This window comes from Clostridium sp. RTP31139st1_H3_RTP31139_211217, assembly GCF_040227035.1.
In the GTDB taxonomy this organism is placed as follows: domain Bacteria; phylum Bacillota; class Clostridia; order Clostridiales; family Clostridiaceae; genus Clostridium; species Clostridium saudiense.
In genome coordinates, this window is the sequence record NZ_JBCOAB010000027.1 from 1 (window position 1) to 52,536 (window position 52,536).

Below are 52,536 nucleotides of genomic sequence, written 5' to 3' on the forward strand. Positions count from 1 at the left end.
TTTAACATGAACGTACCCGTATGGGTTATTTTTTTTGCAATTAATTAGTGTTGCACTTGATATTGTAATTTATCATAAGAAAAAAGTAAATAAAGTGATGGAATATACTATATATACTTTAAATATTAAGGTAAAGGTTATAGAGATTTTAAGAAATTATAATTGAAATCTGTGTATGGACCAGATAATAATATAATTTTATAGTTGATAGAAGAAACTAGATTACTTCTAGGAAACTATATTACTGAAAGGTACTTATGCCACTTTAAAGTGCGTTCTTCTCACTGCTTGGAATAATAGATATAATACAAATATAGGAAGTGGCCACCAATAATAAAATTTCTAAATTATTAATAGTATTTTCAGTGATTAAGGAGATAAAGATATGAGAGAAGTAGTTGAATTTTTACAAGAAAACCCGGTACAATACTTAGCAACAATAGGAAGAGACGGAAAAGCAAAGTGCCGTCCATTTATGTTTTGTTTTGAAAAAGATAATAAATTATGGTTCTGCACAAATAATCAAAAGGATGTATATAAGGATATACAAGTTAATCCTAAAATTGAAATTTCGGTTTCAAGTCCTAGTTATGCTTGGATAAGATTAAATGGGGAAGCGGTATTTGAAGATAATAAGGAAGTTAAAGAAGGATGTATGTCTAATCCAATTGTCAAAGGACAATATAATAGTGCTGATAATCCAATATTCGAAGTATTTTATTTAAAAGATGCACATGCTGTTATTGCTGATTTTTCAGGAAATCCACCAAAGGAATATAACCTTTAATTAATAAAAAAACAAAGTGATGCTTTTATAAGTGTCACTTTGTTTTTTTATTATATATTTTTAGATTTATAGTTCTCACCCCAGGTATACATAGCATCTAGAATTGGCTTTAAACTATAGCCTGTTTCGGTAAGAGTATATTCAACTTTAGGAGGTATCTCAGGATAAACTTTACGCACTAAAAGACCATTAGCCTCCATATTTCTAAGGTGACTAGTAAGTACTTTTTGAGTAATTCCAGTTACTGATCTCATTAGTTCATTGAATCTTTTAGTTCCAGTTAATAAATCTCTAATAATTACAACAGTCCATTTATCACTTATAAGGGATAATGTAGTTTCTACTGGACAAGCTGGTAATGGTTTTTCGTTTGACATAATAAAGCCTCCTAAAAGTATATAAAAGGATGTATAGATATTTATATACCATAATTTATTAATTTAATTTTATAATATATTAAGTATGGATTCAATAATCCACAAGAAATAATAAAATAACATAATGAGTATTGCATTTTTAGGACTTTAATATTCACAATTTTGCTAATTGATATATTAATAAGCTATTAACATTTATTTCCTTGAATTTGAATGTACTACTACATAGATATATTATAAATAAATTATTTGATTGTATATTTAATGATAATATATAATAAAAATGGAATAAATTATAATTTAAAGGTAAAATGGGTAATTATATTAGAATAAAAGAGGTAGGGGGAATTATGTTAAGCTTATTTAATAAGAATTCGATTAAAAATATTGATAAGTCGATTAAAAAATATGAACAGCAATTAAAAAATGATTTAAATTTATCATTAAGAGTAAGATATAATGGGAGGCAATACACAACATATGTTGAAAGCTTTGATGAGAGAGAAGTAATTTTTAGATGTCCAACAGATGAATATCAAATAGTTAGATTTAAAGAAGATACTATAATTAGGATAGAATTTATATCATCAGAGTCACTATATACAACAGAATTATTAATCACAAATAAAATAGTACGAGGACAAATAGTATATTATAGGGGAGAAATAAATTCACAAATACAAGAAAAACAACGAAGAAAAAGTAATAGATTACCTTTAATATTAGATTTAAAATATACTATATTACCAGCAGAAAGTGCAAAATATAGTGCTAATACTATTGATATTAGTTCAGGTGGGATGTTGATTGAGACCGATGAAAATATAAAAAGTAAGGATATACGGGTGTTATTCAAAATAGAAGGACAATCATACTCATCAAAAGCTAAGATATTAAAAAAAAGAATTAGTTATAAAAATGATACATATCTTTATAATATTAAATTTATAGGATTAAATAATAGACATATAAATCAGATTCATAAGTATGTAGCAGATAATCTTCCAGAGTCTAAAAAAGATAAATAAGAAAATAAAATTACATATTAGCATAGAAGAGAAAATAGTTAATAAAATTATTTTCTCTTTTTTATTGAAAATATTTGATAATCAAAGTAAAGGTTTAGATGACAAAAAGTATTAAAGTATTATGGATATTTCCTAGGAAATTTATCGAAAAAATCATTAATTTGATGATTAAGGAAAGAATATATTATTTGACATAGAGTACACTCTACCACTTATAATGAACTAATAGGAGGGATAAAATGGAATATTTGATTAAAGATGCATCAAAAAAACTTAATATTTCAATATATACTCTTAGATATTATGACAAAGAAGGATTAACACCATTTGTAAAAAAAGATGAAAATGGTGTAAGAAAATATACAGAAGAAGATTTAGAATGGATAAGACTGCTTATGAATCTTAGAGATATTGATATGCCTATTTCAAATATAAAAGAATATATTCAATTATATCTACAAGGTGATAAAACTATAGATGAGCGCAGAGATTTAATGTGTAGGTATACAGAATATATAAAAAAGAAAATCGAAAATACAATAAATAATTTAGAAATGGCAATACGAAAACTAAAGCAATATGATTCTGCAGTAGCAGATATATTGGATGATAAAGATTTATTTGAGTTTAATAAAAAATAATATAAGTAAATTTTGGCCAAAATTTCACTAATTGAGAGGTGTAATTTGATAAGGAAATTATTAATTGGTGGAGTAGTATGTTTTACAGTAGGAGAAGTTGCAATAGCCTCATACTTACTAAAAAGAACTTTAGTAAGGGGAAGGGCTGATGTTGAAAGAACAAAAAAGATGTCAGGAACTAATTGGGTTAAGTATATTCCTGAAATTAAAAAGAGGAAAGATTGGCTTATTAATCAAGAACATAAAGACGTTTATGTAAAGTCAAATGATGGCTTAAAATTACATGGTATATTATTTCCTAAAAACGATTCAAAAAAAATAGTTATTTGTTTACATGGATATTCAAGTAATGCAGGAATAAGTGACCATGCTGCTATATCAAAATTTTATTTAGATATGAATTTTAATATTTTAATGATAGATGCTAGAGCTCATGGAAGAAGTGAAGGAAAGTATATTGGTTTTGGATGTTTGGATAGATATGATTTATTATGTTGGATAAGTTATATTATAGAAAGATTTGGTGATGACTGTGAAATACTATTACATGGTATTTCAATGGGAGGAGCTACGGTATTAATGGCAAGTGGACTTGAACTTCCTAACAATGTAAAGGGCATTATATCTGATTGCGCATTTACTTCAGCTTGGGAAGTATTTGTTGATGTTTTAAAGGACATGTACCATATACCACCGTATCCAATAATTAATATAGCAAATAGTATTAGTAAAAGTATTGCTGGATATGGATTAAATGAATGTAATTCAGCTGAAGAAGTAAAGAAAGCAAAGGTTCCAATACTATTTATACATGGTGATAATGATACCTTTGTTCCATGTAGTATGAGTAAAGAAATATATAAAAATTGTGCTTCGCCAAAGGCATTACTTATAGTTAAAGATGCAGGACATGCTGAATCTTACTATAAGGACACAATAAATTATGAAAAAAAAGTTAAAGATTTTATAGAAAGATACTTATCAAATAAGGAAGTGATTATTAATGATTAACGAAATGACAGAGAAAAAATTATATCCATTAACATATGCACAAAAGCTACACTTTTTTACATTGAGATATTGTCCTAAAAAGCAAGTATTGAATATAGGTACAAGCTTAACTATAAAAGAAGATATTAACTTTGATATTTTAAAGGAATCTATATATGAAGCCTATTCAAGATGTGAATCTATGAGGCTTAGGTTTGTTACTGATTCAGAAGGAAATGTATTTCAATATGTAGCAGACAAGGAAGAACGAGATATTGAATTTTTTGATTTTTCATCATGGAGAATGGAAGATGCTGAGGCTAAAATGAGAGAGTGGACAGAAACTCCATTTGATAGAGAAGATAAGCCATTAAATAGGATAGTAATGATTATTACTCCGGATAATTATAAGGGAATATATTTATTAGTAGATCATATGACTATGGATGCTCAAAGCTTAATAGTTTTTATGAAGGATATAATTGAAATTTATTGCCATAAGAGATATGAAGGTGTAGAATATCCCCAAAATATGGCTTCATATATAAATCAGCTAGAAAAAGATTTAGAATATGAGGCAGGTTCTAAATTTAAGGAAAGAGATAGAGTGTTTTTTGAAAAGTTAATTGAAATGTCAGAACCGATTTACAATGATATTAATGGAATAGAAAGATTATTAGAAGAAAGACATAAACGTGGTGATGATAGTGTAAGAAATGTTACTAATGTAAGTGATAATGTAGATGCTAATATTACAGTATTTAGTTTAGAAGCAGAGCCATCACATAGATTAATAGAGTTTTGTGAAAATAATAAAGTACCGATGGTTTGTTTATTAATGATGGGTCTTAGAACTTATCTTCAGAAATTTAACTATCAAGATGATGTTTCAATAATGAGTACAGTAGCAAGAAGAGCTACAATATCAGAAAAGAAAAGTGGTGGAACAAGAGTGCATTGTTTCCCATGTAGAACAATTGTTAATAAAGAAGAAACATTTATGGAAGGCATAGAAAAAATACGAGAAGCTCAAAACAACCTGTTTAGACATGCTAATTATAATCCTGTTGAGTACTTAAATTATAGAACAAGCTTTTATAATAATGAACCAGGTCAAACTTATGAGCCACTTAGTTTAACTTATCAGCCTTTAACTATGAAAGACGTAAAACAAAGAACTGGCCAAACTATAGATTTTAGTGGTATTGATTATAAAACCAATTGGTATTCGAATGGAGCTTGTGCACATACTCTATATTTAACAGTAATGCATAGATCAAATGATAATGGATTGAACTTTAGTTTTGAATATAAAACCGGAAGAGTTACGCCAGAAAAATTAGAGTATATGTATTATTATATATGTAAGATTTTATTTGAAGGAATTAAAAATCCTTATAAGAGTATTGGGGAAATAATTGAAAGTGTATAAGTGTGGAGGTTATTATGATATTTAATAAAGTTAAAGATATATTAAGTGATTATATAGATATGGATAGTAATGAAATTAAGTTAGAAACAAGATTAGCTGAAGATTTAGGATTAAATTCTTATGAATTTATGAGTGTTATAGGAGAAATAGAAGAGGAATTTGATGTAGAGCTAGATGAAAGAGAAATAGTTAAACTTATTTCAATAGCAGATTTACTAGATTATATAAGTAATTTTAAAGAAGAAAATGTATTTGCATAAAGTAGTTAATTTAGATAAAAATCTTTCAAAGGTACAAAAAAACAAAGAACTTCATAAAGCTGCATTTAATTTATTAGAAGAAAATTTAATAAAAGAGTTTCGTTTAAAGAAAGAGGACCTGAAGTATATGATTGGTTTAAATGGAAAGCCATGTTTAAAAAAAGGTTCTCCTTTTTTTAGTATCAGTTATTGTGATAATATTGTTGTTTGTATTATAAGTGAAAGAAATGTAGGTATCGATATTGAGGATATTAAGGAAGCTAATAAATTTATAGTAAATAAAGCATTAACACAAAAAGAAAAAATTCAATTAAGTTCTTTAAACATGGATAGAAATGAATATTTTTTTAGAATATGGACTTTGAAGGAAGCATTGTTAAAAAATATAGGTCATGGATTATCTTATGGTATTAAAAATATTGAATTTGATATTAAAGATGATATTGATTGCAACTTAAATGGGTTTAGGTTTAAACAAGAAAAGGTAAGTATAAGGGATAAAGAATATATAATATCTATAGCTTGGGGGGATATTGATGAACGATATTAAAAATATGAAAGATATAATTAATTATGCAGCAAGTAATTATGGTGATAGTGTAGCATTTAAATATAAAATTAGTAAAAAAGAGATTGAAACTAGAAGTTATAGGGATTTAAAAGAGGATAGTGAAACTGTAAGTAATGCATTAAAGTCTTTAAACATGTTAGGAAAACATGTGGCAATAATAGGTTCTACATCTTATGAATGGATTATAAGTTACTTTGGGGTTGTGAATTCTGGTGGGGTGATTGTTCCCATAGATGATAAATTACCAGTAAGTGATGTGTGTGAACTTATAGAAAGGTCTGACTCAGAAGTTTTAATATATGATAATAATAGAATAGATGTAGCTAAAGCAGTTAAGGAAAAATGCCACAAAATAAAACATATAATTTCAATGACAGAAAGTCTTAATAATGAATTTGCTTTATCATTGAATGAAATAATGGGGGATAATAGGGGTCCATTTTCAATGGATATTGATAATGAAAAACTTTGTACAATATTATTTACATCAGGTACTACAGGAAAAAGTAAGGGGGTAATGCTTAATCATAGAAATCTTTCTGATAATGCAACAGTTTGTGATATGCAACTTAAACCAGGAACCGTATCAATGACAGTATTACCTATCAATCATGTTTTTTGTTTTACTATGGATATATTAAAGGGCATATATTGTGGACTTTGTATATGTATAAATGATTCTATGATAAGATTTTCTAAAAATTTAAGTTTATTTAAACCAGAAGTAATGTGCCTTGTGCCTATGGTAATAGAAGGATTGTATAACAAACTTATGGATGCTAGTGTGATGTTACCTAAAAAGCTTATTGCAGGGGCTGCTTTAGGAGGAAAACTAAAAACTATTTATAGCGGTGGTGCATATTTGAATCCAAAGTATATTGATGGCTTTAAGGCGTTTGGAATAGATGTAATACAAGGCTATGGTATGACTGAATGTTCTCCTGTAATAAGTACTAATCTACCTGGAAAAGTAAAAAAAGAATCTGTAGGGCAACTTGTAGCAAATTGTGAAGCTATAGTTGTAGATGAAGAAATATACGTAAAAGGTTCAAGTGTCATGATGGGATATTATAAAATGCCTGAAGAGACAAAAGAAACATTAGTTAATGGATATCTTAAAACAGGGGATTTAGGTTATATAGATGAAGATAATTATCTTTATATAACTGGAAGAAGAAAAAATCTTATAATTTTAGCTAATGGTGAAAATGTATCGCCAGAAGAATTAGAAAATGGACTTTTAGAGAATAGAATGCTTAAAGAAATTGTAGTTAGTGAAGAGAAAGATGTAATTAAAGCAGAGGTATTTCCAGATTATGATTATTTAGACAAAAAGAAAGTAAAAAATGTTCAAGAGGAAATTCAAAATATTGTTGATAAATATAATAGGGAATTACCAAGCTATAAAAGAATTAATAAAGTATATATAAGAAAAGATGAGTTTGAAAAGACAACGTCTCAAAAAATTAAAAGACAATATGTGAAAAAATAATAAGTAGAAGTAAGCTAGGTGATTAATCATCTAGCTATTTTTATAAAATAATGTAAATGATTATAAATATTTGACCAAAATTAAAATTATTTTTTATATATTGAGTTTATATCATTTACTTTGAAAAATGCTAACTATATAATTATGATGATAATTAATAAACTATATTATAATATATTTTACTAATTAGGTAAATTATAAATATATAAACTAAAAAGATTGGGGGAATAGGCATGAAATCATTAAAGATTGCTTGTACCGAAAGAACTAGAAATTACTTTTTTACAGATAGGGAGACCATAGAAGTTGGTACAACTGATTATACTGATGTAGCAGCTGCTGTAGTAAATGAAAGTGATATAGAAAGTATAAATGATATATATGATACAAGATTTGGAATAGAAATATTTGTATTAGCAGAAACAGATGAATTTGATAATGAAATTAAAAATAAAGTACATAAAATAATACAGATCAATGAATTGAATGAGGAAGAATTTAGTAAAGAGTTAAATAAGGTTGCAGATAAATATGAAGAAGAGATATTGCCACCATTTTTTGATGTTTTAAGTGAATATTCAAGAAGAGGAAATTTACAGTTTGCATGTCCAGGGCATCAAGGTGGTCAATATTTCATGAAGCATCCAGCTGGAAGAGCTATGTATGAATTCTTTGGCGAAAATATATTTAAATCAGATATATGTAATGCGGATGTTGACTTAGGAGATTTATTAATACATGAAGGTCCAGCTATGTCAGCTCAAACTTATGCTGCTAAAGTATATAATGCAGACAAGACTTATTTCGTAATGAATGGAACAAGTACTTCTAATTCAGTAGTAATAAATGCAATAGTTTCTCCAGGAGATTTAGTTTTATTTGATAGAAATAATCATAAGTCTATATATAATTCAGCATTAGTTTCAAATGCTGGAAAGCCAGTATATTTAGAAACTTCACGTAATCCTTTTGGATTTATAGGAGGAATAGATGCTCACTGTTTTGATGAAAAATACTTAAGAGAAGAAGCAGCTAAAGTAGATAGTGAAAAAGCTAAGGAAAAAAGACCATTTAGATTAGCTGTTATACAACTTGGAACTTATGATGGAACTATATATAATGCAAGACAAGTTGTTGATAAAATAGGGCATCTTTGCGATTATATATTATTTGATTCTGCTTGGGTTGGATATGAGCAATTTATACCAATGATGAGAGAGTGTTCACCATTATTATTAGAGTTAAAGCCTGATGATCCAGGAATATTAGTTACTCAATCTATTCATAAGCAACAAGCAGGGTTTTCACAAACATCTCAAATTCACAAAAAGGATAGTCATCTTAGAGGACAAAAACGTTATGTAGATCATAAAAGATTTAATAATGCTTATATGCTATATGCATCAACAAGTCCATTTTATCCACTATTTGCAGCATTAGATGTTAATGCAAGAATGCAAGATGGAGAGGCAGGAAAGAAACTTTGGGCAGATTGTATAAAGGTTGGAGTTGAAGCAAGAAAAGATGTATTAGAAAGATGTGAATTATTAAAACCATTTATACCTCCTGTGGTTAATGGAAAGCCATGGCAAGATTATCCTACAGAAGAAATAGCGAATAATATAGAATTCTTTAAATTCTATCCGGGAGAAAAGTGGCATTCTTTTGAAGGATATGGAGAAAATCAATATTTTGTAGACCCTAATAAGTTTATGTTAACAACTCCGGGAATAGATGTAGAAACTGGTGAGTATGAAGAGTTTGGAATTCCAGCAACAATACTTGCTAATTATTTAAGAGATCATAGAGTTGTACCTGAAAAAAATGATTTAAATTCAATATTATTTTTATTAACACCAGCAGAAAGTACTTCAAAAATGAAAGGTCTTGTAGATCATTTAGTAAGATTTGAAAATCTTATAAAAGAAGATGCTCCATTAAATGAAGTTTTACCAAAACTTTATGCTAAATATGAAGAACGTTATAAAGGATATACAATAAGAAGATTATGTCAAGAAATGCATGATTTTTATAAGAAAAATGATGCAAAAACTTATCAAAAATTATTATTTAGAAAAGATTATTTGCCAGAATATGTAATAAATCCAAATGAAGCCAGTATTGAACTAAAAAGAAATAATGCTAAGTTAGTTCCATTAAGTGATATAGTTGGAGAAATAGCATTAGAAGGAGCTCTTCCTTATCCACCAGGAGTATTTTGTGTAGTGCCAGGTGAAAGATGGAATAATGTTGCTCAAAAATATTTTTCAATTTTAGAGGAAGGAATTAATAGATTCCCAGGATTTGCGCCAGAAATTCAAGGTGTTTATCTTGAAAAAGAAGATGGAAAAATAAGAGCATATGGATATGTTTTAGATAAATAATAATTTAAATATAATAACTTCCGGGGGGCAGGTATGAAAAGGAAATTTTACAAAGTAGTAAAAGAAAATTTATTGAGTAAAAAAGATTTATTTATATTTACAATTTTAGAATCCGTTAATGATTTAGATATAGGTAAGAAAATATTAAAAGTTGATAATGAATTTATATTTGAGGATGAAAGAGATAGAGAAAAATATAAAGAGATTATTGAGAATTTAGATTTAAAAGAAACTAACAAAGTATTTGATATTAATAACTCTTATAAAATAATGCTAGAACAGATTGCATCTAAGCCTAAATTAGTTATTTGTGGTGGTGGACATATATCTTTAGAGTTATATAAAGTCGCAAAAATGTTAGATTTTAATGTTATAGTAATAGATGATAGAGAGGAATTTGCAAATACTGAAAGATTTCCATCAGCAGATAAGGTAATATGTAAGAAATTTAATGAAGCTCTTGAAGAGATAAACTATGATAATAATTCCTATTTTGTGGTTGTAACAAGGGGACATAGAGCAGACCAAATATGTATTGAATCAATTTTAAATAAAGAATATAAATATTTAGGTATGATAGGTAGTAAAGCAAAGGTAGCTAATTCAGTAAGACAGTTAGTGGAAAAAGGATATAGTTCAAAAGAAATTGAAAAAATTCATGCACCTATTGGATTAAATATAGGAGCTCAAACGCCTGCTGAAATTGCAATAAGTATAGCAGCGCAAATTATAGAAATAAAAAATAAAAGTAATTTATCAAATGTAGATGAAAAAATATTAAATACCATTAATGAAAGCAATAAAAAGATGGTATTGGTAAGCATTTTAGATAAAGTAGGTTCATCTCCTAGAGGAGTAGGTGCAAAAATGCTAGTTACAGATGATAAGAAATTGATCGGAACCATTGGTGGTGGAAGTGTAGAAAATGCTGCATACGAAAAAGCTTTAGAATTAATAAAGCAAGAAAAATCATATATTGAAAGTTATGATTTATCTAATTCAGTAGCAGCAAAGTTAGGGATGGCTTGTGGTGGAACCATAAAGGTACTTTTAGAATATATAAAGTAAAAAACGAAAAATAATCTTAAAAATTAAATTTTTTCTGAAAAAGCAAAAGACAAACTATTAAAGGTAGTTTGTCTTTTAATTTTTGTGTTTTTGCCGTTAAAATATATTTTTTAACCTAAAAATTTCAAAAAAATCTAAAAATAAATATATTTTTATACACAAATTAGAAAAAGTATGATAGAATCATGAAGTAGGATTTACGTACATTAAATATACAAAAAATAAAAAATATTCGCGATTTATATTAATACTTATAGGGGGATTTAGGATGAAAACAGGAAGTATTTATGAATTAGAAGGAAGGGTACCTTTAAAACAAGCTATTCCATTAGGTATTCAACATGTATTAGCAATGTTCTTAGGAAATGTATCACCACTTATTATAGTATGTGGGCTTTTAGATATTCCATTAGAAACAAAATCAATGTTAATCCAAAATTCAATGTTTGTTGCAGGGATTGCAACATTAATTCAATTATATCCATTTTTTAGAGTAGGAAGTGGATTACCTGTAGTTATGGGAACAAGTTCAGGATTTATAGGAACACAAAATGCTATAGGTGCAACGTATGGATATTCCGCTATAATGGGAGCTTCATTAGTTGGGGCAGTATTAGAAATGGTTTTGGGATTCTTCATTAAGCCATTAAGAAAATTATTTCCACCTATAGTAACAAGCTTGGTTGTTATTTCAATAGGACTTTCATTACTTCCGGTAGGTATTAAATATTTTGCTGGTGGAGCTGGTTCAGCTGATTTTGGATCACCAAAACATTTAATAGTTGGAACAGTGGTAATTTTAGTAATAATAGTATTACAAAACTTTACTAAAGGGTTTATAAAAACATCAGCTATTTTAATAGGAATAATAGTTGGATACATATTATCAATAGTAATGGGAATGGTTGACTTTACAGCTGTAAAAGAAGCTTCATGGATAAGTTTACCTAAACCATTTGCTATGGGATTTGAATTTAGGTTAGATGCAATTATTTCAATGGCAATAATGTATATTGCAACTACAGTAGAAACAATTGGGGATATTTCTGCAATAGCAGTAGGTGGACTTGATAGAGAAGCAACTGACAAAGAATTATCAGGTGGTGTAGTTGCTGATGGAGTTTCAAGTTTTATAGCAGCTATCTTTGGAGTTGCTCCAAATACTTCATTTAGCCAAAATGTTGGACTAGTTGCTGTAACTAAAGTTGTAAATAAATTTGTTATTATGACTGGGGCAGTATTTTTAATATTAGCTGGATTTTTCCCAAAATTGAGTGCAGTACTTTCAGTAATGCCACAATCAGTTCTAGGAGGAGCAGCAGTTATAATGTTTGCTATGATATTTGTAAGTGGATTACAGTCATTATTTAGAGAAAAGTTAGATGGTAGAAACGGCTTAATAGTTGCATTAGCAATAGGAATTGGTGTTGGAATAGGTAATGTTCCAGAAGCCTTAGCACAATTACCAACTTGGGTTAGCAACATATTTGCACAAAATGGTATAATAATGACATTCGTTATAGCAACAATATTAAATTTAGTATTACCAAAAGATAAGGTAGAAAATAAAGCAGTAAGTGTATAAAAAATATAAAAAGGGCTTATATCGAATAATTTGATATGGCCCATTTGTTATGTCTATAGGAGGAGAAAAAATTGTTTACGATTAGGAATTATGTAGTAGCAAAAAGTTTAGAAGAAGCTTATGAACTAAATCAAAAAAAGAACAATGTTATTTTAGGGGGAATAGGCTGGTTAAAGATGGGTGGAAGAAACATTCAAACTGCCATTGATTTATCAGAATTAGGATTAGACAAAATAGAGGAAGACGAAGAATATTTTAAAATAGGCTGTATGTGCACATTAAGACAGTTAGAAGTTAATGAATCTTTAAATTCTTATTTTAATGGGATAATAGCAAAATCAGTTATACATATAGTTGGAGTTCAATTTAGGAATTGCGCTACTATTGGTGGAAGTATTTATTCAAGATTTGGATTTTCAGATATATTAACAGCACTTTTATCATTAGATACATATGTAGAATTATTTAATGGTGGAATTATTCCTCTTACTAAATATAGAGACATGCCTTATGATAATGATATTTTAGTAAGAATTATAATAAAGAAAGATAATAGAAAGGCTGTTTATTTAACTCATAGAAACAGTGCAACTGATATTCCTACTTTAGCAGTTGCTATATCTAGATTAGATAATAAGTGGAATATTGTAATTGGAGCTAGACCTCAAAAAGCTATGAATGTAAATGCAACAGAAATTTTAAGTGAAGTTCCAACACAAAAAGAAATTGATGACGTAGTTAAATATGTTATAGAAAATGTTAAATTTGATAGTAACATGAGAGGAAGTAAAGAGTATAGACAAATATTAGCTAAGGTATTTATAAACAGAGGAATTTCTGAAATTACAGGAGGAAGTTATGGAAATTAAACTATGGATAAATAATAAACTTTTTCAAGACAATGTAGAAGCAGATATGTTATTAATTGATTATGTAAGAAGTAAGGGCTTCTTTAGTGTAAAAAGAGGATGTGAAACTGCAAATTGTGGTTTATGTACAGTTCATTTAGAGGGAAAACCTGTTTTATCATGCAGCACTCTTGTTATGAAGGCAAATGGAAAGAAAGTGACTACTCTTGAAGGATTAAGAGAGGAAGCAGAAGAATTTGGTGCTTTTATGGCAGATCAAGGAGCAGAGCAATGTGGATTCTGTAGCCCAGGATTTGTGATGAATGTATTAGCGATGAAAAATGAATTGGTTAATCCAACGGAAGATGAAATTAAGCATTATTTAGCTGGGAATCTTTGCAGATGTACAGGATATATGAGCCAATTAAGAGCAATTAAGAATTTCTTAGAAGCTAAAAAGGAGGACTAATAATGAAATATGTTAATAAAGGTATAAGAAAAAAGGATGCTATGTCATTACTTACTGGTAAGCCGGTTTATACAGATGATATAGCTCCAAGTAATTGTTTAATAGTTAAAGTACTTAGAAGTCCTCATGCTCATGCTTTAATAGAGGATATAAATGTAAGCATAGCAAGTAAAGTTCCAGGTATAGAATGTATTTTAACTTATAAGGACGTTCCACAAAAAAGATTTACAACAGCCGGTCAATCTTATCCTGAACCAAGTCCATATGATAGATTGATTTTAGATAAGAGACTTAGATGTGTAGGAGATCCTGTTGCAATAGTTGCTGGGGAAAATGAAAAGGCAGTAAATAAAGCATTAAATTTAATTAAAGTTAAATATGAGGTTTTAGATGCAGTATTAGATTTTAGGGAAGCTATAGATAATGATATTATAGTTCATCCAGAAGATGATTTTATTGCATTAAATGACTGGATTAATGTAGATAAAGATAGAAATATATGTTCAAAGGGTGACTTTGCTTATGGAGATGTAGAAGAAGAGTTAAATAAATGTGCTCATATAATAGAACAAACTTATCATACAAAAGCAAATAGCCAAGCTATGATGGAAACTTTCAGAGCATTTACAGAACTTGATACATATGGAAGATTAAATATAACAAGTGCAACTCAAGTTCCTTTCCATGTAAGACGTATATTATCAAATGCATTAGATATTCCAAAGTCTAAAATAAGAGTAATTAAACCGAGAATAGGTGGAGGATTTGGTGCAAAGCAAAGTGTTGTTGCTGAAATATTCCCAGCGATAGTTACAATGAAAACTGGAAAACCAGCAAAGATAGTCTATACAAGAGAAGAAAGTATGACTAATGGTAGTCCAAGACATGAAATGGAGATAAAGGTTAGATTAGGAGCAGATGAAAATGGTATAATAAAGGCCATTTATATGTATACTTTATCTAATGCAGGAGCATATGGTGATCATGGACCGACTACTGTAGGATTATCAGGTCATAAATCAATGCCTCTTTATAATGGAGCAAAGGCTTATAAATTTGAATATGATGTTGTTTATTCAAATACTATGGGAGCTGGTGCTTATAGAGGTTATGGCGCAACTCAAGGATTGTTTGCTTTAGAGTCAGCTGTAAATGAACTTGCAGATAAGCTTAATATCGATCCTATTAAACTGAGAGAAATGAATATGGTTGCTGAGGGGCAAATAATGCCTGCATATTATAATGAACCGGCCAATAGTTGTGCATTAGATAGATGCTTATCAAGAGCTAAAGAAATGATAGATTGGGATAATAAATATCCTTGTAGAGATATGGGGAATGGCAAGGTTAGATCTGTTGGGGTTGCTATGGCTATGCAAGGGTCAGGGATATCGTCAGTAGATACTGCGGCTGTTGAAATAAAGCTTAATGATGATGGATTCTATACATTAATGATTGGTGCAGCTGATATGGGAACAGGATGTGATACAATATTAGCTCAAATGGCAGCTGACTGCTTAGAATGTGATATAGATAATATAATTGTACATGGTGTTGATACAGACCAAAGTCCATATGATACTGGTTCTTATGCATCTAGTACTACATATATAACAGGTGGAGCTGTTATTAAAACTTGTGAAAAGATGAGAAAAAGAATTATTGAAGAAGCATCAAAGGCACTTGGATGCTCAATTGATAATTTAGAGTTTGATGGGAAAAAAGTATTTTCACTAGTAGATGAAAAGGAAATAAGTTTAATTGATATAGCAAATAATACTTTAGTTGGCGGATTTAATACTATAAGTGAAAGTGAATCACATTATTCAGAAGTTTCACCACCTCCATTCATGGTTGGAATAGTTGAAACTGAAGTAGATAAGCTAACAGGAAAAGTTGATATAATTGATTATGTAGCAGTAGTGGATTGTGGAACTGTTGTAAATCCTAATTTAGCTAGAATCCAAGCAGAAGGAGGAATAGCGCAAGGAATAGGTATGGCACTTTATGAAGATATTACTTACACTGAAAAGGGTAAGATGAGAAATGATTCATTCCTTCAATATAAAATACCTACAAGACTTGATGTTGGAAACATTAGAGTTGAATTTGAATCAAGCTATGAACAAACAGGGCCATTTGGAGCTAAGTCTATTGGAGAGATAGTTATTAATACGCCATCTCCAGCTTTAGCACATGCAGTATACAATGCAACAAAAGTTAATATAAGAACACTACCAATAACATCTGAAAAAATAGTTATGGGAATGATTAATAAATAGTTAAGAGTTAAGAGTTTTGAGTTAATAGTTTAGGAATAAATTTAGATTGAGCTGAATTTGAAAATATATATTTTTAGAAATTCCGATAGGAGTTTCATCCCTAACTATTAACTCTTAACTATTAACTAAATTAAAGGTTGGTTTTATGAAGATAAATTTAATTTTATTGGCTGCTGGTAATAGTAGGAGATTTAATGGAAATAAGTTGCTTGCTTTATATAAGGGTAAACCTATTTATATGCATGTAGTCGAAAAGGCACTTAATCTTGAAGTTAATAAAATAATATGTGTAACTCAATATGAAGAAATAAGAAAAAATTTAAAAAATACTAAAATTAATGTTGTAATGAATGATAATAGTGATTTAGGAATTTCTAGTTCTATAAAGCTAGGAATAAGTTTTGATAAAAATGCTGATGGATATATGTTTATGGTATGTGATCAGCCTTTCATGTCTTTAAAAACATTAAATTTAGTTAAAGATACATTTATTAATAGCGATAAAGGTATAGTTTGCGTGGGAAGTGGAAATAATAAAGGTAATCCAGTTATCTTTTCTAAAAAGTATATTAATGAATTATTATCACTTGAAGGGGATATTGGTGGTAAAAAAATAATAAAGGGGCATTTAAATGATTTTCAACTTGTAAATATTAATGATGAAATTGAGTTAGTTGATATAGATACTCAGGAAGAATATGTTAAAATTCTTTGATAAAAATGTTTACATTAAAATCTTTTAAATTTTTTATAAAAATTTTTGAAAATAGTGTTGACTTTTGTCTAAAAACACTGTAATATACAAAAAGTAGTCAGCAGTACATGTTGATCTGGCCCCTTGGTCAAGCGGTCAAGACACCACCCTTTCACGGTGGTAACAGGGGTTCGATTCCCCTAGGGGTCACCATATGCGGGTATCGTATATCGGTAATACTCCAGCCTTCCAAGCTGGAAAGGTGGGTTCGATTCCCACTACCCGCTCCATTTTAAAGTATTATAAACTAATAGAAATATGGAGTTAATAATATCTTAATTTGCGTGTTTAGCTCAGCTGGATAGAGCAACGCCCTTCTAAGGCGTGGGCCAGGAGTTCGAATCTCTTAACACGCACCAGTTTTGGTTTACTAGCTCAGTCGGTAGAGCACTTGACTTTTAATCAAGGTGTCCGGGGTTCGATTCCCCGGTAAGCCACCAAAAAAGAAACTCAATTGAGTTTCTTTTTTTATTCTGTAGATTATTAACATACAAATGTTAATTGTTAAATTAAGCTTGTGGATTATATTTAATGGCATGTGGATAAAATGCAATATTATATGTAAAAAAATAGTAGTAGATAAATAAAAAAAGAACTGTATCAAAATTGATACAGTTCTATATTTTTACTTTTCATCATCATCTTGTAGTGCATCATAACCTTCTTCGTTGGTTCTAATTTTAATAACATTCTCAACATCTTGAACGAAGATTTTACCATCACCAATTTTGCCTGTGTATAAAGCTTTCTTAATAACTTTAACTAAAGTATCAACTGGAATTTTACATACAACAATTTCTACTTTTAATTGAGGTAATAAAGTAACTTCGTCTAAAGGAACACCTCTGTAGTAATCAGTAGATCCTTTTTGCATACCATATCCTAAAACGTTGGTAACAGTCATACCAGTAATTCCTAATTTATCTAAAGCAACTTTTAATCTATCAAATCTATCTTGTTTTGTTAAGATGACAACCTTAGTGAATTTAGCATCAGTTTTAGATGTATTATAAACAACTGGAATTGTGTCTGTATTATCAATAGTAGTATTTTCAGGAACGGTAGAAGCTGATAATTGATTTAAGGTAATACCTGAATATGAAGCTCCTACAGCCATAAAGTCAGGATAACAGCTTTCAAGACCATGTTCCTTCTTATCAAGACCTTCAATTTCTTCTTCTTCTGATACTCGAAGACCAATGGTTTTCTTGATTACTGTAAATACAATAGTCATAGTGATAGCAACCCAAGCAATAACACAAATAACACCTAAGATTTGAGTACCTAAGAATTTGAATCCACCACCATAGAATAATCCGCCCTCAGTTGCAAAGAAACCAGTTAAAATAGTACCAAGAGCACCGCAGACACCATGTACAGATACTGCACCAACAGGATCATCGACTTTTAATTTTTTTTCAATAAATTCAACTGCAAATACAACAGCAAATCCAGCGAAAATACCTATGAAACATGCACCAACTGGACTAACTAAGTCACAACCAGCAGTTATTGCAACAAGACCTGCTAATGAACCATTTAATGTCATTGATACATCAGGTTTTTTATATCTGATCCATGTTATTATTAAAACTACACATGTTGAAACTGCAGCAGCTATATTTGTTGTCATGAATATTTTACTTGCAGTAACTATTGCTTCATCTCCAGTCATTGAAACTGTAGAACAACCATTGAATCCAAACCATGCAAACCAAAGTATGAACACACCTAAAGCACCAACTGTTAAATTATGACCAGGGATAGCATGAGCTTTTCCATCCTTAGAATATTTACCTATACGAGGGCCAAGTATTGTTGCTCCAATTAAAGCAGCAACCCCACCTACCATATGAACAGCTGTAGAACCAGCAAAGTCATGGAAGCCAAGTTGTGATAAGAATCCACCACCCCAGATCCAGTGTCCAGAAATAGGATAAATAATAGCACTAATTATTAAACTATATATACAATAAGAAGAGAATTTAGTTCTTTCTGCCATAGCTCCTGATACTATAGTAGCAGCAGTTGCACAGAAAACTGTTTGGAATATAACAAATGCAAAAGTTGGAATTGAAGAACTATAATCACCTTGTATAAAAAAGTCAAGTCCTCCTATTAAAGCACCATCTCCACCAAACATAAGCCCAAATCCTATAAGCCAAAATACTACTGTACCTATACAAAAGTCCATTAAGTTTTTCATTATAATATTACCTGCGTTCTTGGCTCTAGTGAATCCTGTTTCTACCATAGCAAAACCTGCTTGCATAAAGAATACTAGTGCAGCTCCTAATAAAGTCCAAATCGTGTCTAATGCTGAATACATTAATAATACCCCCTTTTATTTAAAGTTAATAGTTTAATAGACAGAGATGATGATTATTTAAATCTCATAAAAGTAATATTTTCAAATATATAATAGCTAGATTTTATAATGGTATCATCCGTAAGTATAATTTAAACTATAACTATTTTTAACTTTTTTATAAATAAGAAAATAAAATATGGCGTGCATCTTACTATAGGGGATATCCCTAAAGTAAAATACACGCCATTGTGCATTTATATTATTTAATCAACGCTAAATAGTAATTCTCCGTAGCTTGGGAGAGTCCAATACTTTTTACTTACTAAAGTTTCAAGCTCATCAACTACACCACGTAAGTGTTGCATATTAATAAATACTGATTCTCTATAGTATTTAGCTGTATCAAGTGGATCTGTATGAGTTTTAGCTTCTAATACAGATTTTTCTAAATCATCAAGTTTGCTATATAGAGAGTTTCCTAATTTTGAAATTTTATTAAGAAGTTCTTCTTCTAAATAGCATTGAATATTAGGCATTAATTGTTTTTTACCATTAGCTATTCTAGCAATTTCACCTTGATATTCAAGTACAGCTGGAATAATATCTTTTTTAGTCATATCAATCATAGTTAATGCTTCAATATGAAGTGTTTTACTATAGTTTTCTAGTAGTATTTCATATCTTGAATATAATTCGCTTTCAGAGAATACATGATGTTTAGTAAATAAATCAACATTTTTACTGCTTACAAAGTAAGGAAGAGCATCTGGAGTAGTCTTTAAGTTTAAAAGACCTCTTGATTCAGCTTCTTTAATCCAATCATCAGAGTAGTTATTTCCATTAAATACAATTCTATTATGATCTTTTATTGTATTTTTAATTAGTGTATTTAAATCTTCATCAAAGTTAGAACTCTTTTCAAGTGTATCAGCAAATTGTCTTAATTCTTCAGCTACTATTGTATTTAATATAATGTTAGGGCCTGCAATTGAGAAAGTAGAACCAAGCATTCTAAACTCAAATTTATTACCTGTGAATGCAAATGGTGAAGTTCTATTTCTGTCTGTAGTATCTCTAAAGAATTTAGGTAATACACGTACACCAATTTCCATTGGGCTCTTTTCCTTTGCTATATAAGTAGTCCCATTTTCAATTGACTTTAATATTTCAGTTAATTCATCGCCTAAGAACATTGATACTATAGCAGGTGGAGCCTCGTTTGCACCTAATCTATGGTCATTTCCTGCACTTGCAACAGAAACACGTAGTAAATCTTGATAATCGTCAACTGCCTTAATTACTGCCGTTAAGAATAATAAGAATTGTGCATTTTCTGCTGGAGTATCACCAGGTTCTAATAAATTAACACCTGTATCAGTAGAAATTGACCAGTTGTTGTGTTTACCACTACCATTTACACCAGCAAAAGGTTTTTCGTGAAGTAAGCAAGCTAGTCCATGTTTGTTAGCTATAGATTTCATAAGTTCCATAGTTAATTGGTTATGATCAGTTGCTATATTAGTAGTAGTAAATATAGGAGCTAATTCATGTTGAGCTGGGGCAACTTCGTTATGTTTAGTTTTAGCTAAAACACCTAATTTCCAAAGCTCTTCATCAAGTTCTTTCATATATGCAGAAACTCTTGGTTTGATAGTTCCAAAGTAGTGATCTTCCATTTCTTGTCCCTTTGGAGGTCTTGAACCAAATAAAGTTCTACCACAAAATACTAGGTCAGGTCTTTTTTCATACATTTCCTTATCAACTAAGAAGTATTCTTGTTCAGGACCAACAGTAGTAATTACTTTTTTTACATCATCTTTTCCAAATAATTTTAATATACGTAAAGCTTGCTTATTTAAAGCTTGCATTGATCTTAATACTGGAGTTTTCTTATCTAAAGCTTCACCGCTATATGAGCAGAATGCTGTAGGGATGCATAAAGTTCCATCTTTAATAAATGCATATGATGTAGGATCCCATGCAGTGTATCCTCTTGCTTCAAATGTAGCTCTAAGGCCTCCTGATGGAAAGCTTGAAGCATCTGGTTCACCTTGGATAAGTTCTTTTCCTGAGAATTCCATTATAATATTTCCGTTTTTATCTGGTGAAATAAAGCTATCATGTTTTTCAGCTGTAATGCCAGTCATTGGTTGGAACCAGTGAGTAAAATGTGTTGCACCTTTTTCTATAGCCCAATCTTTCATTGCATTAGCAACAACATTAGCAACTGCTAAGTCAAGTGGTTTACCAGCTTGAATAGTATTTTTAAGTGATTTGTAAGTTTCTTTTGGTAACCTTGCTTTCATAACACTATCATTAAAAACTAAGCTTCCAAATAAATTTGGTATATCTTTCATAATTATAACCCCCTTCAAATAAAAAAAGGCACCGTGGACAATCATTTGTCCACAGCGCCTTTGCTGTTTATGTAAGTATTATATGTCCAAAATAATGAAATGTAAATACTTTTTTAGAAAAAAATTGAAAATATTTTTTGAGTGGAAGTTTATTGATAAAAAATAGCTTATATTGTATAATATTAGAAATGGACAAAGGCGTTCATCAAATGTTTTTTAGAAGTACTTTTTTAAATCATAAGATGTAATCAAAGTTAAATTTGCAAAAACTACTAAAGATTAATTATTACTTATGAATAAGTTTGTAGACACTAAAAATATTTGATGGATGCTTTTTTGCGTAAAAAAATATAGGATTATTATAACTGGAGGAAGAGATATGTCATATACAGTTAGAGAGGTTTTGGAGTTTGTTAAACAAAATGATGTTAAATTTATTAGATTAGCTTTTTGCGATATGTTTGGAACACAAAAAAATATTTCTATAATGCCTGATGAATTAGAAAGAGCATTTAAAGAAGGAGTTTCATTTGATGCTTCAGCAATTAGAGGATTTGGTGATGTTGCAAAATCAGATTTATTATTATTTCCTGATGCAGATACTCTTAATGTTCTTCCATGGAGGCCACAACAAGGTAGAGTAGTAAGATTTTTCTGTGATATAAAAACTCCAGATAAAGAAGAGTTTTTATATGATAGTAGAAACATCTTAAAAAAAGTTGTTAGGATATGTCAAGAGAAGGGGTATACACCATACATAGGAACAGAGTGTGAATTCTATTTATTTAAAACAGATGAAGATGGTGAAGCAACTTATATTACTCATGATAAAGGTGGATATTTTGATATGGCACCAATTGACAAAGGAGAAAATATTAGAAGGGAAATTTGCCTTTGCTTAGAAGAGATGGGGATTAAACCAGAAAGTTCACATCATGAACAAGGCCCAGGACAAAATGAAATAGATTTTAAATACAGTGACTCACTTAATGCTGCAGATAATTTCTTAACTTTCAAATCTGTAGTAAAAGCCATTGCTGCTAGATCAGGACTTTATGCATCTTTTATGCCAAAGCCTATAAGTAATAAGAGTGGAAATGGATTGCATATAAATATATCATTAAACAAAAATGGTACTAATATATTTAAAGAGGAAAATGGACAACAGGCAGAAGTTGAAAGTTTTATAGCGGGAATATTAAGTAAGACAAGAGAAATTACAGCCTTTTTGAACCCTATCGTTAATTCTTATGAAAGATTTGGTAAATTTGAAGCGCCTAAATATGTTTCATGGTCACATCAGAATCGTTCACAGTTAGTTAGAATACCAGCAGCGACTGGTGAAAAAACAAGAATGGAATTAAGATCACCTGATTCAGCTATAAATCCTTATTTAGCATTTTCATTAATACTTGGAGCAGGATTATATGGAATAGAGAATTCACTTAAGTTACCAAAGGAAATAAATGAAAATCTATATACATTAGATGAAGAGAAATTAAAGGATATAGAAGTATTGCCAGAAACACTAGAAGAAGCATTAGATATTGCAAAGAATAGTGAATTTATTAGAAGTATAATAGGTAGTGATGTTTTAGACAGATATATAGAGTTAAAGGAAATTGAAGCTGATCAATATAATAAGTCAATAGAAAAGGAAAAAATGAAAAGGCTATATTTTGAATACATTTAACATTATTTTAACAATTAGTAGGCCATGAAATATAGATAATGCAAGGGGGCGTAATTTTTGGATAGTATTCTAATAGTATCGAGCAGTAAAAAGGGAATGTCATTTTTTACTGAAGTGCTCTCTCAAAATTCCTATGGGGAAATTGTTACAGTAACAAATGGTGGGGAAGCAAGGAGACTTTTAGTTGAAAGAGATTTTGATTTATGTATTATAAATGCACCATTAATAGATGAATTTGGGGATGAATTTGCAAAAGATATAGTTTCTAACGGAATTGGACAAGTAATTCTTGTTGTTAGAACAGATATTTATGATGAGGTAAGTGAAAAAGTAGAAGAGCTTGGAGTAATTACAATAGCTAAGCCTATGAATAGAACTATATTTTGGAGTGCATTGAAAATAGCAAATGCTACATATAATAAAATGTGCAGATTGAAGAAGGAAAATAATAAGCTTTTGCAAAAAATTGAGGATATTAGGATGATTGATAGAGCCAAATGTATATTGATTCAATATTTAAATATGACTGAAGCTGAAGCTCATCGATATATAGAAAAACAAGCAATGGATATGCGATCAACTAGAAAAGTTGTTGCAGAAGGAATTTTAAGAACTTATGAAAATTAAACAAATATAACTTTTTATAATAATATAGTTTTTATAAAATCGGCATTTTGAACTTTAGTGTAATAATATTATATAGTTCATTATGACCGATTTTATAATTATATGATAAAAAAAGTTTTTAATAATGTATATATGTAAAATTATAAATATAATATTAATATAAATATTAGAAAATATAAGGTGATGAAAAATGCTTATTTCAGTTAAAGAAAATGTTTTTAAAAAAGAAGTTGAAATTAAATTTAATAATATTACTGAGGGGTTTAATAGATATAAGAATAAAACAATAAGTGCAATAAATGAGGAAAATTTTGAAAGGGGAATGATTTGCTTTTTACAAGAAGCTGTAAAGTTAAATGGACTTAATAGTTCTTATGTTGACTTTTATTATAATTCTTTGTCTGAAGAAGACAAGGTTAAACTAGTAGAGATGGTAAGTGTAGATGATAGGAAATTTATAGAGTCATTTAAAGAGAAGAATACAACTGGTGGAATTTATTATTACTTGACTCTAGACAGTGTTCCTTTTATAAGTAGATTGAATTCAAATGAAATATTATTTTCAAGTATATATTTTACTAAAGAAGAGTGCACTATATGGGGTAACTACAATAAGAGGTTTCCTATATTTTATAAAGAGGAGCATGTATTAATGAAATATGTTGATATAGCTAACAAATATGGATTAATAATAGATTAATAAAGTAAATATGTATAAGAAACATGAAAAGTGGGGAATTGCGCAGGAGTTATAAGAACAATAAAATAAAATAGTATTAATTTTATTCAATAAAATAAAATATTTAATTATTAAAAAATATGGAAATTAAATTTTAATTATTATTTATATTAATAAAAATACACAAAAAAAGAAAAAAATAAGATAATTGGTAAAAAAAGGTTGAAGAAAAAAGTAAATATATGTATAATGTATTTAGAAAGTTTTAAAGAGGGTATATTAGTAAATATTAAGAAGTATTGAGGATGGTACGGGGGGGATCGAGAGATTATGCAAGATCTTTTAGGATTAGATAGAAATGACCAACTAGAATATTTTTTTGAAATATCAGTTGATCTTATGGCTATTATAGGTACTGACAAGAAAATTAAAAAAGTAAGTAAGTGTTGCAAAGAACTTTTAGGATGGAGTGAAGAAGAACTTACTTTATCAGAGTGGAGCAATTTTGTTCATGAAGATGATGTATTTAAAGTTTTAGCATATATAAGAAATTCAAATATTAAAAACGGAATTAAGGGATTAGAGCTTAGATTTAAATGCAAGGATGAAAGTTATAGATGGATAGAAAATAATTGTAGATATGTTGAAGAAAGTGAGGTATATATACTTACAGCTAGGGATATAACTGAGAAAAAGCAAATTATGGAAGAAAAAATAGCTTATGAAAAAGCAATTGAATTAGAAAGTATAAAAAGTCAATTCTTTTCAAATATATCACATGAATTTAAGACACCATTAAATATTATTTTAGCTACAATGCAAGTAATAAATAAAAATATTGAAAATAAAAGTATAATTTCAATTGAAGGTGCCAATTTAGATAGATATATGAATTCAATTAAACAAAACTGTTATAGACTTCTTAGATTAGTTAATAATATTATTGATATAAGTAAAATCGACTATGGGTATTATGATATTGAGCTAGGAAACTATAATATTGTTAGTGTGGTAGAAGATATAACGATGTCCGTTTTAGAATATGTTAATAATAAAGGAATTGAACTTGTATTTGATACTGAAGTTGAAGAAGAGATAATAGCATGTGATCCGGATAAAATTGAAAGAATAATATTGAATTTATTATCTAATGCAATTAAATATACGGAAGCTGATGGAAAAATATCAGTTAATATTTATTCAGATAAAGAAAATGTATATATAACGGTTTCAGATACTGGAATAGGGATTCCAGAGGAAAAAATTAACAAGATTTTTGAAAGATATGAACAAATTGACAATAAACTTACAAGAAACTTTAATGGAAGTGGAATAGGATTATCATTAGTAAGATCACTTGTAGAAATGCATGAAGGTAGAGTGTGGGTAGAAAGTAAGGTAAATGAGGGGAGTAAATTTATAATTAGTCTTCCAAAGAAAACCGTAGCTACTGAGAATGTAAAAAGTGTAGATTTAACAAAATCAAAAGTAGAAAAATGTTCTATAGAGTTTTCGGATATATATAAATAAATGTAGGCACATAGATAAGTTAATCTATGTGCTTATTTTTCGTTATATATTTTTTCAAGCTCATTTTTAGGGGTTAATAAACTAACGAAGTAGCTCATAATCAGAACTCCAGGGATATCTATAATTAATCGAACTAAGGTAAATTTTAAACCTAATGCAGAAAACTCAAATAGTAATGTTGAGATTTTAGTCAAACACCAAGCATTCATAAAAATTATTACATTTGAGAACTTTGCACCTTTCTTTATTAAGACAGCTGTAAATGGAAATGAAGCATACATTGGGCCTGCTGCTACAGAGCCAATTAGCATTGCTAGAATTATTCCAATAACTCCAGATTTATTGCCCATATATTTCATAAGTTTTTCTCTTGGAACCCATACATCCATTAATCCAAGCATTAGCATTATAGGAGGTAGTACTGATAGCATTTGTAGTATGTTTGATGTTACACTATTAATTACCTTTAAAAATACGTTATAACTAAAAAATGAAATTATAATGAGAAAAATTAAAGAAATAAAAAATGATCTGTATCGTTTTATAAATTTAATTAAAACTTTCATATAATCATCATAATCCTTCCTAATAAAAGTCCTACTATTATTGAAAAAATAAATCCTATGAAATTTCTAAGAAAAGCAGCTCTCTTGCCTATATATTTCGATTCAAGTGGATACGTCATTAAACCAACAAGAACAAGTGTTGATACTAAAGTACCAACTTGTGCATATCCAGCACCGCTTGACAGTAAGGTATTACCAAGTGAAAAAGCCACGAAAGTTGGCATCATTGTAATTGAACCTAGAATTGCTGAAAGAATTATACCTAAAAATCCAGAATTCGCACCTATGATTTTTGAAATTGTATCAGCACTAAGAAAAGCCAGTAATATACCAACAGTAACTACAATAAAAAGAAATTGAGGCATAATATTTTCAAAGGATTTTAATGCACTAATTAATGCCTTCTTTGTTTTAGGTTTATCTTTTATAAAGGATAAAACTAATAAAAAAATGGATAATCCATATAGGATAATAGAGGTCATATTAATCTCCTGATAAGTAATTTTATTTATATAATATGATCATTTAGTAGAGGAGGTTATAAAAAATATTTTCTCTATATATAAATATTGAGAAATAAACTACAACAATTAACTAAATTATTGTAGTTTATTAGATAAATATAAATTTTAATAATAATAGTGACCTCTATTGTCGCTTCTGTATCTAGAGATATAAGAGTCAAAGTTCCATTTGGCAAGGAATTCTTTAGCACATTTATATCCAGAATTAAATAGTGTTAAGTATTGATCTTTTGATATAGCAAAATCAATTGTGCCTATGTTATAGGTTCGTATTTTTATTGTTCTAACAGAATCCTTATTATTTAAAAATGCTTCATCGCTATTGGCTAATATAGTGTCAATAAGATCACAAGAGTAAGTTATTAAATTACTATTATTAGGATGATTTTTCTTTAAATCATTATCACTAAGAAGTTTTAATCCAAATGTAGGCCATTTAGGAGTGCCTTCAACATCAAAAAGCCATATAGGAAAATTGCTTAGTATTCCACCATCCACAATATAACTTGCTTCTTTTCCATTTTTTAATATAACTGGATTGAAGTAAAAAGGAAGGCTAATACTCATTCTTACAGCTTTAGCAATATTAAATTCCATTGGGTCTATATTATAATCCTTTAAATCATCAGGTAATACTATAAGTCTTTTATTTGTAATATCTGAAGCTATAACTTTAAGAGGACTTTCACCATTTTTGGCTATATCCTTAAATTTTGTTTTTCCTTTTGCTTTGTATAGATTATTGAGATATTCTTCTATGTTATTTCCTGAGAAGAGTCCTTTGTTTTTAAATAGACTAACTGTAGGACCTATGAAGGGAAGAAGAGTAAGTTTGTTTTTTTCATAGAAGTCTGTAAAATTTATGTTTAGTAACATGTTTTTTAAGTCTTTTCCTGTGTAGCCAACTGCTAATAATGAACTTACTATAGCACCAGCTGAAGTACCAGCAAAATGTTCAAATGTATATCCTTTTTCCTCTAAATAATAAATTGCCCCTAATAAGGCAATTCCTTTTACTCCACCACCTTCACATACGATATCGGCTTTCATAAATTCACCACCATACTATATTAAAATTAATATAGTATATGTTTTATTAGGGACAATGTTATTTTTTAAAATTTAAAAATTATTCCAATTACTGCTGCGCTAGCAATATAAACAATAGGATGTTTTTTGAATTTTGTAATTGCGAATAATAATATAATTAATAAAATTGTAGATTTAATATTGATTATATCTATTATTTTATGTGTTATGTTAAACTTATCAAAAGCTAAAATTGATACTTTAAATACTTCGTAACCAGCAGCCGCAATTAGTGCTGCAACAGCAGGTCTTAACCCGTAAAATATAGATTCAACAGTTCGGCTTTCTTTAAATTTATTTAAGAAATGAGCGACTATGATGATTACTATTACAGATGGTGTAACAAGACCTAATGTAGCAATTATACCTCCAAGTATTCCAGAAGCCTTAAATCCTGCAAATGTTGCCATGTTAACTCCAATAGCACCAGGAGTTGATTGTGATACTGCAATCATATCCATAAGAGTTTTTTGATCAAACCAATTGTATTTTGTAGCAAGTTCTGATAGAAATGGAATTGTTGCAAGTCCACCACCTACAGAAAATAAACCAACTTTAAAGAATTCTAAAAATAAAGTTAAATATATCATTTCTTTTCACCTCTTAAACCTTTAGCAATAAATCCTGTTAACCCAGCAGCTATTACTACATAAACAGGAGATAGACCTAAAAATGCAGAAATGATAAAAGCTAAAATTGCTACGATTGCACATAAATAATCTTTAATTGATGATTTTAGTAGTTTTACTACTGTGGTTATAATTAATGCTACAACAGCAACTCTAATGCCAGCAAAAGCACTTTGTACTATGGCTAAGTCAGCAAAGTTTTGAAGAAAGGCTGCAATTATAAGTATTATTATTAATGATGGAAATACAACACCTAATGTAGCTATAATGCCACCTATAATTCCTTTCAGTTTATATCCTATAAAAGTTGCAGTATTAACTGCAATTACGCCTGGAGTGCATTGCCCAACAGCGTAGTAATCAAGAATTTCTTTTTCAGTGGACCATTTTTTATTTTCGACGATTTCTCTTTGGATTAAAGGGAGCATAGCATATCCTCCACCAAAGGTTAATGCTCCAATTTTACAAAAGGTCCAGAATAAATCAAATAATTCTTTCATTATAAATGAGCTCCTTTATTAAATTAATGTTATTTTTGGTACTTTGATATAGAAAAAAATAATTAGCTATAAGTTCCAATTGATATTATATACTTAATTTGTACAATGTAACAGATTAATATTATATATAAATATAATATTAATCTAGGTAGTAATATTAGAAAGCGGAATGTAATAATCAACTACTAATTTGAAGAGGCTAATAAAAATAGTTACGTGGTAGTAATAATGATTAAAATATCTTGAATCATAATAAAAAATATATGAAGTAAAAATACCAAAATATAAAACAAATTAGATTTAAAATAACTAAAAATAATAATAAAATGTTAAAAAAATATTAAAATAGGTACATTTTAATAATAAAATAGGTACATTTAAGCTATTTACCAAAAATGTAATGAAGTAAAATGCATATATTAGTTGCAATTTTATAGCATTTTAATCATTTCAAAATTGACATGATTGCTGTATTATAATAGTGTCTAGTTTTTTAAATTTAGAATTTTATATATGAATAGAGGTGAGAATAATGAAACTAGAGAATAAAATATTAAAAATATCAGTAGTAGGTGCGTTATTCTTTGCACTATTTGGTATTGCTTGGGGATGAGCGATAGATTCTGATATGATTATATTCGATGGATTATATTCATTTATCAGCGTAATTTTATCAATGATATCCTTATATATTAATAAATATATGGCTAAAAGAGATTTTGAAAAATTTCCTTTTGGTAAACATATTTTAGAACCAATAGTTATTTCTATAAAATCATTAATAATTGCAATTATGTGTTTATATTCATTAATTGAAGCTGTAAAAACAATAGCTAGTGGTGGTAATAGTTTAGAATTTGGATTAGCACTTATATATTCGATTGTATCGGTTGTAGGATGTGTGGGAATTTCTTACTATATGAAAGTAAAAGCAAAAGCATTATCTTCAGAACTTATCAAAGCAGAATGTACTCAATGGTTTATGGATACAGCATTAAGTGCAGCTGTATTAGTAGCGTTTTTAGTTGCAATGGTATTAGCAAATACTAAATTAAATTTCTTAAATCCATATATAGATCCAGGAATGACAATAATTGTTTCATTAATTTGTATTAGAATTCCATTAAAAGGATTTATAGAGAGTTTTAAAGAAGTAATATGCGTAAAAGCAGATGATGAAATAAATGATGATATTTATGTATTAGTTAAAGAAATTGAAGAAGAGTACAATTTTGAAGAATCTATAACAAGAGTTTCTAAAATTGGACGTGAACTTAGAATTGAAATAGATTTTATTTATAATAAAGATAGTAAGCTTAAAACTTTAGATCAAATGGATAATGTAAGAGAAGAAATAAATGATGCTATAAAGCATATTGATTATAATAAATGGTTAAATGTTTCATTTACAGGTAATAAAAAATGGGCAATATAAAAGTTAGCGAAAGCTGGCTTTTTTTGTTTTCATAAATTGTTGAAAATAATTGTAAGAAAATATTAAGTTTTAATTAACTTAATATTAATTATTATATTATAAGATTTATATGGAACTTTTTAGTAAATGTGGAAGTCTAATAATAAAGAGAAATTTATTAGCATGTTAAAAATAAAGAATAATATGTTAAAATATATTAAAAAGTGTTATTATAGAATAAAATGTAAAATAATAAAATTTACTGGAGGCAAATATGGGGAAAAATTTAAAAAAAATAATGGCTATTACCTTATCGTTTACATTAGCTGTTGGTATCACAGGGTGTTCAAAGGGGAGCGGAAAATCTTCAATGGGAAGATATGTTGAAGAAAGATATGAATCGCCAACAAATGGATATGCTCAGAATCTAACAACATTAGAAGATGGAAGAATAGCAATGTTTGGTTATTCAGAAGAAACTTCTAAAGAAAGTGCTTTTATATCAGAAGATGGGGGACAAACTTGGACAAATGAATCTATAGAATTGCCGAAACAAGAAGGCAAGGAAACATATACAAATAATATTGGATATTTAAATGATGGAAGAATTTTAGTGTCTTATTATTTTGCTGATCCATATGTTGAACCATCAGAAGATGAAGGAGCGGTTGATGATTCATTAGCTACTGAAGGTGAAGATAGTGAAATTATGAATGAGGGAGATTATAGCTATGAAGAGCCAGAATTTAAGTATGCAGTTATTGAAACTGATGGAACTATAACTGATATTGATTTAGATCTTGAATCATATAATGATGGTGAAGAGTCATGGGGATATAATACTTTTAAATGTGCACCTAATGGAGATGTATTTTTCTCAGCTGGTAGTAACAATGAGTTAGTTGTTCAATTTGATGGAGAAACATTTGAAGAAAAATATGTTTATGAAGGTAGCGATTATATAGATAATTTTGTATTTGTAGGAGATTCATTAATTACAACTTCATATGATGCAATTATTGAATATGATATTACAAATGGTAAAGAAAAAGGAAATTTAAAAGCTTTAGAAAAAGAGGCTTTAGGAGAAAATTCTAATTATTATCCGACTTTTGTTAATTCAGGAAGCAAAGATACACTTTACTATTATACGACTTTAGGCTTATATGCTTATGATATGAAAAGTGAAAAAGCAGATATGATTATAGATGGTGCAATTTCTACTTTTGGGGATAATGAAAGTCAATTAATGGGCTTTGTTGAAAAAGGTGAAAAAAATTTCTTAGCTGTATTTAGTGATTGGTCAAATAGTGGATTATCAGTTATTAATTATACTTATGATCCAGATATTCCTTCAGTTCCTGAAAATCAATTAGTTGTTTACTCATTATTAGAAAATTATACAATAAGACAAGCTATTTCAAGCTATGCTAAAGAACATCCAGATACATATGTTAAATATGAAATTGGATTAAATTATGGTGATGGGACAACTCAATCAGATGCACTTAAAACTTTAAATACAGAAATAATGGCTGGAAATGGTCCAGATGTCGTAATTTTAGATGGATTAACTGCAGAATCATATATAGAAAAAGGTTTATTAGAAGATATGAGTGATATAATAAATCCTTTAGTTGAAGATGGAACAATCTTTAAGAATATTGCTGATGCATATACTAATGATGGAAAGATATATCAAATACCAACATCTTTTAAATATCCAATATTACTAGGTAATAAGGAAGATATAGATTCGGTTTCAGATTTGAACTCATTAGTTGAATTAACTAAAAAACTATCTACACAAACAGATAAAAGGATATTTGAGAATTATTTTAGTCCGAGATCTTTAGTTTATTTATTATATTATTTATACGGTAATGATTGGTTAAATGATGATAATACAATAAATGAAGAAGCATTAAATAATTTCTTTACAAAAGCTAATGAAATGTATGGCTATCTTCAAACTAATGAAGAAGCATATATGAAAACTATGGAAGATAAGTATTCACAATTAGAGGAATATAGTGAAGATTTTGATATGAGTGTTGATAGTGAAGAGTACATTGATGAAGATGTTGATGGAGAATATAGTGAAGAAGATTATGAGGATCTATATGCAGTATATGATTTACAGTATTATTTAAATCCAACTATTTATGCAGATTCATTCTTATTTGATAGATCATCATCATTAGCTATGGGTGGGCTTTCTGGAACTTATGATTATGGAACAATGGTTACTGTATTAAATAACTCTCCGGAAATTAGTTATAAAGTTTTAACTAGAGGAGAAGAAAATATATTTATTCCTTCTAACATAGTTGGAATTAATGCAAAAGGAAAAAATAAAGACCAAGCAAAAGAAATAGTAACTTCATTACTTAATGGTAACTCTAATGATAGATATTCTAGTGATGGATTTAGTATAAATGTAAATAAATTTAATGATGCCTTTTCTATCGAAAAGATGAAGGAAGAAGGATATGAATTAGAGCTTGATGAAGCAACAAATCATTATACTCAAGGTACAAGGGGATGGTCTGATGAATTTGGAAATTCAAAAGAAGTAAATATATTATTACCTAATGATGAAGATGTAAGTAAGTTAAAAGGTGAAATAGAAAGCTTAAATGTTGGAACTACAGTAAATACGGTTTTATTAACAGAAGTTGCAAAACAATTTGATTCATATGCACAAGGGGAAATATCTTTAGAGGATGCTATAAATACAGTTGTAGATAACTTGGATTTATACTTATCGGAGTAATATGGAAGAGTTAAAAGAAAATAAAATAAAGCAATTAAAAAAAATAGGAAAAGCAAAGACAAAAAAAGTTGAACAAGAAGAGATTAAGAGAAAGACAAAATATACAGGGTTGTATTTTGTATTACCAAGTTTAATAGGGGTAGCAATTTTTACATTGCTTCCCTTCTTAGATGTATTTATTAGATCTTTCCAAAGTGCAATTTCAAGGGAATTCACAGGAGTACAAAACTATGTTGAAGTGTTCAATAATGCAGCTTTTAAGTTAGCCGCAAGTAATACAATAAGATTTGTACTTATATGTATACCGTTATTATTAACATTATCATTATTATTAGCAGTTGCATTAAATAAATTTACAGAAGCATCAAAGGTACTTAGAACAGCATTTTTAATACCAATGGCAGTACCAATTGCATCAGTAGTGTTAATATGGAATATTGTTTTTAACCAAAATGGATTCTTAAGTGGATTTTTAGATAAGTTTAATATTGCTGGCCAAGATTGGATGAGTACAGGATGGGCTTTTTGGATATTAGTATTTAGTTATATATGGAAGAATCTTGGCTATAATATAATTTTATGGCTAGCAGGATTAAATTCTATATCTAAGGAAATATATGAATCTGCTAAAGTTGATGGTGCTAATAACATACAATGTTTCACGAAGATTACATTGCCTTGTTTAAAGCCTACTTTATATACAGTTTCGGTTTTATCACTTCTTAATTCTTTTAAAGTATTTAGAGAAGCATACTTGGTTGCTGGTGATTATCCAGATAAGAGTATGTACTTATTACAACATTTGTTTAATAATTGGTTTAGAGAATTATCGTTTGATAAAATGGCAGCAGCTTCAGTTCTTATGGCCATTGTGATATTTGTTTTAATTATGCTATTACAAAGAGCTTGGGAAAAGCAAGATTAGAGTGAGGTGATTTATACAATGAAGAAAAAGATATTATTTATTATATTAGTTGCTATATCTATATTTATGTGTTTCCCAGTTATATTTTTATTAGCAGGATCATTTATGGGAGTAGATGAATTAACAGCTTATTTAGGGCCAGTTTTATCTGAAAAAGGAAAAGGATTTGTAAGCTGGGGGTTATTGCCTAGCTATCCAACACTAAAATCATATATAGAGTTATTATTAGATACTCCAGAGTTTTTCGTAATGTTCTGGAATTCAGTAAAAATAGTATTTTTCTCTGTAGCTGGACAACTTTTGTTTGGAATTCCAGCAGCTTGGGGATTTGCTAGATATAAATTCCCATTTAAGAAAGTATTATTTACTATTTATATAGTTGTAATGTTAATGCCATTCCAAGTAACTATGCTATCAAGTTATTTAGTATTAGATACAATGCATTTACTTGACAGTCATGCAAGTATTATATTACCAGCTATATTTTCTACATTTTCAGTATTTATAATGTATCGATTCTTCTGTAATATACCAGAGTCAATTATTGAATCTGCAAGAATAGACGGGGCTAGTGAACTTGTTATTTTTGCAAAGATAGGTGTTCCTTTAGGAATGCCAGGCATAATGTCTGCAGTAGTATTACAATTTTTAGAATACTGGAATTTAATAGAACAACCACTTACATTCTTAAAAGATAAGGCATTATGGCCATTATCGATTTATTTACCCAATATTACTTTAGAAAATGCTGATATAGCATTTACAGCATCTGCTGTAACATTAATAGCTGCTATAATAGTATTTTTTGCAGGACAAAGCTATTTAGAGCAAGGTATTGCAGCATCAGCAGTAAAGGAATGATAATTTATGAGTAAAAATGAAAAGATTAAAAAGATTATAAATTTTAAATATATAAAAAAAGGAAAAGATACTTTGCAAAAAAAAGCAGTAAAAGCTTTATTTGCTTTTTTGGTATTGATGATAGGATGCACTATGTTATCTAGAGCTGCAGATTCTATGACTATACCAAGAATTAAAGTTGATACTCCTAAGTCAAAAACAATAGTAGATGAAGTTAAGGCTAAAGGAGTAGTAGCTAAAAATAGAGAAGAAAAGATTTCAGTCGTTGAGGGACTTAAGATTGATTATGTAAATATAAGTGTTGGGTCAAGTATTAAGGTTGGAGATACTTTAGTTGAACTTGATAAGGATGATTTACAAGCTAAAGTTGATGAAATTAAAAAGAATATTGAACAAGAACAAAAGACTTTATCACGTGCAACGGAAGATTACAACAAGGCTATAAACACTAAAAAGAAGGCTGTACAAACTGCTTTAAATGAAATGAATACAGCAAAGCAAGCATTAGATAATTATAATAATTTAAGTGAAGAAGAAAAAGATTCAATGATGGAGGAAAGTTTAAAGGCTGACTATGAATCAAAGAAAGAACTATATAATTCAGCAGTGGCAGATTCTAATGATACCGTTGATTTAGATAGGTCACTTCAAGATACAAAAGATTCTCTTAAAATTGAAGAATATAATAAGGAACTTGCAAAACTTCAGCCTTTACTAGATGCTAGTGGAAAGATTGTTTCTGAAAAAGAAGGAATAGTTACTAGTGTTGTAGCTGAAAATGGAGGAGTTACTACTGATACTATAGCATCAATTGCAGATAAGAACGAGGGATATAAATTTGTTGGAGAAATTGATAAAAGTAATAGAACATTAGTAAAACAAGGACAAACAGTTGCTTTAAATTTGGGCTCATCAGGAATTATTGAAAATTTAACTATTGATTCTATTTCAAAAAATGATGATAATCCAGATACCTTAAAAGTTACAGTTGTTTTACCAGTTGGAATAGGCGAAATTGATGAAAGTGGAGAAATAATAGTTTCAAGTAAATCAAAAAAATATGGTACATGTGTTCCGTTAGCAGCATTAAGACAAGGTGATGGGGATAGTTATTATATTTTAGTTGTTACTGAAAAGGAAACTGTACTTGGTGAAGAATTAACTGCCAAGAAGGTTGATGTTAAAGTTGAAAAGAGAGACGGAGAATATGCAGCAGTATCTGATGGATCATTAGGAAGAAATGATAAAATAATAATTGATAGTAATAAAACAGTAGAAGATGGCGATAGAGTTCGCCTGGAGACTGAATGATAAGGTACTTAAAGCACATAGTTAGAATAATTCTTATGTTTGCTTTAATTATGTGCTGGGGAATATCTTTAGGTTATGCAAATAATATAGAAAGTAACAATAAAACTTTAAACTTTTATTTTGAAAATGATAAGTATAATTTAGAATTAGTCAATAGTATAAAAGAATCAGAAAAGGAATTAGCTGTAGTAGGATGGGCAGAAGAATCATTACAATCTGCCACTAACCTAGATTTAGGGAAAAGTGCAAGTGAATTAAATGTGTTAGCTATAAAAGGTTCATCTAATTTATTAGTTAAGGGATCTAATTTATTTGCTGATGATTTGGAAGGTTGTTTAATAGATAATGATACATCTTATAAGCTATTTGGAAGTAGTAACTGTATAGGTAGAGAAATTGTTTATAATGATAGAACATTAGTTGTAAGAGGAATTTTAAAGGGGTCTAAATCAAATATGATTATTCAGATTCCAGATGATTCGATGAAAGCGTTAGATGGTTTAACAATAGATGGTACTGATTTTACTTTAAATAAAATAGAAGATTTCAAAATGAGATTTGGAATTTCAGAGTTAGCTATTAATGGTAATGTATATTATATGTTAGCTAAGTTTATATCAATGATATTTCCAATAATTGCTTTAGTATTAATTTTAATTAAAGTAATAAGTAGCTTATTTAAATCAAGAAATAAACCAGTTTTAGTAGGTATATATATTATTATGGCACTGACTTTTGTATTTATATTTTTTAAAGTTACAAATATTAAAATTTCAATTCCATTGGATATGATACCAAATAAGTGGTCTGACTTTGATTTTTGGAGTAAGATGGGAAAAGAATATAAGGAAAAGATTGAATATGTGCTTTATATGAAAAAGTATGGAGTTGATATTTATAATATAGAAAACTTATTAAAATCAGCATTATATTCAATTTTTACAATTATATTATTTGTGATTAATTTAAGGGTTATAAAAATTAATGATATAAAACAATTAATTATTAATAATGGAGTTTTAGTTGTTAGTTCATTTGTAGCTGTTTTAATTATTTGGGCCAAATATAAATTTGATGTAAATGTGGCTATGATATGGCTTATATATCCATTGTATCTTTGTGGAGATTATTTTATTAAGGTTCATGGAAAGTATTTAATTTACGAAGATGAAGTAAATACTGAAATAAAAAATAGTGATATAATAGAGGAAGCAGTTTGTTAATAGCAGACTGTTTCTTTTAATTTTAATAAAAGTTTACTTACGGAGGAAAAAATATGAGAGATATATCTAATTTAAAAGGAAAAATATTTAGACATTTTAAAGGCGATTTATATTTAGTTGAGGATTTTGTGAAACATTCAGAAACTCAAGAAACTATGGTTTTATATAGAGCATTATATGGAGAGTGTGGGCTTTTTGTAAGACCTTACGATATGTTTGTTGAAGAGGTTCCAGAAGGAAAAGTTAATCCAACAGGACAAAAATACAGATTTCAAGAATACGAAGTTAAGAGCGTTAAATAGTTTACACATAAAATAACGAAAAAATAAAATATTATCTTTCCGGGAATCAGTGAAATCTCGCTTTGAATTTATATAATTGATTTCAGATAATTTGCTAAAGATTATAAACTTGCCTATCGGCTTCAAACATATAATCTTCTTAACGCAAATTATCTTCCATCAATTATTAAATTCTATGGCTCAATTTTAATATTCCCTTCAATATAATATTTCAATTTTTCTGTATTAATGTAGTAAACTAAATTATTTTCTTCGTTACTATAACTATTAACTAATGTATTTTCTTTTCTTGAAGAATGATACAAAAACTAATGCTATTACTAATAATACAATTGATGAAAGAGTGATTATTAAATTAGTATTATCAGTAGATATATTACCTGGCCCCATTGCTAAATTATTATTTTTTATATCATGCATACCGTTATTATCTTGATTAGGTATTTGAATAGATGAAAGTTGTGTTATTTCTTCATTAGTCAAACCTAAATTTAATAATTCGGTTTTAATTGAATCTGTAATACTACCATCTTCGGAACTTTGAATAATTTGCATTGCTTGCATCATAATTGAAGGATCTAAATCCGAAGTATTACTACTAATATTTCCTGGGAAATTACTTGTAGTATTACTATTAGGTATATTCATACTACTTTCAGTTGTATTATCTGATTGTGGAGTAGAACTATCAGCATTGGGAGGAGTAGTATCAGATGAACCTCTCATATTATTCATTTCACCTTTTTCATTTCCGCCACCTTGTTGTCCCATAGCACTTAAATCTACTGTAGTTTCTATAGTCCCAGTATTTGTTGAAGGTTGAGAACCATCAAGTTGAGCTGCAATACTAGTTGCTCTATCATAACCAAAGTTAATTAAGTTAGATAGTGAAGCTTTATATTCATCGTAAGTATAAAATGCAGTAGCATCATTTTGAATATAGCTACTTATTAATGAATCAGTTTTAGTTATTAGTGTTTCTAAAGTGCCGTTATTAACGAAGTTTTCAACTATTTCATTTAAATAGTGATGGTAAATATCTTTATATTCATCAACTTCTAAAAGTTTACCTATTAGAGGGCTTTCTTCTAAGCTATCAGAAACAGGTGAATCAATTGGAAAATTAATTGCATTTGAAGCTGAACCAGCTTGGAATCCTGCAAATGATAAGTTATAATCCCAAGGTAAAATACTTACTATACCATCATTTTCATATAAGTAGTAATTATGATTCATATTAGAAACATAACTATCTAAATTAACTAAGAATGTATTTGCAGCAAAGTATTTAAGCACTTCATCAACATCTAAGTATGACTCTATATCATCAAGGCTATCAAGATGTTCGATCATATCTAATATTTTAGTATAATCATCGCTATCTGTAGTTTTGAAAATAGCATTGTCAAAAATAGCAGAGTAGTTTGAAATATCATCTCCATTCCATACAAGGTTAGCACCATTAGAATTTCTACCAATTCCACCACCAATACCATTAGGTATTTGAGGTTGATTTGTAGAGTCATTAGTGGATTGCTTATTCATATCAGGAGGTGTCTGCATTTCTCTAGAAGCATTTCCATTATTCATATCAGGAGGTGCCTGCATTTCTCCAGTAGAATTTCCAGTGTTCATATCAGGAGGCATCTGCATTTGTCCGCTAGAATCTCCATTATTCATATTAGATTGATTTTGCATATCTATAGAATTATCTATTGTAGTTTTGTTATTATTTTCTGATGTTGTATTTTCTGAAGGAGAAAAATTATTATTATCCATAATTTTATTTTCATTATTGTCTTTATCACCCATAGCTACGTTATCACTTTCGGGCTTATATAAATTACCATCAATAGAGCCATAATTTCTTTCAATAAATTCTTCTTCAATAGGCTCAACAGCAAGATATAACCCCCATTCCTCACCATTAACTGTTATATGAGCATATGAGCAGGCTGGGGTTGGTATGCCTAATGAATCAAGTAGTTTATAAGATAAATATTCCTTCATAGAAGTTGTATCAGACATATTGTTATTTAATACTAACTTGCTAAGTCCATCTAAGGTTTGACCATCAACATATTTATCAAGTTTAATTTTAAAACTATATCTTTCGGTCGAATCATCAGTAACAAGTTGAGATAGACTAGAATTTCCTTTAGGTCTGATGGCTACATTATTATAGGTAGTTCCATTAACAGTTATATTAGCAGCGGTATATTCTTCGGAAGCAGCATTATCTAACATTTCTTGCCAAGAATCTTCATCCATTTCAATATTTATTTATATTACAGAATCATCATTAAAGATTGTAGTAATATAATCTGGTTGTTCTATTGAAGTAGATGAAGTGCTGCTTTTGGGTAATAGCATAATAAGTGATGAGAAACAAAGAGCTATTACCATAAATAAAGCAACAATTATATTAAAATGTTTATTTGAAATCATTTTTTCACCACCTATTAGCTTAGCTCATATATTCGCCATTATAGCTAACTAAAACAACGTTATTTACTCCTGAAATATGGCTTAATTCATTTACAAATTGTGTAGACATTTCTTTTAATCTAATTTCTATAGTTAATTCAATTCCTGAATTTGCAGAAACAGTTTTAGATTTAACTACATGTTTTTTTACTGAGTTATTTATAAATTTAATAGCATCATTTTCACTTTTATCATTAAAATTATCAAAATAAAGGCTTCTAATATGATATGTTCCAGAGGAACTAGCATTTATGTCTAATGAAGCAATATATTTAATTATATTTTTAATAGCTAGATAGTCAGCTGTATTAATAAAATATTTCAATTCGTGTTTAGGTTTACTCATAAAAAAATCACATCCATTTTATAGTAAAGTTTTTTGGTTGGCTTTATAATTTGGTTAAATTTAGGTTAGCTTACAAGTTTTATAGTAGTAGCATAACCTTAAAATAGTCTTAAAAATTAACTAAAAATTATGTTTGTGTGGTAGACTTTTAGTAAAGAATTATAAAGGGAATATAAGGAGAGAAAAATTAATGAGATTATTACTTGTTGAAGATGAAATACAGCTTTCAGAAGCTCTTAATCAAATATTAATTAAAAATAAATATGTAGTTGATGCAGTATATAATGGTGAAGATGGATTAGATTATGGATTAACAGATATATATGATGTAATAGTATTAGATATTATGCTTCCTAAACTTAATGGATTAGAAGTACTTAAAAGGTTAAGAAAAGGTAATATAAAAACACCAGTTATTTTATTAACTGCAAAAGGAGAAATTGAAGATAGAGTAAAGGGATTGGATAGTGGAGCAGATGATTATCTAGCTAAACCATTTGCAACGGAGGAATTATTAGCAAGGCTAAGAGCACTTACTAGAAGACAGGGAGAAATTATAAATGATAATATTTTAGAAGTTGGAGATATTAAATTAAATATTTCAAGTTATGAATTAGAAGGACCTTGTAATAGTATAAAGCTTTCACTAAAAGAATTTGAAATAATAAGATGTTTTATGCAAAGACCAAAGACGATTGTTACAAAGGATGAGCTTATAAGTAAGATATGGGGATATGACTCAGATGCAGAATATAACAATATAGAAGTATATATTTCATTTCTAAGAAAGAAACTTAATTATGTTAACTCAAATACTGGTATCACAACTGTAAGAGGTGTCGGATATAAGTTGGAGGAAAATTAAATGTTCAAAAAACTAAAAAATAAATTTATATTTATGAATATGGTTCTTTTAACTACTGTTTTTGTAGGTATATTTGGGACAATATATGTATCTACCGCTTATAGTTTAAATAATGATATGAAAATGCAACTTTGGAATAATATAATGTCACCACAACAGCAGCAAAAGCCTTCACCAAAAGATAATAAGATGGATATGTCAATAAAAATAGATTTAGATACAAAAAATGAAATTGTTAATGTTACTTCTAGGTTAAATACTGACGATTTAGATATTCATGCAATGGTTGAAAAGGTTGTTAATAACTCTAAAAAGATGGATAGTATTAAGATTGATGGAGAAAGCTATGCTTATTTAAAAGAGAGTATTAGTAGTGGAACCATAATAGTACTAATAAGTAAGTCATTCCAGCAAGATGTACTAGGAAATTTATTAAAAATATTTCTTGGAGTAGGATCATTAAGTTTAATTGTATTATTTATAATAAGTATTTATTTTACTAATAAAGCTATTAAGCCATTAGAAGAGACTTTTATAAAGCAAAAGCAATTTATAGCAGATGCATCTCATGAACTTAGGACACCACTAACTATTATTAAAACTAATGTATCTATATTAAAGGAAAATAAGCAACAAACTATAGAAAGTCAAGGAAAATGGGTTAATTATATTGATTCTCAAGCAAGTAGAATGTCTACTTTGATTAATGAAATGTTATCATTAGCTAACCTTGATGCTAATAAGAAAAAGGGTGAAGTAACTAAGTTTGAATTAAGTAAGATTTTAAGCGATGCTTTACTAGTTTTTGAAGTAGTAATTTTTGAAAAAGGATTAGTTTTAGAAGAGAATATAAATGATAATATATTTATTAATGGTGAAAAGGATCAAATTAAAAAGCTCATAAGTATATTAATGGATAACGCAATTAAATATACAAATAAAAATGGAAAAATTATGGTGTCTCTTAATATAGAAAAGAATAAGGCTCGATTAGAAGTTAAAAATACTGGTGAAGGTATAGAAAAAGAGCATTTAGAAAAGATTTTTGAAAGGTTTTATAGGGTTGATAATTCTAGAGATAGAGGAACAGGTGGATATGGCTTGGGACTTTCTATAGCTAAAGCCATAGTTGAAGAGCATAAAGGAAAAATATATGCTGAAAGTGTTGTTGGAGAATACACATCATTTATTGTGGAGTTACCAGTATATTTTGAAAAACAAAAATTAATCAATGATCTAAAAATAGGTAATTAATATTATTTATAAAAATGGATTTTCGATTATATAATATTATAAGTTTTAACTTGAATAAGAAGTTATTACATTATTAATGTAATGACTTCTTATTTTATATATTTTATTATGAAAGAAGTTAAATTCTTAAGAATTTCTTTAGATTATTATAATTATCTTCTTTATTTTTAAATAGTATTATAAAATTAATATAATGGTTAAAGGATAAAATTGGAGGAATTAACAGATGGATGTGAATAGTATATTGGATTATTTAGCTCAGTATGGAGTAATATTTATATTTGTAATTGTATTTTTAGAGTATTTAAATTTACCAGGGCTTCCTGCAGGAATAATAATGCCATTAGCTGGTTTATGGATATCAAGAGGAAATATGAATTTTCCATTTGTTTTATTTCTTTCAGTTATTGCAGGAGTAATAGGAAGCTGGTGTTTATATTTCTTAGGGTTTTACGGTGGAAACTTTCTTTTAAAAAAATATACTAATAAATTTCCAAAACAGAAGGATTACATAGATGAAAAGTTAAAGTATTTAAAGGATAAAGGCCATATGGGGGTATTTATAAGTAGATTAATACCGGTAGCAAGAACAATCATAGCTATTCCAGCTGGTGTACTGAAAATGGATTTCTTAAAATATACTATATATTCAGCATGTGGGATATTTATATGGAATGGAGTATTTATTTCTGCTGGTTATATTTTGGGTGAGGGGATTTTTAAGTATATTGGATAATTAAGTGGATTTGATAGAGGTTATAAATTTATAGCCTCTATTATTTCGTGCATTATAATAAAATATAATAGGTAAGCTAAATTTATATGAGGAAAGTGTTTAAACTTAGTTAAGGAATTCTTTAGAAATATATATAGTTATTATTTAGTTTTAAAAAGTACTATTTAATTATAGTAAATGAACGTTCATAAAAAATTTGAAAAGTGGGGTAAATAGAAATGAATAATTTGAGCTCATACAATATTTTAGTAGTGGAAGATGAAAATGATATAGCAATTGCAATAGAAGCATACTTAAATAATCAAGGATATAATGTATTTATAGCTAATAATGGTATAGAGGGATTAGAATTATTAAAAAAAGAAACTATTCACTTAGCAATAGTTGATGTAATGATGCCTAAAATGGATGGTATAACTTTTGTTATGAGGCTTAGAGAAAATAATGATTTTCCTGTAATAATGCTATCTGCAAAATCTGAAGAGGTTGATAAGATAATGGGACTTAATATAGGAGCTGATGATTATGTGACTAAGCCTTTTAGACCACTTGAATTGTTAGCAAGAGTTAATTCTCAATTAAGAAGATATTCAAGGTTTTTAAATATGGTAAAAGAACCAGAAGTTAAAGATAATATTTATGTTGTTGGAGGATTAGAATTAAACTTTGATACAAAAGAGGTTACTGTTGATGAAAAACCTGTAAAGCTAACTCCAATTGAGTTTAAGATATTAGCTTTGCTTATAAAAAATCCAGGAAGAGTATTTGCTGCGGATGAAATATATGAAAGGGTATGGAATGAACAAGCAATAAATACAGATACAATAATGGTACATGTAAGAAAGATAAGAGAAAAAATTGAAATTAATCCGAAAAATCCGAAATATTTGAAGGTGGTGTGGGGAGTTGGATATAAAATTGAAAAGCAGTAATGATAATAAAGAATTTAATGACTCTAGAAACAATATTAATGGAATAAAAAAATCAAACTACAAGGGAAAAGTGGTTATAGCAACTTTATTAGTTATAGCAATTATAGCAACAGCAGCATTGGGAATGTGTGCAGCATATCCATTAATAGAAGAAAATGCAAAGAACGTTTCATATAACAATTATTTTGAGGAATATGCCTTTTCAGAAAATTTAGCAGGTGCTTTATATTGTTCATATTATAATTCTTTAAATGAAAAAGCTGGAGGAACATTAGATCCAGCATCAACATTATTAAATATACCCCAAAATATATATGATAATGATGAAGATTATGAAGAAAGTGAATTTATAAATGGGTTTAATTCTAATTTTAATAATTGGAATCGTATATTAGATAATCAGCTCGCAAATTTGAAGTATTATTCTTATGATAAAACTAATAATATAACAAAAACAAATATAAATTATGAAGTTGGTATTATAGAAAATAATATAGATTTGTCATCAATAAAGAAAGATGAATATCAATTTTATGTAGCTATTAATTTTGATGAAAATGGTAATCTAACAATTAATGATATTAAGGGGGCTAATATTCAAAATTTTGAATACTATTTGAACAGTGCTTTAAGTGATTTTTTAAGTGATAATTACTACGATAGTGGTTATTATAATGCTACTATGAATCCGATTAAAAATATGGAATTTGTTTATGCAGTGCCTAATAATTTGGTGTTTAATGATTCAATATCATGGGGAATCAGAAATGCAGAGGCATATGGATATGAACTTGTAGGAGGAGTGGCAGTAATGATAATTGCTACATTAGTAGCGATAGCTGCATTAATATTCCCTATTAAGAGAGCAAATGAAATGCCTTTATTTAAATGGATATCAAAAATACCATTTGAAATTTGGATAGTTATAGTATCACTTACAGTAGCACTTTTCATTGTATCTTCTAGCTATATGATTCATCCTGCATTAAATGGACAATTAGAACATTTTGTTGGATTTAATGTTGATTGGTTTACTGCATCAGAAAAAGTTATATGGGTATTAAACTTTATTAATTGGTTTATAGGATTTGCAATTGTATTCTTTGCTGTATTAATAATAAAGTATATATTTAATTTAGGAATTAAAGAGTACTTTAAGAGAAGAACAATATTTGGAATAATATTAATGTTCTTTGTTACAATTATCAAAAAAACATTAGATGAAGTTACAAAAGTAGATTTAAGAGAAAAAAATAATAAATTAATAATAAAATTATTATTAATAAATGCACTTATATTACTAATAATAACTTCAATTTGGTTTTTTGGAATTCCTGTAGTCATACTGTATTCAATTGTTTTATTTTTCGTAATAAGAAAATATGTAGATAAAATAAGCGAAAAATATAGTAAGTTAAGAGAAGCTACAAGTAAAATTGCACAAGGAAAATTAGATGTTAATATAGAAGAAGACTTAGGACTTTTTGAACCTTTTAAAGAGGATTTAAAAGAGATTCAGAAGGGATTTAAAAAAGCTGTAGATGAAGAAGTTAAGAGTCAAAAGATGAAAACAGACTTGATATCAAATGTGTCGCATGATTTAAAGACTCCTTTAACAGCTATAATAACTTATGCAGATCTATTGAAGGGTGAAAATTTATCGGAAGAAAAGCGTAAACAGTATGTTGATACATTAGATAGAAAAGCTCAAAGACTTCAAGTTTTAATAGAAGATTTATTTGAAATGAGTAAGGCAACGAGTGGAAATATAACTTTAAATATAGAAAATATAGATGTTGTAGCTTTAATGAAGCAAACATTACTTGAATTAGAAGATAAGCTTGAAGAAGCAAAATTATCTGTTAGAAAGAATATGCCAGAAGGTAAGGTAATATTACCGTTAGATAGTCAACGTACATTTAGAGTGTTTGAAAACTTAGTAATTAATATGACTAAGTATGCTATGCCTAATTCAAGAGTGTTTATAGATATTTTTGAAAATGAAAATGATGTTCAAATTGTAATGAAAAACATGGCTGCAGAAGAAATAACATTTAATGTAGATACGATAGCAGAAAGGTTTGTACGTGGTGATGAATCGAGAAATACAGAAGGTTCAGGATTAGGTCTTGCAATAGCAAAGAGTTTTGTTGAACTTCAAAATGGAAAGTTTAATATAAGTGTAGATGGAGATTTATTTAAAGTTACTATTATTTTTGAAAAATAAAGTAATAAACTAGAGTGAAAAATCATATATCATAAGATAAAGGGAGTATAGTTAAGTGTAATTTACTATACTCCCTTTATAGTTGTATAAATAAAATGTTTTTTGAAATTATACATATAAAATATTATTAATATGTATAAATTTAAAATAATATAAATATATTACTTCATAAGGAATAAAAACATTTACTAGTGGGGTGGGGTTAATGTCATACAAATATTTATTAGATATTGCATTAATTTTATTAAGTACGAAATTATTAGGATTAATAACAAGAAAATTTAATTTACCACAAGTTGTCGGTGCATTGCTTGCGGGAGTTATACTAGGACCATCAGTGTTAAATGTTTTAAAAGAAACTGATTTTATAAGTATGCTAGCAGAGCTTGGAGTGATTGTATTAATGTTTACTGCAGGTTTAGAAAGTGATATAAGTCAGTTAAAAAGTGTAGGCAAATCAGCATTTATTGTTGCTAGCATGGGGGTGTTAATACCACTAATTGGAGGTACAGCTGTTGCATACATTTTTAATGATGGAAGTTTAACAACTGTTAGTGCCTTTTTACAAAATGTATTTATAGGAGCTATATTAACTGCAACTTCTGTTAGTATAACTGTTGAGGCACTTAGAGAATTAGGTAAAATGAGCGAAAAATCGGCAAACGTAATTTTAGGTGCTGCAATTATAGATGATATTTTAGGAATTTTAGTTTTAACAGTAATAACAAGTATGGCTGATCAATCTATAAATATTGGAGTAGTATTATTAAAAATTATAGGATTTTTAGTTTTTACACTTGTTATTGGTTATTTGGTATATGTGTTTTTTGGAAAGTGGATAGAAAAATATGATGTAGATAAAAGAAGGTTTGTTATTGGAGCATTTGTTATTTGTTTATTAATGGCATTTATAGCTGAAGAGTTCTTTGGAGTAGCTGATATTACAGGTGCATTTGCCGCAGGATTAGTATTATCAAGAAACAGAGAAACTGCATATATTTCAAGAAGATTTGATATAATTTCATATATGCTATTATCACCTATCTTCTTTGCAAGTATAGGAATAAATATGAAAATACCTAAAATGAGTTTTGAAATTATAATAATGACAATAGTACTAGTAGTAGTTGCAATGCTAACTAAAGTAATAGGATGTGGGATTGGAGCAAAAATTTGTAGATTTAATAAAAGTGAAGCTATACAAATTGGAACTGGTATGATGGCTAGGGGAGAGGTAGCACTTATAATAGCTAACAAAGGAATGAAAATGGGAATTATGAATACTTATTTTTTACCTGCTGTTATAATAATGGTAATAGTATGTGCAATAATCACACCTATTTTATTAAAGAAAGCATATGAACTTAAAGGAATAAATGAAAGTGTATAATTATTATATTTAGTAAGAAGTAATGTTCAAAATAAACTAAAAATAAATATTAATACAATTAAAGTAGTTGAATTAGGAATTATATATTAATTTCTATTTAGCTACTTTTTTATTTTAATTATAATTTTTACATTTTAGTGGAATTATATAAATGAAATTATAGAAAATGATTAAAATGTAGGAGGAAGATTAATGGAAAATAATATGGCAATGGAATATCCAATGTTTTGTTATCAATGTGAGCAAACAGCTGGTGGTAAAGGGTGTACTAAAATGGGGGTATGTGGTAAGACACCAGAAGTTGCAGCACTTCAAGATTTACTTATATATCAAATAAAAGGTATAAGTTGTTACGCAAAAGAAATAGTTGAAAAAGGGGAGAATGTAGATAAGAATATTGTAATATTTATTGAAAATTCATTATTTACAACTTTAACAAACGTAAATTTTGATGCAGATGTACATGTTGAAATGCTTAAAGAGTCTCAAAAAATAAAAGAAAAATTAAGAAAACAAGTAGGAAAAATTAAAAATGATACAGATCATGCTACGTATAACTTAAGTGAAACAAAGGCTGATATGTTAAAAGATGCAAAAAAAGCTGGAATAATGTATGATCAAAATCTTGATCCAGATATACGTTCACTAAGACAAACAATAGTTTATGGATTGAAAGGTATAAGTGCATATGGTCATCAAGCAAGGGAACTTGGATATTATGATGATCAAGTTGATAATTTTTATGTAAGAGCATTAGAAGCAACCACTGATGATAGTTTATCAGTAGAAGAATTAATAAGATGGACCATGAGAACTGGTGATATGAGTGTTGCAGTAATGAAAAAGCTAGATGAGGCTAATACTACAGTTTATGAAAATCCAACACCACATAAAGTAAATGTTCATATTAAAAAAGGACCATTTATTATAGTATCTGGTCATGATTTAAAAGACCTTGAAATGTTGTTAGAACAAACCGAGGGAAAGGGAATAAATATATATACTCATGGAGAAATGATACCTAGTCATGGATATCCTGGACTAAAGAAATACCCTCATCTTGTAGGAAATTTTGGTGGTGCTTGGCAAGATCAACAAAAAGAATTTGATAATATTCCAGGATGCATTTTAATGACAACTAATTGTCTTATGAGACCAAGGGAAACTTATAAAGATAGAATATTTACAACTAGTGTTGTTGGATGGGATGGAGTAAAGCATATAGGTAAAGATAAGGATGGTAAAAAGGACTTTACTGAAATAATAAATAAAGCTTTAGAACTTGGAGGATATGATAAAGATCAAGAACCACATGAAATATTAGTTGGGTTTGGCCATCATGCAACTTTAAGTAATGCAGAAACTATAGTTAATGCCGTTAAAGAAGGGAAGATAAGACACTTTTTCTTAATTGGAGGATGTGACGGGGCTAGACCAGGCAGAAATTATTATACTGAATTTGCAAAGATGGTGCCAGATGATTGTATAATACTTACTTTAGCTTGTGGTAAATATAGATTTAATAAATTGGAGTTTGGAGAAGTGGCAGGGCTTCCAAGACTTTTAGATGTAGGGCAATGTAATGATGCGTATTCTGCAGTTAGAATTGCAACAGCACTTGCAGATGCTTTTGGAACTGACGTTAATGGTTTACCATTGTCATTAATTATTTCTTGGTATGAACAAAAGGCTGTAGCTGATTTGTTAGCATTATTATCACTTGGAATTAAAGGAATATTCTTAGGACCTACACTTCCAGCATTTTTAAGTCCAAATGTTCTTCAATATTTAGTTGATACTTTTGATTTAAGGAGTATAAGTACACCTGAAGATGATTTAAAGACTTGTTTGAAACAAGAAATATAATAGTGAAATAGCATAAAGGTATTTAAATGATAGATAATTATTTAAGTACCTTTATTAGATAAATAAGATAATATATGAAATTAAATTATTTTTTGAAAATGTAACGTTTGTTACGAAATAAAATAGCAATTTACTGTATAGTAATAATATAAGTTAAAGCAATATTGAGAAAGATATAAAGGGAGTACAGTGAATGAAGGCTATAGAAATAATGAATGAAGAACATAAGTATATTCTTAGGATGTTACAAGTAATAAGAAAATGTTGTTTTAAAATATTAAATAACGAAGAAATTATATATGAGGATTTTTATAAGATAATAGATTTCATTAGAAATTATGCTGATAATCATCATCACAAAAAGGAAGAAAAAATACTTTTTATTAAAATGGTAGAAGAGTTAGGAGAGCCTGCAAAGAAAGCAGTTAATCAAGGGATGCTTGTAGAACATGATTTAGGAAGATTACATGTGAGAGAGTTAGTAGCTGCATTAGAAAAAGTAAAAGCTGGAGAGGAAGAGGCAAAGCTAGATGTTATAGCAAATGCAATTTCATATACACATTTATTAATACGTCACATAGATAAAGAAGATAGGGTAATTTATAAGTTCGCAGAGAGAAACTTAAATGATGAAGTAATAAAGCTTATAGATGATGAATGTGAAAATTATGAAATTAATAATGAAGAGATAAAGAACAAATATATATCAATTTTAGAAGAGTTAGAAAAAAGATATTAATTGGAGGTATAACGAAATGATAAATAAAGATAATACAATTGGTGAAATATTAGAAATTAATCCAAAGGCAGCTGATATTTTAAGTGGATTTGGAATGGGATGTTTAGGATGTCCATCGGCAACAATGGAGACTTTAGAGCAGGCTTGTTATATTCATGGATTAGATTTAAATGAAGTAATGAATAAATTAAATGAAAAATAATGTATAGAGATGAAATATAGCTATAAATATAGTGGATATAATTGCCATTGCATTTATAGCTATTTTTTAGACTAAAAATTACAGGTAAGGGAAACCTATAAAAGTATTAAATAAAAGATATTTTATATAGAAAGGAAAGTGTTATTTTATGAAAGCTTGGGTAAATGAAGATACTTGTATTGGATGCGAAGTATGTGTTTCAGTCTGTTCAGATGTATTTAGTATGAACGATAATGGAAAATCAGTTGCTATAACAGGAGATATTCCAAGTGATTTACAAGACGATGCAATAGAAGCAAGAGATGCTTGTCCAGTTTCTGCTATTGATATTGATGAATAAGATGATAAAATAATACCATTGAAAAATACTTAAATGATAATAATATATCATTTAAGTATTTTTTTTATAATTACAAAGAATATTAGTTAAAAATAAGATAGATATAAAATATAGAGGAAGGATGAGCATATGGAAATATATACTATAGGACATTCGAATTATACAGTAGAAAGGCTTATTGATATGTTAAGGCACTATAATATTAATTGTGTTGTTGATATTAGAGGTACACCTTATTCTAAGTATAATATTCAATTTGATAAGGATACTATTAAGTATACATTAACTAAGGCTGGATTTGTTTATATTTATATGGGAGAGGAATTAGCAGCTAAAAGAGTAAGAAAGGTTTCATATAATAGTGAAGGTTATTCAGATTTTAAAGAAGTAATAAATGAAGAGGAGTTTATAAGAGGAATTGAAAGGTTAAAGACAGGATATAGTAAGGGATATAAAATAGCATTATTAGGGGCAATGCAAGATCCAATAAGATGTCATAGAAGTATATTAGTTGGTAGATATTTGAGAGATAATAATATTAATGTAAAACATATATTGGATGATTATTCTATCGCAAGTCAAGAAGAGATAGAGGAAATGCTTTTAAATAAGTATTTTAGCAATAGAAATCAATTAACAATAGATGATTTAATAGGAAATAGTTTAAGTAATGAAGAAATGATTGAAGAAGGCTATGAGCTGGCCAATAAGGAAATTGGATATAGAATTGAAAATTTAAAATAATAAATTTAATAATCCCATCAGTAATAATTATTACTGATGGGATTATTAGGGAGAGTAGATAGATTTGTGTAAAAAACAAATCTATCTACTCTTTTTTTGTATGATTAGTTGGTAGATTTGGAA

At 28.4% G+C, this 52,536-nt stretch carries 48 protein-coding genes and 4 tRNA genes; 41 read left to right on the forward strand and 11 right to left on the reverse strand.

Annotated features, from left to right (window positions below):
* Positions 1-385 precede the first annotated feature (385 nt).
* Positions 386-787, forward strand: a complete 402-nt coding sequence (locus ABUA17_RS11745) for a pyridoxamine 5'-phosphate oxidase family protein (RefSeq protein WP_042399732.1) — start codon at positions 386-388, stop codon at positions 785-787.
* A gap of 50 nt (positions 788-837) precedes the next feature.
* Here the strand turns inward: ABUA17_RS11745 and ABUA17_RS11750 are convergent, their stop codons facing one another.
* Positions 838-1,164 carry a winged helix-turn-helix transcriptional regulator gene (locus tag ABUA17_RS11750; RefSeq protein ID WP_042399729.1) on the reverse strand — a complete coding sequence of 109 codons (327 nt, stop codon included), beginning with the start codon at positions 1,162-1,164 and terminating at the stop codon, positions 838-840.
* 350 nt (positions 1,165-1,514) lie between these two features.
* Between ABUA17_RS11750 and ABUA17_RS11755 the strand changes: the two genes are divergently transcribed.
* The 18 genes from ABUA17_RS11755 (at position 1,515) to ABUA17_RS11840 (ending at position 17,408) form a co-directional block, all read left to right on the forward strand.
* A complete protein-coding gene (locus ABUA17_RS11755; RefSeq protein WP_042399726.1) occupies positions 1,515-2,192 on the forward strand; it encodes a flagellar brake protein in 678 nt (225 codons plus the stop codon).
* Between the two features lie 239 nt (positions 2,193-2,431).
* Positions 2,432-2,833, forward strand: a complete 402-nt coding sequence (locus ABUA17_RS11760) for a MerR family transcriptional regulator (RefSeq protein WP_042399724.1) — start codon at positions 2,432-2,434, stop codon at positions 2,831-2,833.
* 45 nt (positions 2,834-2,878) lie between these two features.
* Positions 2,879-3,844 carry an alpha/beta hydrolase gene (locus ABUA17_RS11765; RefSeq protein WP_042399720.1) on the forward strand — a complete coding sequence of 322 codons (966 nt, stop codon included), beginning with the start codon at positions 2,879-2,881 and terminating at the stop codon, positions 3,842-3,844.
* Entirely contained in the window at positions 3,837-5,255 is a 1,419-nt protein-coding gene (locus ABUA17_RS11770; RefSeq protein ID WP_078061350.1) for a condensation domain-containing protein, read from the forward strand. The genes ABUA17_RS11765 and ABUA17_RS11770 overlap by 8 nt, the downstream gene beginning before the upstream one ends.
* A 14-nt stretch (positions 5,256-5,269) precedes the next feature.
* On the forward strand, positions 5,270-5,515 hold the full coding sequence (locus tag ABUA17_RS11775) for an acyl carrier protein (RefSeq protein ID WP_052330704.1): 246 nt from the start codon (positions 5,270-5,272) through the stop codon (positions 5,513-5,515).
* Positions 5,508-6,065, forward strand: coding sequence for a 4'-phosphopantetheinyl transferase family protein (locus ABUA17_RS11780; RefSeq protein WP_042399717.1), 558 nt, complete (start codon positions 5,508-5,510; stop codon positions 6,063-6,065). Before ABUA17_RS11775 ends, ABUA17_RS11780 begins: the two co-directional genes overlap by 8 nt.
* The gene (locus tag ABUA17_RS11785) at positions 6,052-7,578 is read left to right on the forward strand and encodes an AMP-binding protein (RefSeq protein ID WP_154821268.1); all 1,527 of its coding nucleotides are present in this window, start codon (positions 6,052-6,054) and stop codon (positions 7,576-7,578) included. The genes ABUA17_RS11780 and ABUA17_RS11785 overlap by 14 nt, the downstream gene beginning before the upstream one ends.
* 233 nt (positions 7,579-7,811) lie before the next feature.
* Entirely contained in the window at positions 7,812-9,962 is a 2,151-nt protein-coding gene (speC, locus tag ABUA17_RS11790) for an ornithine decarboxylase (protein ID WP_042399711.1), read from the forward strand.
* Between the two features lie 33 nt (positions 9,963-9,995).
* The gene (locus tag ABUA17_RS11795) at positions 9,996-11,030 is read left to right on the forward strand and encodes an XdhC family protein (RefSeq protein WP_154821267.1); all 1,035 of its coding nucleotides are present in this window, start codon (positions 9,996-9,998) and stop codon (positions 11,028-11,030) included.
* A gap of 268 nt (positions 11,031-11,298) precedes the next feature.
* Entirely contained in the window at positions 11,299-12,615 is a 1,317-nt protein-coding gene (locus ABUA17_RS11800) for a uracil-xanthine permease family protein (protein ID WP_042402343.1), read from the forward strand.
* Positions 12,616-12,686: 71 nt separating this feature from the next.
* On the forward strand, positions 12,687-13,484 hold the full coding sequence (locus ABUA17_RS11805; RefSeq protein WP_042402342.1) for an FAD binding domain-containing protein: 798 nt from the start codon (positions 12,687-12,689) through the stop codon (positions 13,482-13,484).
* Positions 13,474-13,932 (forward strand): (2Fe-2S)-binding protein, encoded by a 459-nt coding sequence (locus ABUA17_RS11810; RefSeq protein ID WP_042402340.1) that lies wholly within the window; start codon positions 13,474-13,476, stop codon positions 13,930-13,932. Before ABUA17_RS11805 ends, ABUA17_RS11810 begins: the two co-directional genes overlap by 11 nt.
* Before the next feature lie 2 nt (positions 13,933-13,934).
* Positions 13,935-16,214 carry a xanthine dehydrogenase family protein molybdopterin-binding subunit gene (locus tag ABUA17_RS11815; protein WP_042402338.1) on the forward strand — a complete coding sequence of 760 codons (2,280 nt, stop codon included), beginning with the start codon at positions 13,935-13,937 and terminating at the stop codon, positions 16,212-16,214.
* 145 nt (positions 16,215-16,359) lie between these two features.
* On the forward strand, positions 16,360-16,929 hold the full coding sequence (locus ABUA17_RS11820) for a nucleotidyltransferase family protein (RefSeq protein WP_154821265.1): 570 nt from the start codon (positions 16,360-16,362) through the stop codon (positions 16,927-16,929).
* 117 nt (positions 16,930-17,046) lie between these two features.
* Positions 17,047-17,121, forward strand: a tRNA-Glu gene (locus ABUA17_RS11825).
* Between the two features lie 3 nt (positions 17,122-17,124).
* A tRNA-Gly gene (locus ABUA17_RS11830) sits at positions 17,125-17,198 on the forward strand.
* Between the two features lie 52 nt (positions 17,199-17,250).
* Positions 17,251-17,327: transfer RNA gene (locus ABUA17_RS11835), tRNA-Arg, on the forward strand.
* Positions 17,328-17,332: 5 nt separating this feature from the next.
* Positions 17,333-17,408 (forward strand) — tRNA-Lys (locus ABUA17_RS11840).
* A gap of 185 nt (positions 17,409-17,593) precedes the next feature.
* On the opposite strand, the gene ABUA17_RS11845 is transcribed toward ABUA17_RS11840, so the two are convergent.
* Both ABUA17_RS11845 and ABUA17_RS11850 read right to left on the reverse strand, forming a co-directional pair.
* The gene (locus ABUA17_RS11845; protein ID WP_195951328.1) at positions 17,594-19,297 is read right to left on the reverse strand and encodes an ammonium transporter; all 1,704 of its coding nucleotides are present in this window, start codon (positions 19,295-19,297) and stop codon (positions 17,594-17,596) included.
* A 245-nt stretch (positions 19,298-19,542) separates the two neighbouring features.
* A complete protein-coding gene (locus tag ABUA17_RS11850) occupies positions 19,543-21,636 on the reverse strand; it encodes a glutamine synthetase III family protein (protein WP_042402329.1) in 2,094 nt (697 codons plus the stop codon).
* Between the two features lie 379 nt (positions 21,637-22,015).
* Between ABUA17_RS11850 and glnA the strand changes: the two genes are divergently transcribed.
* From glnA to ABUA17_RS11870, 4 genes are all read left to right on the forward strand, one after another.
* Positions 22,016-23,329, forward strand: a complete 1,314-nt coding sequence (gene glnA, locus ABUA17_RS11855) for a type I glutamate--ammonia ligase (protein ID WP_042402326.1) — start codon at positions 22,016-22,018, stop codon at positions 23,327-23,329.
* A gap of 57 nt (positions 23,330-23,386) precedes the next feature.
* The gene (locus ABUA17_RS11860) at positions 23,387-23,956 is read left to right on the forward strand and encodes an ANTAR domain-containing response regulator (protein WP_042402323.1); all 570 of its coding nucleotides are present in this window, start codon (positions 23,387-23,389) and stop codon (positions 23,954-23,956) included.
* A 190-nt stretch (positions 23,957-24,146) separates the two neighbouring features.
* Complete coding sequence (locus ABUA17_RS11865; protein ID WP_195952442.1) at positions 24,147-24,656, forward strand: hypothetical protein; 510 nt, start codon at positions 24,147-24,149, stop codon at positions 24,654-24,656.
* Between the two features lie 309 nt (positions 24,657-24,965).
* Complete coding sequence (locus tag ABUA17_RS11870) at positions 24,966-26,165, forward strand: PAS domain-containing sensor histidine kinase (protein ID WP_195951326.1); 1,200 nt, start codon at positions 24,966-24,968, stop codon at positions 26,163-26,165.
* A gap of 32 nt (positions 26,166-26,197) precedes the next feature.
* Here the strand turns inward: ABUA17_RS11870 and ABUA17_RS11875 are convergent, their stop codons facing one another.
* The 5 genes from ABUA17_RS11875 to ABUA17_RS11895 form a co-directional block, all read right to left on the reverse strand.
* Positions 26,198-26,719: a permease gene (locus ABUA17_RS11875; protein WP_042397929.1), complete on the reverse strand. Its 522-nt coding sequence runs from the start codon at positions 26,717-26,719 to the stop codon at positions 26,198-26,200.
* Between the two features lie 8 nt (positions 26,720-26,727).
* Positions 26,728-27,213, reverse strand: coding sequence for a hypothetical protein (locus ABUA17_RS11880; RefSeq protein ID WP_042397904.1), 486 nt, complete (start codon positions 27,211-27,213; stop codon positions 26,728-26,730).
* 147 nt (positions 27,214-27,360) lie between these two features.
* Positions 27,361-28,305 carry a patatin-like phospholipase family protein gene (locus tag ABUA17_RS11885; RefSeq protein ID WP_042397902.1) on the reverse strand — a complete coding sequence of 315 codons (945 nt, stop codon included), beginning with the start codon at positions 28,303-28,305 and terminating at the stop codon, positions 27,361-27,363.
* A gap of 65 nt (positions 28,306-28,370) precedes the next feature.
* Entirely contained in the window at positions 28,371-28,934 is a 564-nt protein-coding gene (locus tag ABUA17_RS11890; RefSeq protein WP_042397900.1) for a chromate transporter, read from the reverse strand.
* Positions 28,931-29,473, reverse strand: coding sequence for a chromate transporter (locus ABUA17_RS11895; RefSeq protein WP_042397896.1), 543 nt, complete (start codon positions 29,471-29,473; stop codon positions 28,931-28,933). Before ABUA17_RS11895 ends, ABUA17_RS11890 begins: the two co-directional genes overlap by 4 nt.
* A gap of 628 nt (positions 29,474-30,101) precedes the next feature.
* On the opposite strand from ABUA17_RS11895, the gene ABUA17_RS11900 reads away from it, so the two are divergent.
* The 7 genes from ABUA17_RS11900 to ABUA17_RS11930 all read left to right on the forward strand — a co-directional run bounded on the left by ABUA17_RS11900 (position 30,102) and on the right by ABUA17_RS11930 (position 38,285).
* Positions 30,102-30,908 (forward strand): cation diffusion facilitator family transporter, encoded by an 807-nt coding sequence (locus ABUA17_RS11900; RefSeq protein ID WP_042397895.1) that lies wholly within the window; start codon positions 30,102-30,104, stop codon positions 30,906-30,908.
* Between the two features lie 253 nt (positions 30,909-31,161).
* Positions 31,162-33,663 carry an ABC transporter substrate-binding protein gene (locus ABUA17_RS11905; RefSeq protein ID WP_195951325.1) on the forward strand — a complete coding sequence of 834 codons (2,502 nt, stop codon included), beginning with the start codon at positions 31,162-31,164 and terminating at the stop codon, positions 33,661-33,663.
* Position 33,664: 1 nt separating this feature from the next.
* A complete protein-coding gene (locus tag ABUA17_RS11910) occupies positions 33,665-34,588 on the forward strand; it encodes a carbohydrate ABC transporter permease (RefSeq protein ID WP_078061312.1) in 924 nt (307 codons plus the stop codon).
* Positions 34,589-34,606: 18 nt separating this feature from the next.
* Positions 34,607-35,449, forward strand: a complete 843-nt coding sequence (locus ABUA17_RS11915) for a carbohydrate ABC transporter permease (protein ID WP_195951324.1) — start codon at positions 34,607-34,609, stop codon at positions 35,447-35,449.
* Positions 35,450-35,455: 6 nt separating this feature from the next.
* Positions 35,456-36,760, forward strand: a complete 1,305-nt coding sequence (locus ABUA17_RS11920) for an efflux RND transporter periplasmic adaptor subunit (protein ID WP_042397886.1) — start codon at positions 35,456-35,458, stop codon at positions 36,758-36,760.
* A complete protein-coding gene (locus ABUA17_RS11925; protein ID WP_042397884.1) occupies positions 36,757-37,983 on the forward strand; it encodes an ABC transporter permease in 1,227 nt (408 codons plus the stop codon). The genes ABUA17_RS11920 and ABUA17_RS11925 overlap by 4 nt, the downstream gene beginning before the upstream one ends.
* 53 nt (positions 37,984-38,036) lie before the next feature.
* On the forward strand, positions 38,037-38,285 hold the full coding sequence (locus tag ABUA17_RS11930; protein ID WP_042397880.1) for a DUF1653 domain-containing protein: 249 nt from the start codon (positions 38,037-38,039) through the stop codon (positions 38,283-38,285).
* A gap of 267 nt (positions 38,286-38,552) precedes the next feature.
* Here ABUA17_RS11930 and ABUA17_RS11935 read toward each other — a convergent pair whose 3' ends face one another.
* From ABUA17_RS11935 to ABUA17_RS11945, 3 genes are read right to left on the reverse strand one after another with little or no spacing between them, the layout of a single operon-like run.
* On the reverse strand, positions 38,553-40,556 hold the full coding sequence (locus ABUA17_RS11935) for a CotH kinase family protein (RefSeq protein ID WP_349818036.1): 2,004 nt from the start codon (positions 40,554-40,556) through the stop codon (positions 38,553-38,555).
* A gap of 12 nt (positions 40,557-40,568) precedes the next feature.
* A complete protein-coding gene (locus tag ABUA17_RS11940; protein ID WP_349818035.1) occupies positions 40,569-40,733 on the reverse strand; it encodes a hypothetical protein in 165 nt (54 codons plus the stop codon).
* Positions 40,734-40,752: 19 nt separating this feature from the next.
* Positions 40,753-41,118 (reverse strand): VTC domain-containing protein, encoded by a 366-nt coding sequence (locus ABUA17_RS11945; RefSeq protein ID WP_243275942.1) that lies wholly within the window; start codon positions 41,116-41,118, stop codon positions 40,753-40,755.
* A gap of 190 nt (positions 41,119-41,308) precedes the next feature.
* Here ABUA17_RS11945 and ABUA17_RS11950 point away from each other — a divergent pair, with 190 nt between their 5' ends.
* The 11 genes from ABUA17_RS11950 to ABUA17_RS12000 all read left to right on the forward strand — a co-directional run bounded on the left by ABUA17_RS11950 (position 41,309) and on the right by ABUA17_RS12000 (position 52,413).
* The gene (locus tag ABUA17_RS11950) at positions 41,309-41,983 is read left to right on the forward strand and encodes a response regulator transcription factor (protein ID WP_042397875.1); all 675 of its coding nucleotides are present in this window, start codon (positions 41,309-41,311) and stop codon (positions 41,981-41,983) included.
* Positions 41,984-43,237 carry a sensor histidine kinase gene (locus tag ABUA17_RS11955; RefSeq protein ID WP_195951322.1) on the forward strand — a complete coding sequence of 418 codons (1,254 nt, stop codon included), beginning with the start codon at positions 41,984-41,986 and terminating at the stop codon, positions 43,235-43,237. It abuts the gene before it with no gap.
* Positions 43,238-43,463: 226 nt separating this feature from the next.
* The gene (locus ABUA17_RS11960; RefSeq protein ID WP_042397869.1) at positions 43,464-43,973 is read left to right on the forward strand and encodes a DedA family protein; all 510 of its coding nucleotides are present in this window, start codon (positions 43,464-43,466) and stop codon (positions 43,971-43,973) included.
* A gap of 227 nt (positions 43,974-44,200) precedes the next feature.
* A complete protein-coding gene (locus ABUA17_RS11965) occupies positions 44,201-44,905 on the forward strand; it encodes a response regulator transcription factor (RefSeq protein WP_154820657.1) in 705 nt (234 codons plus the stop codon).
* Positions 44,880-47,132 (forward strand): sensor histidine kinase, encoded by a 2,253-nt coding sequence (locus ABUA17_RS11970; RefSeq protein WP_042397863.1) that lies wholly within the window; start codon positions 44,880-44,882, stop codon positions 47,130-47,132. Before ABUA17_RS11965 ends, ABUA17_RS11970 begins: the two co-directional genes overlap by 26 nt.
* A 205-nt stretch (positions 47,133-47,337) precedes the next feature.
* Positions 47,338-48,522 (forward strand): cation:proton antiporter, encoded by a 1,185-nt coding sequence (locus tag ABUA17_RS11975; RefSeq protein WP_055291866.1) that lies wholly within the window; start codon positions 47,338-47,340, stop codon positions 48,520-48,522.
* A gap of 192 nt (positions 48,523-48,714) precedes the next feature.
* A complete protein-coding gene (hcp, locus tag ABUA17_RS11980; RefSeq protein ID WP_042397857.1) occupies positions 48,715-50,388 on the forward strand; it encodes a hydroxylamine reductase in 1,674 nt (557 codons plus the stop codon).
* Between the two features lie 193 nt (positions 50,389-50,581).
* On the forward strand, positions 50,582-51,127 hold the full coding sequence (locus tag ABUA17_RS11985) for a hemerythrin domain-containing protein (RefSeq protein ID WP_042397854.1): 546 nt from the start codon (positions 50,582-50,584) through the stop codon (positions 51,125-51,127).
* 16 nt (positions 51,128-51,143) lie between these two features.
* Positions 51,144-51,329, forward strand: coding sequence for a DUF1858 domain-containing protein (locus ABUA17_RS11990; protein WP_042397851.1), 186 nt, complete (start codon positions 51,144-51,146; stop codon positions 51,327-51,329).
* A 148-nt stretch (positions 51,330-51,477) separates the two neighbouring features.
* Complete coding sequence (locus ABUA17_RS11995) at positions 51,478-51,669, forward strand: ferredoxin (protein WP_042397849.1); 192 nt, start codon at positions 51,478-51,480, stop codon at positions 51,667-51,669.
* A 129-nt stretch (positions 51,670-51,798) separates the two neighbouring features.
* Positions 51,799-52,413 (forward strand): DUF488 domain-containing protein, encoded by a 615-nt coding sequence (locus ABUA17_RS12000; protein WP_042397846.1) that lies wholly within the window; start codon positions 51,799-51,801, stop codon positions 52,411-52,413.
* Positions 52,414-52,536: the final 123 nt, after the last annotated feature.

Excerpts from the sequence above, each read along its gene's own strand:
- ABUA17_RS11870 (WP_195951326.1), top strand. The coding sequence starts at position 24,966 with ATGCAAGATCTTTTAGGATTAGATAGAAATGACCAACTAGAATATTTT.
- ABUA17_RS11760 (WP_042399724.1), top strand. The coding sequence starts at position 2,432 with ATGGAATATTTGATTAAAGATGCATCAAAAAAACTTAATATTTCAATA.
- ABUA17_RS11975 (WP_055291866.1), top strand. The coding sequence starts at position 47,338 with ATGTCATACAAATATTTATTAGATATTGCATTAATTTTATTAAGTACG.
- ABUA17_RS11955 (WP_195951322.1), top strand. The coding sequence starts at position 41,984 with ATGTTCAAAAAACTAAAAAATAAATTTATATTTATGAATATGGTTCTT.
- ABUA17_RS11850 (WP_042402329.1), bottom strand. The coding sequence starts at position 21,636 with ATGAAAGATATACCAAATTTATTTGGAAGCTTAGTTTTTAATGATAGT.
- ABUA17_RS11910 (WP_078061312.1), top strand. The coding sequence starts at position 33,665 with ATGGAAGAGTTAAAAGAAAATAAAATAAAGCAATTAAAAAAAATAGGA.
- ABUA17_RS11820 (WP_154821265.1), top strand. The coding sequence starts at position 16,360 with ATGAAGATAAATTTAATTTTATTGGCTGCTGGTAATAGTAGGAGATTT.
- ABUA17_RS11995 (WP_042397849.1), top strand. The coding sequence starts at position 51,478 with ATGAAAGCTTGGGTAAATGAAGATACTTGTATTGGATGCGAAGTATGT.
- ABUA17_RS11785 (WP_154821268.1), top strand. The coding sequence starts at position 6,052 with ATGAACGATATTAAAAATATGAAAGATATAATTAATTATGCAGCAAGT.
- ABUA17_RS11925 (WP_042397884.1), top strand. The coding sequence starts at position 36,757 with ATGATAAGGTACTTAAAGCACATAGTTAGAATAATTCTTATGTTTGCT.
- ABUA17_RS11845 (WP_195951328.1), bottom strand. The coding sequence starts at position 19,297 with ATGTATTCAGCATTAGACACGATTTGGACTTTATTAGGAGCTGCACTA.
- glnA (WP_042402326.1), top strand. The coding sequence starts at position 22,016 with ATGTCATATACAGTTAGAGAGGTTTTGGAGTTTGTTAAACAAAATGAT.
- ABUA17_RS11755 (WP_042399726.1), top strand. The coding sequence starts at position 1,515 with ATGTTAAGCTTATTTAATAAGAATTCGATTAAAAATATTGATAAGTCG.
- ABUA17_RS11985 (WP_042397854.1), top strand. The coding sequence starts at position 50,582 with ATGAAGGCTATAGAAATAATGAATGAAGAACATAAGTATATTCTTAGG.
- ABUA17_RS11990 (WP_042397851.1), top strand. The coding sequence starts at position 51,144 with ATGATAAATAAAGATAATACAATTGGTGAAATATTAGAAATTAATCCA.
- ABUA17_RS11940 (WP_349818035.1), bottom strand. The coding sequence starts at position 40,733 with ATGATTTCAAATAAACATTTTAATATAATTGTTGCTTTATTTATGGTA.
- ABUA17_RS11905 (WP_195951325.1), top strand. The coding sequence starts at position 31,162 with ATGGGGAAAAATTTAAAAAAAATAATGGCTATTACCTTATCGTTTACA.
- ABUA17_RS12000 (WP_042397846.1), top strand. The coding sequence starts at position 51,799 with ATGGAAATATATACTATAGGACATTCGAATTATACAGTAGAAAGGCTT.
- ABUA17_RS11930 (WP_042397880.1), top strand. The coding sequence starts at position 38,037 with ATGAGAGATATATCTAATTTAAAAGGAAAAATATTTAGACATTTTAAA.
- ABUA17_RS11960 (WP_042397869.1), top strand. The coding sequence starts at position 43,464 with ATGGATGTGAATAGTATATTGGATTATTTAGCTCAGTATGGAGTAATA.
- ABUA17_RS11795 (WP_154821267.1), top strand. The coding sequence starts at position 9,996 with ATGAAAAGGAAATTTTACAAAGTAGTAAAAGAAAATTTATTGAGTAAA.
- ABUA17_RS11920 (WP_042397886.1), top strand. The coding sequence starts at position 35,456 with ATGAGTAAAAATGAAAAGATTAAAAAGATTATAAATTTTAAATATATA.
- ABUA17_RS11915 (WP_195951324.1), top strand. The coding sequence starts at position 34,607 with ATGAAGAAAAAGATATTATTTATTATATTAGTTGCTATATCTATATTT.
- ABUA17_RS11810 (WP_042402340.1), top strand. The coding sequence starts at position 13,474 with ATGGAAATTAAACTATGGATAAATAATAAACTTTTTCAAGACAATGTA.
- ABUA17_RS11775 (WP_052330704.1), top strand. The coding sequence starts at position 5,270 with ATGATATTTAATAAAGTTAAAGATATATTAAGTGATTATATAGATATG.
- ABUA17_RS11745 (WP_042399732.1), top strand. The coding sequence starts at position 386 with ATGAGAGAAGTAGTTGAATTTTTACAAGAAAACCCGGTACAATACTTA.
- ABUA17_RS11935 (WP_349818036.1), bottom strand. The coding sequence starts at position 40,556 with ATGGATGAAGATTCTTGGCAAGAAATGTTAGATAATGCTGCTTCCGAA.
- ABUA17_RS11800 (WP_042402343.1), top strand. The coding sequence starts at position 11,299 with ATGAAAACAGGAAGTATTTATGAATTAGAAGGAAGGGTACCTTTAAAA.
- ABUA17_RS11895 (WP_042397896.1), bottom strand. The coding sequence starts at position 29,473 with ATGAAAGAATTATTTGATTTATTCTGGACCTTTTGTAAAATTGGAGCA.
- ABUA17_RS11950 (WP_042397875.1), top strand. The coding sequence starts at position 41,309 with ATGAGATTATTACTTGTTGAAGATGAAATACAGCTTTCAGAAGCTCTT.
- ABUA17_RS11815 (WP_042402338.1), top strand. The coding sequence starts at position 13,935 with ATGAAATATGTTAATAAAGGTATAAGAAAAAAGGATGCTATGTCATTA.
- ABUA17_RS11880 (WP_042397904.1), bottom strand. The coding sequence starts at position 27,213 with ATGACCTCTATTATCCTATATGGATTATCCATTTTTTTATTAGTTTTA.
- speC (WP_042399711.1), top strand. The coding sequence starts at position 7,812 with ATGAAATCATTAAAGATTGCTTGTACCGAAAGAACTAGAAATTACTTT.
- ABUA17_RS11945 (WP_243275942.1), bottom strand. The coding sequence starts at position 41,118 with ATGAGTAAACCTAAACACGAATTGAAATATTTTATTAATACAGCTGAC.
- ABUA17_RS11885 (WP_042397902.1), bottom strand. The coding sequence starts at position 28,305 with ATGAAAGCCGATATCGTATGTGAAGGTGGTGGAGTAAAAGGAATTGCC.
- ABUA17_RS11770 (WP_078061350.1), top strand. The coding sequence starts at position 3,837 with ATGATTAACGAAATGACAGAGAAAAAATTATATCCATTAACATATGCA.
- ABUA17_RS11900 (WP_042397895.1), top strand. The coding sequence starts at position 30,102 with ATGATTATATTCGATGGATTATATTCATTTATCAGCGTAATTTTATCA.
- ABUA17_RS11865 (WP_195952442.1), top strand. The coding sequence starts at position 24,147 with ATGCTTATTTCAGTTAAAGAAAATGTTTTTAAAAAAGAAGTTGAAATT.
- ABUA17_RS11750 (WP_042399729.1), bottom strand. The coding sequence starts at position 1,164 with ATGTCAAACGAAAAACCATTACCAGCTTGTCCAGTAGAAACTACATTA.
- hcp (WP_042397857.1), top strand. The coding sequence starts at position 48,715 with ATGGAAAATAATATGGCAATGGAATATCCAATGTTTTGTTATCAATGT.
- ABUA17_RS11890 (WP_042397900.1), bottom strand. The coding sequence starts at position 28,934 with ATGATATATTTAACTTTATTTTTAGAATTCTTTAAAGTTGGTTTATTT.